Raw genomic sequence first — 56,086 nt, 5'->3', positions numbered from 1 at the left:
TTGTTGACCCCGCCCGGCTCGCTGCCCTGGAACCAGTTCGCCCCGCCGTCGGTGGAGAACGCGATGTGGCTGTCGTTGGGGCGGTCGGCGTCGGTGAAGTTGCCGGCCCGCACCATCGTCGCCGGGTTCGCCTCGGCGTAGTCGAGGCTGGTGGTGGTGGTGAAGACCGGCTGGGTGAACAGCATCGGCGGCACCGCGTCGAGGTCGGTGTGCCGGAACCCGCCGATGTCACCGAGCCCGCTGATCAGCGGTGCCCCGGTGGGCGGGCTGATCAGGTCCTGTACGGCGGTCTCCTCCAGGCCCTTGACCATCGGCTTGATGGTGAGCTGGCCACCGGTGTCCCACTTGGTGAGGTCGGTGCTGCCGTAGATGGTCGCGCCGGTGCCGTACATGAAGCGGTTCGAGTCGAACGGGTCGATCTCCACCGACTCGTTCATCCAGCCCAGCTTCGGGGACTCCTCCGGCGGGGCCGGGTTGGCCCCGAAGGTCAGCCACGGCACCGAACTGATGTCCATCTTGAACTTCTTGGTGCGGTCCGGGTAGCTGCCGAACTCCCAGATCCGGGTCCAGGTCGCGCCGCCGTCGGTGCTGCGCCAGAAGATCGCGTCCGGCCACCAGGAGATCTGGGTCGCGACCATCAGGGTGTTCGGCTTCTGCCGGTCGATGGTCAGCCCCGAGTAGCCGAAGTAGGCGTCGCTGCTGGACGACGGGATCGGGCTGATCTGCGTCCACGCCCCGGTGGCCCGGTTGAACTTCCACACGTCACCCTTGCCCCCGTCGTACGGGCCGCCGGTGTCGCTGGTGGCGATGTAGAGGAAGCCGCCGACGGGGTCCACCACACCCTTGTGGGCCAGGTAGCCGGTGGGCTGACCGGCGATCCGCTCCCAGCTGGTGCCACCGTTCGTCGAGCGGTACACCGGGTTCGCCTTGTCCGCCACGCCGACGTAGATGGTCTGCGTGGCGTTGCCCGCCGTACCGGTGCTCTTGTCGAAGGTGACCCAGGTCAGACCCTGGTTCTGGCTCTGGTAGCCGGTGGTGTCGTTGGGGTCGGCCCGGTAGTTGCCGACGTTGGGGAAGTTCGCCACCTTGGCCCAGGTGACCCCGAAGTCGGTGCTGCGCCACAGGCCGTTGCCGCCCTCGGCGCCGTAGTAGATGACGCTGTTCTTGTTGGGGTCGACGGCGAGCCGCTCCCCCATGCCCCGGCCGGGCATGTTGCCGCCGTTCTTGAACGGCAGCGCGGTGGCCTGCCAGGTGGCGCCCTTGTCCGACGAGCGCAGGATCGCGCCGTTGTTCGGGTCCCAGTCGTTGGTGTACATGCCGACGGCCGCGTACACCCGGTTGGTCTGCACCGGGTCGGTGGCCAGGCTGACCACGCCGTTGTAGCCCCACTTGTCCGCACCGACCCAGTCGAGCAGCGGCGTCCAGGACTGGCTGGCCTGCTCCCACCGGTACGCGCCGCCGATGTCGGTGCGCGCGTAGATCAGGTTCTTCTCGGTCTGGTTGAAGACGATGCCGGGGACGAAGCCGCCACCGTCGATCCGGACGTTCTTCCAGCTGTACGGTTCGGCCGCCGCCGCAGCGGCCTCGGTGGATGGTGCGACGGTGAACTGTACGGCCACGACGGCCGTGGCAGCGGCCAGCACGGTGGTGACCGCGCCGACGAGACTTCTCCGCATCTGCGGTTCCTCTCGGGATGCCAGGGTGAGGGTGCGACGGCCCCATGGGGACGTCGACGGGTGCGAAGAGCTGCCCTGGCTCCCCGCCGGCACGCTTGGCTCCCGCTGCCGAAGAAGAACCCAACAGTAACCGGTACGCCGCCGAATTAGGAAGCGCTCCCAACTAACTCGGCCATCAGAGCCGGTAGATGACGTCCTCGCCGGCCATCTCCCGACTGATGCCCAACCCGTCCACCGGTCGGGCGGCCACGTCCGCCCACGGGGTGCCGGGCGCCCAGCCGGGCAGCAGCACCACCGTGCGCACCCCCACCTGCCGCAGGTACGCCACCGAGGTCGCGTCCGGGAAGGTCATGCTCGCCGCCCGGATCCGCTCCTGGGACTGCGGGGTGAACGAGGCCAGGCCGTTGACCACCTTGGGGAACCCGTCGGTGGACCACAGCATCACGTGCAACTCCCGGATACCGTCGCTGGGCAGCACCAACGCCGGGCCGGTCAGCCCGCGCAGCACCGCCGGTTGCACCGGTGCCGGCACGTGCGGGGTGCGGTTGACCCCTTCCAGCAGGACCAGCACCAGCGGCACCAGCAACGCCAACCGGGCCAGCCGCCACTGCCCGCCGTCCCGCTTCGGGGCCGGCTTCCGGGGGGCCGGCTGCTCGGCCGCCGGTTCGGACCACGCCGCCGACCGCAGCATCGGTCGCGCCGCCGCCTGCGCCTGCCCCGGTACGACCACCTCCGCCGGCACCGCCGCCCGCACCGGCACGGCCCCCTCCGCCGAGGGTGCCGGCGCTCCCCGGTCCGCCGCCATCGCGACGGCCGGGTCCGCCGGTCGCAGCGTCGGCGACGCTCCCGGTTCCACCGCCCCCGGCACGGCCGGCTCCGCCCCGGACACGACCGACTCCGTCCCCGGCACGACCGACTCCGTCCCCGGCTCCGGTGGTTGCCCCCCGGTCGGCCCCGGTGCCGGTTCCCCGTCCCGCACTGCCCGGGAAGCCGGCTCGCGGACCGTCAACGCCCCGGCGGCGAGCAGGCCCAGCAGCAGGGTCGTCCACAGCACCAGCCGGCCCGGGGTGCGCACCCCGTCCCAGCCCGGGGCGTGCTCGACAAGCGTCACGTAACCGGGGTTACCGTCACCGCCGAACGTGGTGCCCGCCGCGAGCGCCACGCTGACCAACGCCGCGCCGGCCAGCATCAGCCGGTGCCGCAGCCGCCACGCGGAGAAGAACAGCCCGGCCATCGCCAGGGACAACAGCACCACCCCGGGCAGCAGGGTCATCTCACCCGGGAAACCGAGCGTGGCCCGGGCCGCCTCGTGCCGCTCCCCCCACAGCCAGGACTCCGGCGGCGCGGTGACGAACCCCCGCCATGGCGGGGAGAACATCTCGATCTGGGCCACCGTGCGCCGACCGGACGGGTTGCGGGCCACCACCTCGAAGTACGGTGCGGCCATCGCCAGGGTCACCACGGCGAAGCCGATCCCCCCGGCCAGGTCGGCCAGGAGCAGGCCACGCGGCACCGCCGGCCGGGACCGCCGCCGCCGCCACACCACGGCGTACGTCACCGCCACGCCGAGGCAGATCAGTCCCAGCGCGTACGCGAAGGGCAGGCCGATGCCGAAGCCGAGGGTGACCTGCCAGGCGGCGACCGCCCACCCGGCGACCGCCCACCCGGGGCGGACCCGGTCGGGCCGGTGGCCGTGCCGCAGCGACCAGCCGTGCCCCCGGGCCAGCATGGCCAACGCGAGGGCGATCCCGCCGATGCTGATCACGTGCAGGTGACCGGCCTGGGCGAGCTTCCACGGGGCGTACGCGAAGGACACCCCGGCCACCGCCGCACCCGCCCGGCCGGCCCCCACCTGCCGGGCCAGCGCGTACGCCCCGAACAGGGCGAGGGCGTGGGTCAGCATGTAGAGCAGGTTGTAGCGGATCACGGCGGCCACCGGACCGTCCCCGATCATCCCGAACGGGGCGTACCCGAGCAGGGTGTCGGAGTAGGCGTAGGTGTACGGCTCGGGATAGAACGTGTTGGAGTGCCAGACCTGGAACGGGTTGGTGAGCAGGGCGTGCCCACCCCAGGCCACCTGCCACGCCTGGAGCGTCGGGTCACCGGTGTCCTGCGGGATGGTGCTCGCCGGATCCCGCAGGGTCGGCCAGGTCAGCACCACGGCCAGCAGCAGCGCGGCGACCGCCGCCAGGGTCCACTCGTGCCGGGCCACCCGCCACGACACCCCCGCCAGCCGGCGGCCGAAGACCCGAATCTGATCGACGTCCATCTCTCCACCCCGTCCTTTGCCGTCCGTCAGACTGCCCGAGTCCGATCCGGTTGTCGACACCGCGACCCGCCCGATTTTCAGCCCGGGCTCCCCTTCGTCGTCCGAATCCGATCCGACGGCGACGGCGACGGCGACGGCGACGGCGACGGCGACGGCGACGGCGACGGCGACGGGATCGGACTACCGGATCGGATCCGGGGCGGGTCCGGGTGGACCAGGACCACCCGGGTCGGGTGAGTCGGCCTCACCCGGGCTGCCGGAGGGTGGGAGGCATGACTGGACCCGACGGACTGATCCGACCCGGGACACCGGCCCCCGAGTTCACCCTGCCGGCCACCCCGGACGGGCGACGGACCGGCCCCGGGCAGTTCCGTGGCCGGCCGGTGGTGCTCGCCTTCTATCCCGCTGACTGGTCCCCGGTCTGCAGCGACCAGATGGCGCTCTACCAGGCCGCGATGCCGGAGTTCGAGCGGTACGACGCGGTGGTGCTGGGCGTCTCGGTGGACAGCCTCTGGTCACACCGGGCCTTCGCCGAGGCCCGGGGCGTCCGGTTTCCGTTGCTGTCCGACTTCGAACCCAAGGGTGAGGTGGCCCGGGTCTACGGGGCGTACACGCCGCAGGGGCAGGCCGGTCGGGCCCTGGTGGTGCTCGACCCGGCCGGGACGGTGACCTGGAGCTACCTGTCCCCCGCCGAGGTGAACCCGGGTGCCGACGGCATCCTCGACGCGTTGGACCAGCTCGGCACCGAGCGGCAGGTGGTGGCCCGATGAGCACCCCGTTGCAGGTCACCGCCCGACTCCGGGTGCCGGTGACGGAAACCGACCACATCCGCGGGCCACTGGACGCACCGGTCACCATCGTGCAGTACGGCGACTTCCAGTGCCCGTACTGCGGGGCCGCCCACCCGAACCTGACCGAGGTGCTGCGGCAGCGCCAGGACACCGTACGGCTGGTCTACCGGCACTTCCCGATCACCAACCTCCACCCGTACGCCGAGCGGGCCGCCGAGGTGGCTGAGGCGGCCGGCCGCCGGGACCGGTTCTGGGAGATGCACGACTGGCTCTACGAGCACCAGGACCAACTCGACCCGGTGCACCTGTCGCTCGGCGTGGCGCAGGTGGGCCTACCGCCGGACGAGATCGACGCGGAGGTCGACCGGCACGCGTACGGCGACCGGGTCCGCCACGACTTCACCGGCGGCATCCGCAGCGGGGTGAACGGCACCCCCACCCTCTTCATCGGCGACCACCGTCACGAGGGCCCCTTGGACCTCCCCACCCTCCTGACCGCAGTAGACACCACCACCCCCTGACCCACCCACCACATTGATCAAGAAGTTCGCGTCAACCAACCCCCCCTCAGCCCCGTTGATCAAGAAGTTTGCGTCAACTTGAAGATCGAACTTGACGCAAACTTCTTGATCAACGGGGCAGGGCGGGCGGGGCGGGGGCGAGGCGGGGGCGGGGTGGGGGCGAGGGTGGGTGGGGTTAGAGGAGGCGGAGGGAGCGGGCTCGGCGGACGGCTTCGCGGCGGCGGGTGGCGTCGAGCTTGCGGTAGATGTTGCGGACGTGGGTCTTGACGGTGTTGACCGACAGGGAGAGTTCACCGGCGATCTCGACGTTGGACAGGATGCTCTGGAGATACCGCAGAATGGTCAGCTCCCGCTCGGTGAGCGGCTCGGTGAGCGCCCGTTCCGGACCGCCCGGCCCCCACTGCGGGTCACCCGATCCGTGCTCGGTCGGTTGTTCGGCGTCGCGTACCAGGTCGCTGACCGCCGGCCGGTGCGCCGTACCCGAGTCCAGGTGGGCGGCGAGCAGATCCCGGACCTCCGGTTCGGCCCGGGTGAACACCCGGCGGTAACCGTGTCGGCCGGACAGGTCCAGCACCCGTTCCAACAGCCGACCGGCCCGGCGCTCGTCACCGGACCGCCGGGCCAGCACCGCGTCGAGGACACCGGTGGCGAGCCGTACCGACAGCGGCCAGCCGGCGGCGTCCGGGGCGTCCCAGTCGGGTAGCGCGTGACCGGCGGCCCGGACGTCGCCGGCCCGCAGCTCCACCCGGGCCAGCGCCAGGCCCAGCACCGGGTCGGGGTCCGGCTCCCGGAACCGCTCGGCGAGCAACCGGCGGGCGGTGTCCAGGTCCCCCTGCTCACCCCGTAGGTCCGCCTCCAGCGCGAGCAGCCGATCAGCCAACCCTCCGCCCCCCACCAGCCCTCCACCCCACACCCCGTCTCCGGCCAGCCCTCCGGCCCCGGCCGGCCCCACATCCCTCACCCCGACCCCGGCCAGCCCCCCATCCCCGGCCGACTCTCCACCCCCGGTCAGCCCTCCACCCCACACCCCACCCCCGGTCAGCGCTGCGCCGGGGAGGGTCCAGGCTCCGGTCAGCTCGTCCCGGGCCCGGCGCACCACCTCGATCGCCGCCGCCGGCTCGCCGGCGTCACGCAGCAAGGTCGCCCGACACAGCGCCACCACCGCACCGACCGTGCCCCCGCCAGATGCCACCCCGACCATGATCGGAGCGGACGCCGCGCCGAACGCCACCCCGGCCCTACCCGGAGCGGATGCCGCACCGACCCCCACCCCCGCCCCACCCGGAGCAGCCGCCGCGCCGAACGCCACCCCCGCCCCACCCGGAGCAGCCGCCGCACCGGCCCCGACCCGAGCGGACGCCGCACCGAACCCGACCGGGGCAGGCAGCGAACCGAACGCCGCGTCGGCCGTGGGGGTGCCGGATGTCGTACCGCCCGCACCGGACGCCTCGACCGGCATGGCCGCGCCGGCCGCCGCCAGTTCGGCGGTCGCCTCCGTGGGCTGGTCCCGGTGCAGCGCCACCAGGGCCAGGGCCAGATGGGCGTAGCCACAGTCGACCCGGCTCGACCAGCCCTGGCAGGGGGGCATGACCAGCGCCGCGTGGGCGGTCTCCTCGGCTGGCGCAAGCTCACCGGCCAGGGCGAGCAGCAGTGCGGTGCGGGTCGCGTCGACCAGTTCGGTCCGGGGCCGCCCGGCCTGCCGTGCCGCCGCCAGCGCCCGGGTGAACCATGCCCCGGCCGACCGTAGTTCCCCCTCTGCCAGCTCGACCAGGCCGAGCGCGGTGCCGGCCACCGCCAGGACGTCCACGTCCTCGCCGGTCCGGGGGTCGTCGCCGGTCGGTGCCACCGCTTCGGGGTGGTCGCCAACGGCGGACGGCCGGTGGGTCGGTGTCACGTCGGACCGGCAGGGCGGCGGAGGCGGCGGCAGGGCGGGCCCGGTGACGGTGGCGAGCAGTCGGGCGGCGGCCCGGCGTACCCCCGGATGGTCGCCGGCCAACCGGGCGAGGGTGAGTTCCAACGCCAGGGCCAGCCGGTGGAACCGGTCACGGCGCGGAGCCGGCAGCGAGCGGGCCGCCGCCACCGCGTCGCGCAGCCGGGCGGTCGCCGCCTCCCGGTCGCCCGCGTACGCCCGCTCGGTGCCGGCGGCCAACGCCAGCTCCGGGTCCCGGTGCACCGCCTCGGCGGGCGGCGGCGCGGGCGGGGCCACGTCCGGTGTCCCCCGGTCGTACGGCAGCAGCTCCGGCCAGTGGGTCAGCAGCAACCCGGTGGCCCGGTCCCACTGCCCGGCGGTGAGCGCGTGGCGCAACGCCTCGGCCGGCCGGTCGTGGTCGGTGTGCCAGTCGGCGGCCCGCCCGTGCAGCTCGGCGCGTTCCCCGTCGGCGAGGTCGGCGAGTTCCTCGCGCAGCAGGTCGGCCAGCAGCGGGTGCGGTCGGTACCAGGGTGGGTCGCTGTCGTCGCGGTGCAGGAATCCCCCGTCGCGGGCCAGCCCGGCCAGCAGTTGCCCGGCGTCGGTACGACCGGTCAGCGCGTCGGCCAGGTCGGCGCGGACCGCCGGGCCGACGGCGCAGCGCCGCAGCACTTCCCGGGCCGGCGGCGGCAACTGCCCCAGCACCTCGGCCCGCAGGTACGCCGCCACGTCCGGGTGGTCACCCCCGAACCGGGCCGCCCACCGCTGCGGATCGGCCTGTCCCCGGGCGGCGAGCGCGGCGAACCGCAGACCCGCCGGCCAGCCACCCGTGCGGTCCCGCAGCCGGACGACCGCCGCCGCAGGCAGGGGCACCCCGTGCGCCACCAGCAGGTCGGCCACCTCGTCGGTGGTGAAGGCCAACTCGTCGGGGCCGATCTCGGTCAGGTCACCGGCCAGCCGTAGCCGGTGCAGGGCCGGTGGCAGGTCGGTGCGGGCGGCGGCGATCAGGCGCAGCCGGCCGTCGGCGTGCCGCAGCAGGAACTCCAGGCCGGTGAGCACCGCCGGGTCGGTGACCCGGTGCAGGTCGTCGACGACGAGCCGGACCGGGCGTTCCCGGGCGGCCAGGGTCGCGGCGAGCGCCTCCAACTGCTCCGACCGCACCGGCACGACCGACGGCTGGGCGGCCGACGGCTGGGCGGCCGACGGCTGGGCGGCCGACGCGCCCGGCCGCCCGGCAGGCGGTGCGCCAGGCAGGGCGTCGGGTGGTGCGTGCGGCGGTGGCTCGGCCGTGCCCCGCAGGGCTGCCGTGAGGTACGCCCAGAGCCGCTCCCCGCTGTCGCCCGCCTCGACCTGGACCCAGGCCGGGGGGTCCTCGTCCGCCGCTCGCGCCCAGGCGGTGAGGATCGTCGTCTTGCCCCATCCTGCGGCGGCCCGGACCAGGGTGAGGGTGCCGGCAGCCCCGGCGTCGAGGCGGGCCGACAGCCGGGGACGCCACAGCATCGGCTCCGGCGGGGCGGGCGGGGTGAGCCGGGACGCCAGCAGCGGCGGGCCGGCGGGCACCTCGGCGCTGTCGTGCTGCTGCGGCATCCGCCCTCCCCCGGTCAGCGCGTTCCGCCCCGGTCGGCGCTCTCCGGCCGGCCGGCGCGTTCCTCCCCCGGTCGACGCGCTCCGGACCGGTCGGCGGCGGTTACCCGGACCGGACCGGTTCACCCCTTCGGGACGAGTCCGGTTCACCCGGTCCCCACCGAGGATGGGCGGATCGGGCTGCCGGTGTGGCGTGACCGGCCGCTGCGCACCGGTCCCGGCGAAGAGGCGGGTGGTACGGATGGGACGACTGACCCGTGGCGGGTTCACCCTTCTCCGGGCGCACCGGACGGGGGTCGACGCCCGGTCGGGCCGCTGGCAGGTGGTCACGGTCGGGGTGTCGGCGGCCGAGCTGATGCCCGACGGGCGGTGGCCGGAGCCGCTGCGCCCATTGGCTGACGCGGTGGAGCTGCACCTGCGGCCGGCCCCCGGTGGGCGGGGCACCGAGCTTTCGGTCCGTCCCCTCGGCGGGGTGGCGACCCTGCCCGGGATGGCCGCCCACCTGGTCGGCGACGATCCCGACGGCTACCTGCGGCAGGTGTTGCGCACGGTCCGGCAGCTCGCCGAGACCGGTGAGGTGCTACGCGCCGACCGGCCCGCCGCCGAACGCCCCGCGACCGGGCCACCCGGGACCGACGGCCCGGTGGTGCCCGGATGAGGGCGCTGTGCTGGGAGGGCGTCGACCGGCTCGCGGTACGCCAGGTGCCCGACCCGGAACTGCGCAACGCCCACGACATGATCGTGCGGGTCCGGCGCAGCACCACCTGCGGGGCCGACCTGCCGATGCTCGCCGGCCGGGTGCCGGGTCTGGCCGCCGGGGACGTGCTCGGGCACGAGTTCCTCGGCGAGGTGGCCGAGGTCGGCCCGGCGGTACGCCGGCACCGCGTCGGTGACCGGGTGGTGGTCTGCGCGGCCGTGGCCTGCGGGAACTGTTGGTACTGCCGGCAGGGGCTCTACTCGTGCTGCGACAACGGCACGGCCACCGGGACGGTCGGCGAGGCGGCCTGGGGGCAGCCCACCGGCGGTTGTTACGGCCATCCCCGGACGGCGGGTGGATTCGCCGGCAGCCACGCCGAGTACGTCCGGGTGCCGTACGCCGACGTGGGGGCGTTCACCGTGCCCGACCCGGTCAGCGACGACCGGGCGGTCTTCGCCTCGGACGCCGCCCCGGCCGGTTGGATGGGTGCCGAGCTGGGTGCGGTCCGCCCCGGTGACGTGGTCGCGGTCTGGGGGGCGGGTGCGGTGGGGCAGCTCACCGCGCAGGCGGCGACGGTGCTCGGGGCGGAACGGGTGATCGTGATCGACCGGTACCCGGAACGGTTGCGGATGGCCGAACGGCACACCGGCGCCGAGACGTTGCACTACGAACACACTGATGTCCCCGCCGAACTGCGGGAACGCAGTGGTGGCCGGGGACCCGACGTCTGCGTGGAGGCGGTGGGGGTGGCCGACGGCGGGGGCCGGCCGGTCTCGCTCGCCGACCGGTTCACCGGCCGGGGCGGCCCGGTCGAGGACCCCCTGGCGGTACGGGAGGCGGTGCACGCCTGCCGCAAGGGTGGCACGGTCTTCGTCTCGGGCACCTTCACCGGTTTCGTGGACGCCTTCCCGCTGGGCGCGGTGATGCACAAGGGTCTCACCCTGCGCAGCGCCCGGCAGCACGGTCAGCGGTGGATTCCGATGCTGCTGGACCGGATGGCCCGCGACGAGCTGCGTACCGAGCACCTGGCGACGCACCGGTTCGACCTGGACCAGGCCCCGACCGGGTACGCGCTGTTCCGGGACCGCGCCGACGGTTGTGTGCGGGCGGTGTTCAGCCCGCACGGCTGAGTCGTCCGGGTGGGTGCCGGTCGCCGTGGTGCGGACCGGTCCACCCCCGGTGCCCAGGTGAGGGCCGGGTGCGGGTGGCACACTCGGCGGATGTCCCACGACCGCCCGTACGACATCGTCCTGTTCGGCGCGACCGGCTTCACCGGCGGGCTGACCGCCGAGTATCTGGCCCGGCACGCCCCGGTGGGGTTGCGTTGGGCGTTGGCCGGGCGCAACCCGGCGAAGCTGGCGGCGGTCCGGGACCGGCTCGCCGCCATCGACCCGGCCCTGGCCGGGCTGCCGCTGCTCACCGCCGACGTCACCGACGCCGGGTCGCTGCGTGTGGTGGCGGAGGCGACCCGGGTGCTCGCCACCACCGTCGGGCCGTACGTGCACCACGGGGAGCCGCTGGTCGCGGCGTGTGCCGCCGCCGGCACCGACTATCTCGACATCACCGGTGAGCCGGAGTTCGTGGACCTGATGTACGTGCGGCACCACGCCGAGGCGGTGCGTACCGGGGCCCGGTTGGTGCACGCCTGCGGTTTCGACTCGATCCCGCACGACCTGGGCGTCTGGTACACGGTCCGGCAGTTGCCGTCGGACGGGCCGATCACGGTGGACGGGTTCGTCCGGGCCGGGGGGAGGTTCTCCGCCGGCACGTACCACTCGGCGCTCACCGCGTTCTCGCGTACCGCGCAGACGAAGCAGGCGGCGCGGGCCCGGCGGGCGGTCGAACCCCGCCCGGACGGACGCCGGGCCCGCGCGGTGGCCGGGAAGTTGGGCCGGTCCGCGGCGACCGGCATGTGGGCGGTGCCGCTGCCCACCATCGACCCGCAGGTGGTACGCCGGTCCGCCGCGGCCCGCCCGGAGTACGGCCCGGACTTCCGCTACCGGCACTTCGCCGCCGTCAAGCGGCTGCCGACGGTGCTGCTGGCCGGGGTGGGGATGGCCGGGGTGGTCGGGCTGGTGAAGCTGCCACCGACCCGGCGCTGGCTGCTCGGCCGGCTCGCCTCCGGGCAGGGTCCGAGCGCCGCGCAGCGGGCCCGGTCGTGGTTCCGGGTGCGGTTCGTCGGCGAGGGCGGGGGCCGCACCGTCCGCACGGAGGTCTCCGGCGGTGATCCCGGCTACGACGAGACCGCCAAGATGCTCGCCGAGTCGGCCCTCTGCCTGGCGTACGACGAACTGCCCGCCACCTGCGGGCAGCTGACCCCGGTGACGGCGATGGGCGACGCGCTGCTGGACCGGTTGGTGCGGGCCGGCATGACGTTCCGGGTCCTCCCGGCGCGGAGCTGACCGGGCGACGACCCGACGGCTTGACCCTCGACCTGGTGGAGGCGACAGCATCATGGGCGTGGAGAGCGAACTGCTGAGTATCGGCGAGCTGGCCCGGGCCAGTGGCCTGACGGTCAGCGCGTTGCGGTTCTACGACCGGTGCGGGGTGCTGACGCCGACGCTGGTCGACCCGGTGAATGGTTACCGCTGGTACACCGACGCGCAGGTGACGCCGGCCCGGCTGGTGGCCGGGCTACGTCGGGTCGGTATGCCGCTGGTCGAGATCACCGCCGCGCTGCGGCTGCGGCACGAACCCGCGCGGGTGGGGCGGTTGTTCGACGCCCACCTGCGCCGGTTGGAGGACGGTCTCGCCGACGCCCGCCGTGAACTCTCCCGGGTCCGCACCCTGATCGATCCTGAGGAGTACCCGATGACCACCACGATCGTGCTTGCCCGCGCCGACCTGGCCGCTGCCGTCGACGCCGTCCGGTTCGCCGTCGGCACCGACCCCGACCTGCCGATGCTCACCGGTGTGCTGTTGGACGTGGAGTCCGACGGCGTACGACTCGTCGCCACCGACCGCTACCGGATGGCGTTGGCCCGGGCCGGCGGCCGGGTGGACGGCCCGCCGGTGCGGGCGCTGCTCCCGGCGGCGGCGGTCGACGAGTTCCGGGCCCTGCTGGATGCCGACACGCAGGAGCAGGCGCACCTGACGCTCGCCGAGGGCCGGGTCGCCGTCACCGTCGCCGGTGCCGGGGCCAGCTCGGCGGTGTTGCCGTACGAGTTCACCGACTACCGCCGGCTGCTGCGCCGACCGGCGGACGCACCGGCCCGGCAGGTACCGGTCGACGTGGCGAGGCTGCGCGCCGCGCTGCGGGCCGGCACCCCCACGGTCACCCGGGTGCACGAGGGGGTGCCGCTGCCGGTGACCGTGCTCGGGGTGGACGACCACGACGGGCTGCGCCTGGTCGACGCGACCGAACTGGCCGGGCCGGACCGGACCGACCTGCTGGTCGGCGTGAACGGGGACTTCCTGCTCGATGCCCTGGAGGCTGCCGGTGGCCCGCAACTGATGCTGGAACTCGACGGCCCGATCGCCCCGCTGGCCGTCCGCCGGCCCGGTGACGAGGACACCTTCTCGATCCTGATGCCGATCCGCCTCTGACGGTCACGGCCGGCCGGCAGCCCAGCCGGCGTTCCGCGTCGACCTCGGACCCAGCGGGTCCGGTCCCGCCCCGGCCGCACCCCCGTTTCCGCCTCGCCCCGGCCCCGCCCCGGCGCAGCACGATCAGGTGCCGGGCGGTCGCCGGGTGACCCACCTCGGCACCGGGCCTGCCGGAGAGTGACCCGCGTCGGGCACCGGGCCTGCCGGTACGCCATCGACGGACAACGATACCCCTCCAATTACGGAGGGTAGCTACAACCCTCCCCCCACCTACTCCCCCGTGCACGCTTTGCTCTGCTGCCACCGAAGCAACAGGCACGGCGGGTAACCGTCGCGCCGATGGCAGCAGAGCAAAGCGTCGGAGTGGGGGTGGTGAGGGATGACGAGTCGATAAGGCATTTGAGCAGTTCGGAGGGGACCTGCCGCTGGAAGCCCATCCGGACACGGTAAGAACAACGCCCCCAGGATCACCCAGAGTGACAAAAAGGGGTTCGACGCCGACTCGTCACCGTAGGTCACCGCTCGGGTCGACGGCAGCATCTGTCGGGATCGGACCGGACGACCGGGCCCCTGCGGCGCGGCCGGCCGGCGGTCCCACCGGCGCGGACACGACCGCTCCGGGGACGGCGGTCAGCGCGACACCGGCCGGACAGCACCCCGGCCACACCACGCACGGCAGCGCCGACCGGACCCGTGGGACCGGTGGGGCCAGAGCAGCGCCGATCGGACCGGTGGGACCGGTAGGGCCAGCAGCACCGGTCGGGCCGGTGGGGCAGCGCGGGTGAGGCCGGGCCTCCGGCCGGGGCCGGGTGGCGGCGGGCGCGACGGTAGCATCGGAGGGTCCCACCCCGACCGTCTGGACGGAGCGTACGGAGCAGCATGCTCGACATGGAGTTGATCCGGAAGGATCGCGAGGCGGTGGCGACCGCGCTGGCGAAGCGTCTGGATCCCGCCGAGGTCAATCGGGTCCTGGACGACATCCAGCGACTCGACCAGGAGCGTCGCGCCCTGATCACGGAGATCGACGCCGAGCGGCAGCGCCGCAAGGCCGACGCCCGGGCGTACGCGCAGGCGAAGCGGGCCGGCACCACGCCGGAGTCCGTCGCGCCGGAGGTCGAGCGCAAGCAGCTCGCCGACCTGGAGTCCCAGCTGGACGAGGTGCAGTCCCGGCTGCGCGGCACAATGAGCGAGCTGCCCAACCTGCCCGCCGACGACGTGGTGCCCGGCGGCAAGGAGGCCAACCGGGTGGTGAAGACCTTCGGCGAGCCCCCGGTCATCGAGAAGATCCGCGACCACGTGGAGCTGAGCCGCGCACTCGGCCTGGTCGACCACGAGCGCGGCGTCAAGCTCGGCGGTTCGGGCTTCTGGATGTACACCGGCCTGGGCGCCCGGCTGGAATGGGCGCTGATCAACTGGTTCATCGACGAGCACGTGCGGGCCGGCTACGAGTTCCTGCTCCCGCCGCACCTGCTGCTCGACACCGCCGGTTTCGCCGCTGGCCAGTTCCCGAAGTTCTACGACGACGTCTACCACCTGGACCGGGAGTCCGCCCCGCGCGGGCAGTTCCTGCTGCCCACCTCGGAGACGGCCATCCTCGGGGCCTACCAGGACGAGATCCTGGAGACGTCGAAGCTGCCGCTGAAGGCGTTCGCGTACACCCCCTGCTACCGCCGCGAGGCGGCCGGCTCGCACTCCGACGAGCGCGGCACCGTGCGCGGGCACCAGTTCAACAAGGTGGAGATCTTCCAGTTCACCCTGCCGGAGCAGGCCGACGCGGCGCTGGAGGAGATGCTCGCCCACGCGGAGAGCCTGGTCGAGAAGCTGGGCCTGCACTACCAGCGCAGCCTGCTGTCCGCCGGTGACGCCAGCGCGTCGATGAAGAAGACCCTCGACATCGAGGTGTGGATGCCGAGCACCGGCAAGTACAAGGAGGTGTCGTCGGTCTCCTGGGCCGGTGACTACCAGGCCCGCCGGGCCGCCATCCGCTACCGCGAGCCGGGGGGCAAGCAGACCCGCTTCGTGCACACCCTCAACGGGTCGGCGCTGGCCACCAGCCGGCTCTTCCCGGCCATCCTGGAGCAGTTCCAGCAGCCCGACGGCTCGGTAGTGGTGCCCGAGGTGCTCCGCGACCGGCTCGGCACCGACCGGCTCACCCCGCTGCGCTGAGGCTCGCGGGGCGGGGCGGGGCGGGGCCTCCGGGCCACCGGCCCGCCCCGCACCACCCGGCCCGCCCCGCACCACCCGGCCCGCACCGCGCCCACCCGGCCCGCACCGCGCCCACCCGGCCCGCCGCACACCCGACCGACATCGGCCAGCCGCGCACCAGCCCGGCGGGGTCACCGGCCGGTTTGTCTCACACCCGTTCGGTGCCACCGGTCCGGGTGCGGCTGCGGTGCAGCAGCGCCGCCACCGCGAGCAACCCGAGCAGCAGCCCGGTGAGCACCACCGGCCCGGCCGTGTCCAGGGCCGTCACCAGCATCCGTTGGACCCGGGCCGCACCTACCACCACCGGGTCGCCGAAGGCGTCGTGCCGACCCTGGGCGAGCCGGACCTCGTACCAGCCGTACCAGGCGACGTAGCCGCCCGCGACGAGCAGCACCAGGCCACTGAGCCGGGGCACCCAGGCACCCGCCCCGCGCAACCCACTCACCACCCGCCCGCGCAGCAGCGCCACGCCGAGCGCCGCCACCGCCACCACCAGACCCATCCCGATCGCGTACGCGACGAACAGCGCCAGCCCGCGCAGGGTCGAGCCGGCCTGGAGGCTGGTCACCACGATCGCCAGGAACGGCGCGATCGAGCAGCTCAGCGACGCCAGCGCGTACGCCATGCCGAAGAGCGCCATGGACGGCAGCGAACGGGTCAGCCGGGGCGCGCGGGCCGACGGACGCGGGGTGGGCAGGCGGCGTCCGGCGAACAGCCACAACCCGAGCGCCAGCAGGCCCAGCCCGAGGGTCACGGTCAGCCACGGCAGCCGGGGGCGCAGCCAGTCGGCCAAGGGTGCCACGGCCAACCCGAAAGCCCCGAACACCACGACGTACCCACAGGTCAGGCCGGCCGCCGCGGTGAGTGCCCGGCCGATCGCGCCGCGGCCGTCCGCGGGCCCGGCGACCAGCAGCGACAGGTACGCCGGCAGCATCGCGAAGCCGCACGGGTTGACCGCGCCGAGCATCCCGGCGGTCAGCGCGAGCAGCAGCGGGCCGGTCATCAGCCGGCCAGGGCGGCGACCCGGCGGGTCAGGTCCTCACCGTCGAGGAAGCCCTGGTGGACGACCTTCCCCTCCCGATCGATGATCAGGAAGGTGCTCTGTTCGACGATCTCGAAGCGCCGCCACAACGCGCCGGCCCGGTCGTCGATCTGCGTGGTGCCGCCGAGTTCGAACTCGGTGACGAAGCTGCGCATCGCCTTCTGCTCGCCGAGGCCGGCCACCCCGACGATCGGCACGGTGTCCCGGTATTTCGGGGCGATCTCGGCGACCGTCCACGCCTGGCTGGCGCAGGTGGCGCACCACGGCGCCCAGAACCAGAGCACCACCGGCCGGCCGGCCAGGGCGGCGGCGGAGAACGCCGTACCGTCGAGGGTCTTGGCGGTGAAGCGCAACGCGTCGGGCACCGGGGCGGGTGCCCCGGTCGGGGTCGGCTCGGCGGGCAGCGGCGACGAGGTGGCGATCGGCACGGCGACCTCGGCGGCCGGTTGCGCCGTCGTCGGCCCGACGGCGCACGCCGAGGCGGCCAGCAGGGTGCCGGCCAGGGTGGCGGCGACGGCGAGCCGGACGGCCGGTCGGCCACCCGGCCGGGTCCTGGGGTACGACGACCGCATCCGAATCTCCTCTCGGTGGTGCTACGTGACCTGGACGGTGCCGGGTGACCTCGACGGTGCTACTTGACCTCGACCAACCGCAGCGCGAGCTCGGGGCAGACCTTGACGGCCTTCATCGCCCCCTCCTTCAGCCAGGTCGGCACGGGGGTGGGCGGGAAGGCGGGGTAGCCGTTGCCGTCGAGCCGGATGAAGTCCGGTACGACGTGGGCGCAGAGTCCGTGCCCGTCACAGCGGGACCAGTCCAGGGTGAGCATCTTCGGGTTGGCGTCGGGGGCACCGGGCAGCCCCATCACGCCCTTGACCCGTTTGCCGCACCCCTCACCGGTGGTGTGCTGCCGCAGGTCGTCGGCGAACACCTCCATCGCGGAGAGCGCGAAACGGGAGGTGCCGTCGGGGTGGCTGCACGCGCCCCGGCCCTTCACGTCACCGGCGGCGGCCCGCACGACCTCCACCGGGGCGCTGCCGGAGACCGCCAGGTCGACGGCGCGGGCCAGGTCGGGCAGGCCCCGCTTGCACGGCCCGCACTGGCCGGCGGACTCCCCGGCCAGGTAGCGGACCACCTGGGCGGCCTCGCCGAGCGGGCAGGTGTCGCGGCCGAGCGGGATGATGATGCCGGCGCCGAGGGTGCCGCCGACGCTGGTGAGGCTCTTGCGGGTGATCTCCGCCCGCTGCGCCGCCTCCCAGGTGATCCACCGGCCGTGGTAGCCGCCCATCAGGATGCCCGGCCCCTCCGGCACCTCACACAGTTCGAGGATGTCCCGTAGCGGGGTGCCGGCGGCGCACTCCACCACGGCGGCGCGTTTGGCCTGGCCGGTCACGGTGAGCAGCACGGTGCCCGGCTCGTCGTCGGTGCCGAGCGCCGCGTACTCGTACGGGCCGAGCCGGGCGGCGATGGCCACCTGGGCGTACGTCTCGGCGTTGGACAGCAGGGTGGGCAGGTTGCGTACGCCCGAGTCGCTGGACCGCTTCTTGGTGCCCGGCGGGATGTGCGGCAGGCCGTTGATCCCGTTGACCAGTGCGCCGCCCTCGCCGGAGATGAACCGGTGCGGCACGGTGACGATGGTGGTGGGCACCGGCATCCGACGTTCGGCGAGTGCCTCGGTGAGCGAGTCCCGGCCGATCAGGTCGTCGGCGACGCAGAGCACGATCTCCTCGGCGTCCAGCGCGTACGCGGACAGGGCGGCACCGTCGAGGATCAGGTGCGGGGCCCGGGTGAGCAGCACCTTGTCCTTCCAGCTCGCCGGTTCCCCCTCGGTGGCGTTGACCACCACCACGGCGGGCAGGTCCTGCCGTTCACAGGACTCCAGCACCGCCTTGAACTTCCGGTAGAACGGGAAACCGGCGCCGCCCTTGCCCTTGAGCTGGATGGCCTCGGCCAGTCGGAGCAGGTTGGCCGGTTCCATCGGGCCGATCGGCCCGTGCACCGTCTCGTGTGCCATCAGGTCGAGCCGACCGAACTCGGCGAAACCGGCGGTGAGCCGGGGCTCGCCGATGCAGGCGACCGGGGGCACCTTGGTGCGCATCACTTGGCTTCACCGCGCAGCCCGGCCCAGTACGCCCCGTCGACGGCGTCCGCGTTGGCTTTGCCCTTGCGCCGGCTGCGACCGTCGCCGGTGGCCTTGCGGGCCCGCCGGGAGGCCAGGTCGACCAGGGTCGGGGTGTCGTCGACCGGGATGTCGTCGGCGACGTAGCGGGCCGGCGGACGCCAGTAGTCCGGCTCCTCGGGCACGTCCGGCTCGACGCTGTGCCGGCCGGAGCCGCTGCGCGGGGCGGCGGAGATGGGTTCGGCCGAGACGGGCCGGCTGGACTCCCACCGGTTCGGGCTGTCCCACGGCTCCTCGGGCTCCTCGGTGCGCCGCCGGGGCGGGGCCGAGTAGCGGGCGGCCAGGTCGTCGTCGTCTCGGCGGGCCCGCCGACCGGTGGAGACCGGGGCGATGTCCTCGTCCTCGTACCGGGACCGGCGGGTGCCCGACACGGGGGCCACGTCCTCCTCGTACCGGGACCGGCGACCACCGGACACCGGGGCGACGTCCTCCTCGTAGCGGGACCGGCGGGTGCCCGACACGGGGGCCACGTCCTCCTCGTACCGGGACCGGCGACTGCCGGAGACCGGGGCGACGTCCTCGTCGCGGCGGCGACTGCCGGAGACCGGGGCGACGTCCTCCTCGTAGCGGGCGCGGCGGCTGCCGGACACCGGGGCCACGTCCTCCTCGTACCGGGACCGGCGACCACCGGACACCGGGGCGACGTCCTCGTCGCGGCGGCGGGGCCGTTCGTCGCGCTCGTCGCGCTCGGCGGTGCGGCGGCGGGCGGCCGGTTCCAGGTCACGCTCGCGGCGGGGGGCCGACGTCTCCCGGGCGGGTCGGCCGCCCCGGACGGGTTCCCGCAGGGTGCCGGGCTCGGGCACCACCGGAACGGTGAACCGCTCGGGGTCACGACGCCGGGCAGTGCCGGTCGGCGCGTTCCAGGACGGGGTCAGGGTGGTCTCGGCCCAACTGGTCCGGCTGTCCTTGGTCTCCTCCTCCTTTTTGCGGCCGAGGCCGCTGAGCAGCGTCCGCCCCTTGCCCTCGTCGGTCGCCTTGGCGGTCATCGCCTTGTTCAGCGCGGCGGCCTGCTGCTGCTCACGGGTGCGCTTGCCGAGGTAGACCGACAGCCGCACCATCAGCGCCACCACCACCAGCAGCACGCAGGCCAGGTAGCTGAGCACCACCCAGGACTTGGCGGCGCGGCCGGCGTTGAGGCCGTGGAACAGGGCGAACGGCCAGGACAGGTACGCCAGGGAGTGCAGGCTGCGCCAGAACCACTTGGGGCCGACACCGGCGAAGCGGACCCGGACGATGCCGGTCCAGAACACGCTCACCATGAGGAACGCGGCCACCGTGCCGAGACCGACGTAGAGCCCGCTGCCGCCGATGAACGGGACCACGGCGTCGGTGGGGCCGGCCCGACCGATCGCGATCTTGGTGATGACGTGGAACACCAGGCCGGCGACACCGAGGACACCGGTGGCCCGGTGCGCCGACTGGAGCAGCACCCGGTGCCGGATCATCAGGACCAGCCGGTCGGTGGCGAGCAGGCCCATCATCACGGTGAGGCTGAGCGCCACCAGGGCGACCACCCCGGCGAAGAACTCGGTGAAGAAGAACCCGTACGCGTACATCACCGTGCCGTTGCCGGTCATCTCGACGCCGGCCCAGAGCAGGCCCAGCGCGGAGGCCACCATCATGGCCAGCACGGATTTCGACACGGTCCGGACACCACGGCTACTGGTGGAGGTCCGGACGGTCGCGGCCTTCTCGTTCTGCTTTGCCCGGGCCATCTGCTCCTCGATCGTCTAACGGCGGCGCCACCACCGGCCGACCTTGCTCCCACCTCCAGTACGGACCTCCGGGGCGTACGGATCAGTGCGGCTGGTGAAAATTCTCGGCGGAGTGTCGAACCACCCCGGCCCGGCGCGCGTGTAGCCCCCGGCGCACCGCGTCGACGGCGTACCGGCGCAGCGACGACCGTCCATCCGCTGACCGGTGCCGCCCCGTCGGGCGAACCTGTCCGGACGATTCACGCCGACCGGAAGCTATACACCCGTTAGTCTTTGTTTGTGCTGTTTGACCGAATGATCGACCGGTGGGGGCGGGGTCCACTCGCCACCGTCGTCGGCGTACCGGCGCTGCTGGTGCTGGCCGTGCTGGTCGGCGCGGCACTGCGCTACGACGCCCCCGCGCCGACCCGCCGGGCCGACCCGCCACCGGCCGCGACCGCCGCCCCGGCCGACGACGAGACCGTGCCGCCCGCCGCACCGGCCCCCGCCGGGTTACCGGTGATCGACTACGAGCCGGCACCCGCCGGTTTCCCGGCCGACCCGCGCCCGCTCGACGTCACGCCGTTGACCGAGGGGCTCACCCCGACCCGGAACATCGCCGCGTACGACGCCCCGGGCGGACGACCCCGCGCCCTGCTCGCCCCCACCATCAACGGGGTCGAGCTGACCATGCCGGTGGTGGAGCGCCGCACCGGCTGGACGGCGGTCCTGCTGCCCTCGGCGAGCCGCCGACTGGCGTGGCTGCCGGCGGGCGGCTGGACCCCGGTGGCCCTGCGTGACCAGCTCGTGGTGCAGCGGCGGACCCACCAGCTCACCTGGTACCGGCACGGCAGCCCGCAGCACACCTGGCCGGTCAGCCTCGGCCAGGCCGGCCAGGAGACCCCGCTCGGCCGTACCTTCATCCTCGGCACCACCCCCCCGCCCGAGCCCGTCTACGGCGGGGTGGACGTCTTCGCCCTCGGCGCGATCCCCGACGACCTGGACGCGGTGCCCACCGGCCTCAAGGGCGCGCACATCGGCCTGCACACCTGGCAGGACGACGACACCCTCGGCGAGAACGTCACCAACGGCTGCATCCGACTCACCCGTACCGCCCAGCAGACCCTCCTCGACGAGGTACGCCCCGGCACCGAGCTGGTCGTCGTCGACGCCCTGCCCACCTCCTGAGCCGGCGCACCGCCACGGCACCGGCCGCGCCACCACGGGCCCGGTCCCGGCCCGGCGGTCAGTCGCCGAGCAGCCAGCCGTTCTGTTCGGCGAGCCGGACGGCGGTGGCCCGGTTGCGGGCGCCGGTCTTGCCGATCGCCGCCGAGAGGTGGTTGCGGACCGTCCCCTCGGACAGGTGCAGCGCCGCCGCCAGGTCGGCCACCGTGCCGCCGCCCCGGGCCGCCCGCAGCACCTCGGTCTCCCGCTCGGTCAACGGGCTGGCCCCGGCGGCGAGGGTCTCGGCCGCGAGCGTCGGGTCGACCACCCGCAGTCCGGCGTGTACCCGACGGACGGCGTCGGCGAGCTGCCGGGCCGGGGTGTCCTTGACCACGAAGCCGCCCGCCCCGGCCTCCATCGCCCGACGCAGGTAACCGGGGCGGCCGAAGGTGGTCACCACCAGCACCCGGCAGCCGGGCAGCGCGGCCCGCAACGCGGCGGTCGCGGCGATCCCGTCCAGCCCCGGCATCTCCACGTCGAGCAGCGCCACGTCCGGGCCGGTGCGGCGGGCCGCGTCCACCACCTCGTCACCCCGGCCCACCTCGGCCACCACGTCGAGATCCGGCTCCAACGACAGCAGCGCGGCGAGCGCCCCCCGGACCAACGCCTGGTCGTCGGCGAGCAGCAGCCGGATCGGGTCGCTCACCGCTGCCCCACCGGCACGGTGACCCGGAGCAGGAACCCGGTGCCGTCCGGCCGCCGGCCGACCGTCACGGTGCCGTCGAGCCGCCGGCTGCGTTCCCGCAACCCCAGCAGCCCGTGCCCGCCGTCGCCGGCCGCCCCGCCCGGTTCGGGCCCGGCCCCGTCGTCGCCGCCGGCCGGCCCACGCCCGTCGTCGGCGATCTCCACCCGGTCCGGGTGGACCCGGATCACGCACCGCCGCGCGCCGCTGTGCCGTACCACGTTGGTCACTCCCTCCCGGACCGCCCAGCCGAACAGTTCCTCCCGCGCCGCCGGCAGCGCCGGCGGGTCGTCCGGCAGGTCACCGACGATGCCCGCGGCGGCCAGCGCCGACCGGGCCCCGGCCAGTTCGCCGCGCAGGCTGATCTCCCGGTACGCCCCGACGGTGCGCCGCACGTCGGCCAACGCCTCCCGGGCCAGCCGCTCGACGTCGGCGATCTCGGCGGCGGCGCGGGCCGGGTCCAGCTCCAGCAGCCGCCCGGCCAGCTCCGCCTTGACCGCCACCACGGTCAGCGAGTGCCCGAGGATGTCGTGCAGGTCGCGGGCGGTGCGGGCGCGTTCCCCGGCGACGGCCAGCCGACCGATCTCGGCCTGGGCGGCCCGCAGCTCACCGTTGCGTTGCGCCAACCGGCTCACCCCGAACATCGCGAACGAGGCGAGCAGCACCGCGAACACGACAGTGCTCTCCGCCTCCCAGCCGGGCACCAGCGCGGCGGCGACCGGCGGGGTCGACGCGGAGAGCACCACCACCACCAGGGCGTCCACCGGGGGCAGCAGGAACACCGCCGCCGCCGCCACGAAGACCAGTGTGGTCAGCCAGTCCCCCTCGGTGCCGGGGATGCCGGCCAGGCCGAGCGCGAGCAGCAGCCCCACGTACGCCCGGGCCCGGCCGACCGGGATCGGCCGGTGCGTCTGCCGCAGCCCCCGCGCCCACTGGAAGATCAGCAGGTAGAGCACGCCGAAGACGACCAGGGTGCCCACGCCCACCACCTGCCGCCAGGGCTGTGCCTGGTGCACGGCGGTGAACAGCGGGATGTTGAGGAAGAACAGCCACACCCCGGCGAGCAGCCACCCGGTGACCCGCCAGCGGCGGGTCACCGGGGAGGGCCGGTCGAACGGGAGATCCATCGGGTACACGCTAGTCTCCGTCGATCGGTGCGCCGGCCCGGTCGGCCGGACCGCCGCTCAGTCCGTTGGGCGTCCCGGCGGTACAGCCGGACCGCCGCTCAGACCCGTTGGGTGTCCCGGCGGAACAGCCGGGCCGCGCCGAGGGCGAAGGCCGCCGTCCAGCCGAGGACGTTGGCGAGCACCCCGAGGGTCACCGGGTCACCGGTCAGCGGCGCGCGGGCAAGCTGACCCACCCCCCACACCGGGGTGAACTGGGCGAGCCGCTGCAACGCGTCGGGCAGCATCTCCACCGGCAGGAACAGGCCGCCGAACATGGCGAGCAGGGCGAGCACCGGCCCCATGAACTGCATGACGTTCTCCGCCGGGCCGAGGTAACCGATGAGCAGTCCCAACGCGGCGAAGACCAGCGAGCCGAGCCAGGCCGCCAGGCCGGTCAGCAGCCAGACGTGCGCGGGCAGCCGTACCCCGGCGGTGGCCCCGACGGCGAACTCGATCACCACCGCGACCAGCCCGAGGACCATCGCGGTGGCGACCTTCGTCGCGACGTAGGCGGCCGGGCGCAGCGGGGTCAGCCGGAGCTGACGGCTCCAGCCCAGGGCACGTTCGGTGGCGACCGCCGCGCCCGCGCTGGTGGTGGCGACCATCGCGCCGTAGACGGCGAGGCTGACCATGATCCAGGCGAGCACCTGTCGGCCGTTGGGCAGCGTCTCGCCGCGCTGCGGGAGGCCGAACAGCAGGAAGAAGACCGCCGGCATGACCATGGTGAACAGCAGGGTCCGCCGGTTGCGCAGCACCCGGCGCATCTCGATCAGCAGCACCGCCGGGGAGAACCCGCCGAGGGCCGGCGGCCGGCGGTCCGTCACGGCGCTGCCGGTGGGGGTGGTCAGGGAGGAGGTGGTCATCTCAGGCTCCAGCGGTCGGGGTGACGCGGGCCGGCCCGGTGGTCGGGGTGGCGGCGGTCGAGGCGGTGTCCGAGGCGTCGGCGGTCAGGGCCAGGAAGGCGTCCTCAAGGTTGCGGGAGGTGATCTCCAGGTCCCGGGCGGCGGTGCGGGTGAGCAGGTGCCGGGCGACGGCGTCCGAGTCGCCGGTGCGGATCAGCACGGCGTCGCCGCGTACCTCGACGGTGTCGACGCCCGGCAGCGCGGCCAGGCCGGCCTGGTCGGCCCCGGGCAGGGTGGCCCGGACGATCCGGCCGGCGGCCAGGTTCTTGATCTCGGCGGTGGTGCCGTCGGCGACCACCCGACCCTGCCGGACCAGCACGATCCGGTCGGCGTACGCGTCGGCCTCGTCGAGGTAGTGGGTGGCGAAGACGACCGTCCGGCCGGAGCGGGCGTCGGCCCGGATCGCCTGCCAGAAGTCGCGTCGCCCCTCGACGTCCATGCCGGTGGTCGGCTCGTCGAGGACCATCACGTCCGGGTCGGGCAGCAGGGCCAACGCGAACCGCAGCCGTTGCTGCTGGCCGCCGGAGCACTTGCCGACGAGCCGGTCGGCCAGGTCGGCGATCCCGGCCCGGGTGAGCACCTCGGCGACCGGCCGGGTCCGGCCGAAGAAGGACGCCGTCAGCCGGGCCGTCTCGGCGACGGTCAGATCCTTGAGCAGGCCACCGCTCTGCATGACGGCGGCGACCCGGCCGTAGCGGACGGCCTCGGCGGGGGTGCCGCCGAGCAGCCGGACCTCCCCGGCGTCCGGACGGGCCAGGCCGAGCAGCATGTCGATCGTGGTGGTCTTGCCGGCGCCGTTGGGGCCGAGAAAGGCCACCACCTCGCCCGGGTGGATGGTCAGATCGAGCCCGTCGACGGCCGTCACCGGCCCGAAGCTCTTCCGCAGGCCGCTCAACTCGACGGCCGGACAAGCACTGGTCATACCGGAGATCCTGCGCCCGTCGCCCGGCCCGTTCCCGGCCCTCCCGTCACCCCTCACCCGTGACAAATGTCAGCCGCGCCCCTGCGGTGTGCCGCCCGCCCGGCGGTCCCGTCCCGCCGGGCGGGCGGCACGCTAGCGGCTCATCAGGTACGCCACCACGAGCGCCGCCACCAGCACCACTGCGGCCAGCACCGCCGCCGTGATCTTCGCGGCGCTGTCCGGACGCTCACCGATGACCTCGCCGGTCCGCCCGTTGACCACCACCTGGTACGACCGACCGGCGTGCAGGTACGCGGCGGCAGATCGTGTCCCGGCTGTCGTCCAGCCACTCGACGATGTCGACCAGCTCGCCCCGGAGCTTGTCCATCAATCCCCTCTTCGTCCTCCCCCGCACTGCCGTTGCCGGCGGCCGGCGACGATAACAACCCCCGCCAGCTGCGGAAATCCGACTACCGGCCGACTTGATCATGGAATTGCGGCAGACGAAAGATCTCAAATGCTCATAAAATTTCCCTCGGAGGCCCGTCAGCCCAGGTCAGATGGGCTGGCATCGGGGAGCGAGGGGTGGGTATGCGGCGGGATCGGGGTGGGTGAGGTGGGGAGGACGGCATGGCGGACACGGCCGAGGGGCGGGTCGACACGGTGGTGCTCGTGCACGGGCTGTGGATGACGTCGCGTAGTTGGGAAGGCTGGGTCGAGCGGTACGAGGCACGCGGGTTCCGGGTGCTCGCCCCCGCCTGGCCGGGTTTCGACCGGGAGGTGACCGCGCTGCGCGCCGATCCGGGGACGATCGCCGGCACCACCCTGCGGCAGGTGATCGACCACTACGCGGCGGTGATCCGCGAGCTGCCGAGCCCACCGATCGTGATCGGCCACTCGTTCGGCGGGCTGGTCGCCCAGGTGCTGGCCGACCGGGGTCTCGGCGCGGCCACCGTGGCGGTCGCGTCCGCCCCGGTCAAGGGGGTGCTCCGGCTGCCGATCAGCACGCTGCGGGCGTCCTACCCGGTGCTGCACAGCCCGGTCAACCGGCACCGGGGGGTGCAGATCAGCCCGGACGAGTTCCGCTACGCCTTCGGCAACACCCTCCAGCCGGACGACTCCGACCGGGCCTGGCGGCGTTACGCCGTCCCGGCCGCCGGTCACGTGCTCTTCGAGGGTGCGTTCGCCAACCTCGACCCGCACTCCGCCGCGACCGTCGACACCGGCCGCGACGACCGGCCACCGTTGCTGCTGATCGCCGGTGGCGAGGACCATGTCGCCCCGCCGTCGCTGGTGAAGGCGAACGCCGGGCTCTACCAGAAATCGCGGGCGGTGACCGCGTACCACGAGTTCCCGGGCCGCTCCCACTTCACGGTGGGTGAGCCGGGCTGGGAGGCGGTCGCCGACTACGCGCTGGACTGGGCGGTACGGATGGCGCGGCCCCCGGTGCCGGCGGGCGACGCGCCCCGCCGCTGAGCCGGACGACCCCCGGGCGTCACGGTGGTCCGTCGGGTGACCCGTCGTCCAGCCGGACCCTCAACCACCCTCGCCGGGAGCGCGGCACCGGATGCCCGCTCACCGCCACCCGCGCCGCCGGGAGCACTCGCCGTCGTGGTCGGGGCGGAGCAGGCAGCGCCGGCCACCGGAGAGCAGCCGGTCACAGAACACCCAGTGGCGCACGTTCTGGTCGTCCTCGACGGAGACGGTGGTGCCGCCCGGGTCGGTCTGCGGCAGGACGTGCGTCCAGTGCGCCACCACCCGGGCCAGCCGCTGCGCGGAGAGCAGATCGTCGGTGACCACCGGCAGGTGGATAACGAAGCGCCCGGTCACCGGTCCCACTCCCGCTCGTTACGGCCGTGCGCCCGCTCGGCTTGCAGTTGGCACAGCGCGATCCTGACCCGGCCGGCCTCCCGCCGACTCTGTCGCAGCGCGTCGTAGGCGGCGGCCAGCTCACCGGCGACCTGGTCGAGGAATTCCCGCACCTCCTGCGGGTCGAGCCCGCGCCGCCCGAACCGCGCCGGCCGGAACCGCCGCTGCCGCACCTGCCACGGCAACAACCGATCGGGTACGCCCGGCCGAGGCCCCACCGACGCCGGCAACGGTCGTCGGCCCTCCGGAATCCGGCGGAAGAAGTCACGCATGACGGAACCTGCCTCTCCTGACGATCGACCCGGACGGGGGTGGATCCACCGGCCCGCCGCGCACCGGCGGACCCACCCCGTGCGCCCGCCGTCGGCGGCGTCACCAGCCACCCGACAGCGGGGCTCAGATGGCCGCTGAGCAGCGGGAACTTCCCAGCGACCGCCGAAGCAGTCAAACACCGGAAGCCACTGATTGCAACGTCTCAATTGCACTGCGCGACCGCACCGCTAGCTACAGCTAAGCACCCTGTGTAATGTGTCCATTACTGCGGAGACGCGGGGCCGTCGAAAATGGACGGGAGGGCGTTCAGGCCAGCCGAGCCGGGAGGACGATGGTGTCACATCCGTGACCGGGACGACGATGCTCCGCCGCCAGATCGGGCGGAAGTTCGAGTCGTTGCGCAGGGCGGCCGGGCTGACGATGGAGCAGGCCGCCGAACGGCTGGACCGGGCCCGGGCGACCCTGCACCGGATCGAGAACGGCGCCGAACACGTCCGCTACCGACAGGCCGACGTGCAGCAGATGCTCGACCTCTACGGTGCCTCCACCGAGGACAGCGAGTTGCTCCTGGCCATGACGGCGGCCACCCGGGAGAACAAGAACTGGTGGCACGACTACGTCGGTTCCGGCCTGCCCCGCTGGTTCCAGCTCTACATCGGACTGGAAGCCGCCGCATCACACATCCGCCAGTACGAGACCGAGTTGGTCCCCGGCCTCCTCCAGACCCGCGCCTACGCGGAACATGTCTCCCGACTCCCCAGCGGCGGGATCGACACCAGCGACGACGAGACGCATCAGCGGGCTGTTCAACTTCGGGTGGAGCGACAGGCGTTGCTCATCCGGTTCTCCCCGCCGCAACTCAGCGTGATAGTCAATGAGGCCGTGCTACGTCGGCCGGTGGGCAGCAAGGAGATCATGGCTGAACAGCTTCATCAGATCATCAAGGCCGCAGAACTACCCAACGTCACCGTAAGAGTGATGGAATTTTCTGCCGGACTACACGCCGGAATGACGGCTGGAAGCTTCTCGATGCTGGAGTTTCCGCAGGACGCCACCGGCAGGGAGGTGGAGCCGCCCGTGACCTACATCGAGTCCGCGACGGGGGCGATCTACCTGGACAAGCCGCACGAGACGGCCGTGTATGGCGCTATCTGGGCCGACATGACAAGCCGTGTCCTCAATGAGTCCCGGTCAATGAGCCTGATCCACCGAATAGCAGAGGAGCACTCCCGTGCCTGACCTGACCGGTGCCGTCTGGCGCAAGTCCACCCGCAGCAACGCTGGCGGCAATTGCGTCGAGGTCGCCGACAACATGCCCGGCATCGTCGGGCTCCGCGACAGCAAGGACCCCACCGGCCCAGTCCTCACCTTCGCACCCCGGGCGTGGACGCGATTCCTGACGAGCATCAAGCAGCAGCCGCCCCGGTACTGAAAGGACACCGCACAGACCGGGCTACCCTGCCCCGATCTGGTGCCGGTGCGCGACGCGGATGACGTCAGCTTTGCGACACCCATCTCGACACGCCAGACCGAACGGCACACAATCGGCCGCCCCGACCTGCACAGGTGAGGGCCACATCGAATTCGCCGCCCGGAAGGTGCACCGTGTCACGCTATTTCGGCTGGGTCAAGGATCATCAGAAGTTGGCTCTCGCCGGAGTCATCATCGGCGCGGCGAGCCTCTTGGTGGCGACACTCGGCTTTGGGCGTGATCTGTTCGGCATCGAATTCTCGCAGGCCAGCCATCCCGCACCGACCTCAGCGGCCGGGCCGAGTCCTTCCGCGTACCTGCCGCCGCCGGCTTCCGAGGACCCGACCTCCGACATCTCGGAGAGCCCGAGCGATGAGGCGCGTCCCACGCCCACCGAGACGGTCGACCCCACACCCACGCCGGAGGACAGCCCTGAGGAAGTCTCGGTCCGCTACCTCGACGAACTCGACGCGGAGGACCGCAACGGAGGTTATGTCAAAGGGCTGGTGACCATGGGCAACAAGCCCTACGACCGGAGCATCGAACTCAGCTGCAACGGCACCAAAACCTACTTCGTCTTTCCCGTCGCCGGGATGCGGACCCTCGACTTCTGGCTGGGCATCGACGACAACACCCCCGGTGCCTCCGGGCTGGTCGCCGACGTGGCCTTCTACCGGGACAGCGGAGGACAGCTCGACAGCAACAAGGTGGCCAAGCTGGGGCCCGCCGCCCATGTCAAGGTCGATATCACCGGTACCACCCAGTTGAAGATCCGCTGCACCGGCCGGAATGCCAACTCGGGCCGTCAGGCCAACGTGGCCCACGTCGCCTTCGGCAAGGCGGTGCTCACCGCTTCCCCCCGCTGACCGGTACCGTCTGGCGCAAGTCCACCCCGCAGCAACAACGGGACCGACTGCGACGAGGTCGCCGACAGGTCTCGCTGATGTCGAGGATCCCCATTCCCGGAGGCTGCGCCGGCGTCAGGGCCTTCGGATTCCGGGTGACCAGATAGCGGCGGTAGAACACGACGGTGGTGCCGGCATGCGCGGCATCCAACGACACCTGTATACGCGCCACCCGCCGGCTCGTGGCGGTGTGTCGTAGACGGCCACCTGAATGTCACGGTCCCCGGTGAACGGACGTTCACGCCGCAGCGCTTCAGTCCTCGTCGAACTGGCGAAGCCATTCGAGATTCCGGGCATGCTGCTCGTCACTGATCGGTGACAGAGCTGCCAGTCGACTCCTCGTCGACTCAACGTCGTCCTCGGTGACGACGTAACCGAGCTGCGCCCGGCGCACCCGGAGGCCGTCCACCCGCATTTTCCGACGGATGACTCCCGCAACAAAACCGGACGTGTCGCCCTGGGTTCGTTCGACGTAGGCGGCCACGTCGTCAGGCAAGCTGATCGTGATACGGCGAGTCATACGCTCAGCATGAGTGCCGCACGCTGACGATCGACCCCATCACGTCATGACGCGCCGTCACTGCCGGGGGTGCTGCTGCGCGGGCAGCCCCACGTGCACCCCGCCGGAGATGTCGCGCGCCTGCACCACCGGCCCGGTGACCTGGCCCGACACCGTGTTGGTCACCGCGTCGGCCCGTACGGTCGTCTGGTGGAAGGTCTCCCACCGGCGGCGTAGCTCCTGGTCGAAGTCCGGATCACGGTCGGCGGCGTCGACGAGTGCCCGACGCAACCCGACGGCCCGGTCGTCGCTCCCGCCAGACGTGGGCTCGGCGGTGAGCGCGGCCCGCAGCGCGCGATGCTCTGCCGCCTTCCGGCGGACGAGGCGCATCACCGATGCGAGGGCTTCCCGTGCCGCGTCGGTGAGGCCCTCGACGGCTCGGGTCGACAGTGCCACGGCGACCGCCGTGAGAATCGGGTCATCCATCCTGGTCCCCCTGGTCCGTACCGGCGGCGTCGTCGTGGTCGATGGCCGCCAGGCGTCGTCGTACGTCAGCCGCGAGGGGGTCGTCGAGTTCCAGCAGCGTCAGCAGCGCGTCGGCCAGGGCTTCGCGGGCGGCGTGCGGCTGACGGAGCTGAAGGTGGGCGTCGCCCTCGTACGCGCGGGCCAGGGCGGCGTGCCGGCGGTCACCGAGTTCGCGGAACAACGCGGCGGCCGAGGTCACCGCCGCCAGCGCCGGCGCGGGCTCACCGGTGTGCAGCAGCGTCTGCCCCCGGTGGAGCGCGACGAGCCCCTGACTCCACCGGTTGCCCAGTCGCTCGAACACCCGCATCGCGTCGTCGTACGAGACGATGGCCTCGGCGAAGCGACCGGCGCCACGTTGCGCGTTGCCGAGGCTCATCAGGGCCAGGCCGGTGCCGCGTTCCTCGCCCAACTGGCGGAAGGTCCGCAGCGCCTCCTGCGCGTAGCGGGTCGCCTCGGGGAAATCTCCCCGGTCCTCGTCCACCAGGCCGCATCCGCGCAGGGCGTACCCGGTGGTCCACGCGTCCCCGACCTCCCGTGCCGCGTGCAGCGAACCGGCGTAGCAGCGCCCGGCCTCGTCGAGGTCGCCCCGGTCCCACCAGGCGTCGCCGAGGCTGAGCAGCAGCCAGCCTTCGGCACGACGGTCGCCGAGGTGACGGGCGCAGTCCAGACCCGCCAGGTGGCTGTCGATCCACGCCTTCCAGTAGGACCTACGCTCGAAGAAGGCCATGCTGGCGAGCGCGATCTGCCAGCCGAGCCGGTGATGACCCCACCCGGGCGCGGCACGGATGACGTCGAGCAGGTTGAGCCGTTCGTGTTCGCACCACCGCAGCGCGTCGTCGAGCGTGGCGTCGGGCGGGACGTCGACGTCGGGCAGGGGCCGGCCCTGCGGAAGGATCGCCCGGTAGGCCGCATAGGTGTGGTGCAGGTACCACCTCAGCAGCCGCTCCCGGGCGGCGTGGACGGCCTGCGGGCTCTCGTCGAGGGTCGCTCGCTCCATCGCATACAGCCTCAGCAGATCGTGCAGGCGGAACCGGTGCGGTCCGCTGCGGGTGAGCAGGTGCAGTCCGACAAGCGAATCGAGGTGGCGGCGCGTGACCGAGGGGGCGAGCCCGGTGAGGCGGACCGCCGCATCGAGCGCGATGTCGGCTCCGGGGTGCAGGCCGACCAGCCGGAACATCCGCGCCGTCTCGACACCCAGCGCCTGGTACGACCAGGAGAAGACCGTCCGGACGGCCGACAGGTCGTCCTCCTCGACGGCCAGCGCGTCGAGGCGGCTCTCCTCGGCGGTCAACTCCTCCACCAACTCCGCGAGCGGCCGTTCCTCGTCGAGCCGGGCACGGTCGGCGACGATGCGCAGGGCGAGTGGCAGACGGGAGCAGAGTTCGATCAGCCGGTCCACCATCTCGGGTTGCCGGTCCACCCGATCGGCACCGACAGTCACCCGGAGCAGCCGGGTCGCGTCGTGGCGCGACAACACGTCCAACACGGCCCGGATGGCGCCGTCGCGGACGGTCAGCCCCGACAGCCGGCTGCGGCTCGTGATGATCACCATGCAGCTCGGTGCGGCGGGGAGCAGTGGCCGCACCTGCTCGGCGGTGGCGGCGTTGTCGAGCAGGATCAGCATCCGCCGGCCGGTGGTCAACGACCGGTAGAGCGCGGTGCGGTCGTGCAGGTCGCGCGGCACCTTCTCGGCGGGCACGTCCATCGCCCGGAGGAATCCGTCGAGGGCCTCGTGCGGGGTCAGCGGCGGAACGGCGTCATAGCCGCGCAGGTTGATGTAGAGGTCACCGTCGGGAAAACGCTCCCGTACCCGGTGCGCCCAGTGCACGGCCAGCGCCGTCTTGCCCACCCCGGCGCTGCCCGAGATCGTGGAGATCGTGACGACGGGCAACCGCGACTTGTCGGTGATCAACTCAACCTCGTCGAGGAGCGAGTCGAGTTGCTGAATGTGCACCTCGCGGTCGATGAAACCCTTGGTCGCGGGCGGCAACTGCCGGGGCGACGGCAATGGCGTCTCCGTGACCGTACGTAGGTTCACGTTGCCCTGGATGAGCCCGGCCTGGATCACCGCCCCGCTGTGGCCGGAAAAATCGTTGTCCACCCGGCCCCGGTCGTCACTCATGGCACCGTCTAATGGGGAATCGACGGGTCGGGAGGATGCCGACCGAATTGACGTCCGACAGTCCGTGTCGACCCCGCAACATGGTGGTGCCGATCAGGCCGCTGCCGCGACGGTGGGCGGCAACGCCGAGAAGGGGACGGCCCTCGTCCAGGCCCGGTCGCGGCACTGGCAGTGCTTCAACACCTCGGCCGGATCTTCGGTGGTGCTGAAACCCACGAACCGGTCGTCGTCGGTGAAGTGCAGGAACGCGACCAGTTGCGAGTCGAACAACCAGAAGTCGTACCGCGGCAGCGCCAGCTCGGTGGCCCGGCGGCGGTCGAGGTAGCGGATGTCCTCGCCCGCCGCGATGTTGTGGGGCGTCACCGACATCTCGAAACGCAGGTAGTCGCTCGGTGGCTCGTCGACGACCCGCACCCGCTCCACCCGCTTGCCCTTCGCCGTCTCGGCCCGCATCAGGTCGAGCCACGACCGCAGCCATTCGACGCCCGGGTCTCCCCCGGCGAGAAAGACCTGGAACGGCTCGTCCTCGGACGGCACGCCGTACGACCGGCGGACCTCCAGCTTGAAAGCGGCGTGGTGGAAGTCCTCGAAGAGGCGCAGGAACGTGGCGGGGTCGGTGACGAGCGACCCCATGTCAGTCTTTCTGCTCGAACCAGGACATCAGCGCCCGGGGCACCACGACGAAGGTCTCGTCGGGCAGCACGTCCCGCAGCTGGGCGAGCGCCTCCGGATCGGTCAACCGGTAACCCTGCACCACGATGTCACCGTCGTCGGTCTCGTACAGGCTCGGGCACGAGCCCGAATTGCTGGAAGTAGCGAGGAATTTAATCTTCACGGTCCCCCCCCCGAAGTCGGCAACTACAGATAGTAGTCAACCGAGTACCGCAATTCAATAGGAGCCCGCCCATCGAGTCGCCTCGCCGACAAACGTGAATAATGTCGAGGAAACTAATTCATCTCAATCGCGGAAGTCCCGTGCCCGCCGATGTCGATGGTCTCTATTCCCGCAAAGTGAGGGATCGTCCCGTCAGCACAGCCGTCACCGGCCACCCAGCCGTTGCCACAGAAAGCGCCAGGTCAACGCCGACAGGAATGCCCGCTGCTCGTTGTTGCTCGCCGCGCCGTGCCCGCCCTCGACGTTCTCGTAGTACGCCACGTCGTGACCGTGCTCGCGCAGCAGGGCCGCCATCTTCCGGGCGTGCCCCGGGTGCACCCGGTCGTCGCGGGTCGAGGTGACGAACAGGACCGGCGGGTACCTCACCCCGGGCCGCACGTTGTGGTACGGCGAATAGTCCCGCAGGTAGGCCCAGTCGGCCGGGTCGTCCGGATCGCCGTACTCGGCCATCCAGGAGGCCCCGGCGAGCAGCAGGTGGTAGCGGCGCATGTCCAGCAGCGGCACGTTCGCCACCACCGCACCGACCAGCGTCGGGTAGCGGGTCAGCATGGCCCCCATCAACAGGCCGCCGTTGCTGCCGCCCTCGATGCCGAGCTGCTCCGGGGTGGTGATCCCCCGGGCCACCAGGTCGGCGGCGACGGCGGCGAAGTCCTCGTACGCCCGGGGGCGGTTCCCGCGCAGCGCCGCCCGGTGCCACTGCGGGCCGTACTCCCCGCCGCCGCGGATGTTGGCCACCACGTAGCTGCCACCCCGGGCCAGCCAGGCCCGGCCGACGACCCCGTCGTAGTGGGGCGTCAGCGAGATCTCGAACCCGCCGTACCCGGTGAGCAGGGTGGGCCCGGCGGACGCCGTCGGGTCGCCGACCACGGAGTAGGGCACCCGGGTCCCGTCGGCGGAGGTGGCGAAGAACTGGCGCACGGCCAGGCCGGTGGCGTCGAAGAACGCCGGCTCCTGCTTGAGGGTCTCGACCGGGCCGCCGATCCGCCCCAGCCGCAGCGTCGCCGGTCGCAGGTGGCCGGTCGAGGCGATCAGGTAGTCGTCGCCACGGTCCGGGTCGGTGTCCACGATCCAGGTGTCGTCGTCGGCCGACACCCCGGCCAGCGGCTCCCGCCGCCACCGGACCCCACCGGCCGCCGCCCCCTGACCGTCGCCGGACCCCGGACCGCCGCACGACCCCGGCCCGCCGGGACCCTGCCGGCCGTCGGGCCCTTGAGGGACATCGGGAGCCTGCGGGCCGCCGGGAGCCGGCGGGACATCGCGGGCCGGCGGGTCGTCGGGGGTCAGCACCTCCAACCGCCGGCGTACGTCGACCAGGGTGGCCAGGATCAGGTGGTGCCGGGTCCACACGTGGTAGCTCAGCGCCGTCCGCTCGTCGGGTTCGAACAGCACGGTGAGGTCGCGGTCCCCGGCGAGGAAGTCGTCGAACCGGGCCACCAGCAGCGCCCCGGCGGGGTGGGTGACCCCGGCGACCTCCCACGGCGAGCGCGGCCGGACCAGCAGCCACTGCCGGTGCACGTCCCACCGGGCGTCGTCGGGCACCGGGACTGGGACCTGCCCGCCGTCGGGGGTCAGCAGGAAGCTCCGGGTCCGGTAGAAGTCCAGGCTGCGGCCGACGAAGTCACGCTCGAATCCGGGCGTCGGGTCGTGCGAGGCGTACGCGGAGACGTCATCGGCCTGCCCCTCGTACACGATCTCGGCCTCGGCCAGCGGGGTGCCCCGCCGCCACCGGCGGATCACCCTCGGGTAGCCGGAGGTGGTCAACGAGCCGGGGCCGAGGTCGGTCCCGACGTAGATCCGGTCGGCATCGATCCAGGTGACGTCGCTCTTGGCCTCGTCGAGGGTGAACCCGTCGGCGACGAAAGCGCGGGTGTCCAGGTCGTACTCGCGGACCACCACCGCGTCCTTGCCGCCCCGGGACAGGCTGACCAGGCAACGCCGGTGGCCGGGTTTGAGCACCGTCACCCCACCCCAGACCCAGTTCTCGTCCTCGGCGGCGGCCAGCGCGTCGAGGTCGAGCAGGACGTCCCAGGCCGGCTCGGGCAGCCGGTACTGCGCCAGCGTGGTGCGCCGCCACAGCCCCCGGGGGTGCGCCGCGTCCCGCCAGAAGCCGTAGTAGAACCCGTCGCCACGCCAGCCGGGGTACGGGATGCGGTCGTCGGCGTCGAGGACCTGCCGGATCTCCGCCTGCACTTCGGCGAACGTGTCGTCATCGGTCAGCGCCGCGACGGTCGCCGCGTTGCGCTCGCGGACCCAGCCGGCGGCGTCCGCCCCGTCCAGCTCCTCCAGCCAGCGGTACGGGTCGTCACCCTCATCGATCAGCGTCACCCCTGCCACTATTCCCGACCGGTCAACCCGCACCGACGGCACCGGCCGGCCCACCACCTGGGTCGCCCCGGCCGTACGACGGACTGACCGGTCCGGACGCCGGCACCCCGACGCGACGGCACCCGACGTGACGGCACTTCGACGTAACGGCAGGTGCCGTCCTGGCATGGGCCCGGCGTCGCCGGGTATGAGCGGGACATGAGGGCGAGCTTCCGGCTTGGCCGGATCGCGGGGGTACCCGTCGGGGTCAACTGGAGCGTCCTGGTCATCTTCGTGCTGATCGCGTGGCTGCTGTCGGCCAACCAGTTCCCCCGCGCGTACCCCGACCGGCCCGGCTGGGCGTACCTGCTGGCCGGGCTCGCGGCGGCGGTGGTCTTCTTCGTCGGCCTCCTGGCCCACGAGGTGTCGCACGCGGTGGTGGCGAAACGCAACGGCCTCCAGGTGGAGGGGATCACGCTGTGGCTGTTCGGCGGCGTCGCCGAGCTGCGCGGCGAGCCCTCCGACCCGGGCGCGGAGCTGCGCATCTCCGGGGTCGGCCCGCTGGTCAGCCTGCTTCTGGGGGTCTTCTTCGGGGCGATCGCGGTGCTGCTGGCGTTGGCCGGGCAGGAGGGGCTGCTGCTCGGCTCGGTGTCCTGGCTGGCCGGGATCAACGTGCTGCTGGCGGTGTTCAACATCCTGCCGGCCGCCCCGCTCGACGGGGGCCGGCTGCTGCGCGCCGCCGTGTGGAAGGCCACCGGTGACCGGGCCCGGGCGTCGGTGGTGGCCGCCCGCGCCGGCTGGGTGCTCGGCGTGCTGCTGATCGGCCTGGGCATCTGGCAGTTCCTGGCCGGCTACGGGGTGGGCGGGCTCTGGTTGGCGCTGATCGGCTGGTTCCTGATCGGCGCGGCCGGGATGGAGGAACGCCAGGCCCGGCTGGGCAGCGCGCTGACCGGTGTCCGGGTCGGTGAGGTGATGACCCCGCAGCCGCAGACCGCCTCGGCGGAGATGACCGTCGCCGACTTCGTCGACCACTATCTGTTCGCCTACCGGCACACGGCGCTGCCGCTGACCGAGGACGGCCGGCCCGTCGGCCTGGTCACCCTGGACCGGGTACGCGGCATCCCGGCCGACCGGCGGGCCGCCACCACCCTGGCCGAGGTCGCCTGCCGGGCCGACGACCTGGTGCTGGCCCGGCCGGAGGAGCAGCTCAACGACCTGCTCCCCCGGCTCAACGAGTGCTCCGACGGCCGTGCCCTGGTGGTGACCGGCGACCAGCTCGTCGGCATCGTCTCCCCCAGCGACATCAGCCGCGCCGTCCAGCGCAGCAGCCTGCGCCCCCACCGTTAGCCGGCGGTGCGCTCCACCGGGATCCACAGCTCGGCGTCGGCGTGGGTGCCGCCGGCCGAGATGCGGACGCTGGAGATCTCCGGCCCCGGCCGGCTCCGGTACGGATTCGACGGGAACCACTGGGTGAACACGTCCCGCCACAGGTACTGCACGGCGGCCGGGAACTCCCCGGAGCTCTCGAAGACCGCCCACGTCCCCGCCGGTACGTCGAGCGCGTCCAGGTCGTCCGGCACGTCCGCGCCGGTCACCGCGCCGTACCAGTAGTCCAGCTCGACGCCCTCGGACCGGTCCTCGCCGAGCAGGTCGCTGACGTTGACGATGCCCGCCGGCTCCTGGTCGGACAGGGCCTCGATGCGGGCCGTCGTCTCCGCCGGGATGCCCTTGACGAACGCCACGATCGCCGGGTTCATCCCCTCGTGCACCAGGGGCACCCGGGCCCGCTGCCCCACCAGCCGGAACGCCGGCTTCTCCACCACCCGATACCGCATGTTGCCACTCCCTTCGACGACGAGCCGGAAGGACAACCGCTGCTGGGAGTGCAACGCGGCCCCCGTGCGCCGCGCCTCACCCGGCCCGATGCCGTGCATCGCGCGGAACGCCCGGGTGAACGCCTCGGTCGAGCCGTACCCGTGGCGGATGGCGACGTCGAGCAACGTCCGCTCCCCCGCCAGCACCTCGGCCGCCGCGACGGTGAGCCGCCGCCGGCGGACGTACTCCGACAGGGGCATCCCGGCCAGCGCCGAGAACATCCGCCGGAAGTGGTACTCCGAGGTGAGCGTGATCCGCGCCAGGTCCGCCACCTCGATCGGTGCGTCGAGGTGCCGCTCCACGTGTGCCAGGGCCTCGTTCAGCCGGTCCAGCATGGGATTCTCCTTCCGCTTACGTGATCCACGCTAGGCAGCCGGGGGGACGTGGGCCCGACTTCTGTTGCCCGCTGCGGTCGGGTGCCGGGCGAGCCGTCCGGCCGGCGAACTGGTCCGTCAACTCGACTGGACGGATTCCCGTCAATGCGTCCAATACGTTTGACGCACGGCGGGACAGTTGGAATGATCTGCCGTGTGTTCGAGGAACATCCTGATGAGTTGTTCGCTGCGCGACTCAACCACCTGTTCGAGGTCACGCGCCGGCCGGGTGGCCTGCGCTGGGAAAACTCCGAGGTGGGGGCCCGCTGTGGGCTGTCCCGCGCCCAGCTGCACAATCTGCGCAATCCCAAGCAGGGCGGCAACCGCAGTCGCGGGCCGACCTGGGAGACCATAAATGCGCTCGCGTCGTTCTTCGAGGTCGAACCGAACTACTTCTTCCTGCCCGCCGCCAGCACACCGCAGAGCGACCTGGGTCGCCGGATGGCCGATCTCGGGGTGCAGCACGTGGCGATGAACACTGTCGGCGAGGACCTCGCCCAGGTAAAGGCCACCGTCATTGCTGTGCTGGCCCACATTCAACGGATCGAGGATCAGCTCGGCGGTCACGTGGTGACCGGGGAAGCCGACGGCGTCGACGGGGAACGATGGACCACCGAGCAGCGCGACTGATCGCCGGGCTGACCCTGCCCACCCCCTGGGACCTCACCGCCCTCGTCGGGCAGATCGCCAGGCAGCGGGACCGCCCCGTCCATCTCCTGGCCGTCGAGATGCACGGCGGCGTCCTGCACGGCCTGTGGGTCGCCACGCCACGGGCCGACTACATCGCCTATCCGGCCCGCAGCGGCCCGTTCAAGCAGACCGCGATCGTGTTGCACGAGGTCGCACACATGTGGCTCGGGCACCCCTCGCGGGACCTCGCCGAGCTCGACGGACGGGTCAGCCACCGCCCCTACGACCAACGGCACGAGTTCGAGGCCGACGAGTTCGCCGAGACGATCCTCCGGCGCGCGGCATCACCCCCGGCACCGCCACCCATGGAACCGGACGACGTACTCCGCGTCATCGACACCTTCGGAACGGGCACCCCCACCGATGATCTTCACCATCCTCGTGGCCTCCGTGGCGCTGTGCGCCGCCGGGTACACCGCCTTCACCCTGCTCGGTGGTCGTGAGCACGGCCCCGCACGCGCCTGGATGGGCGGCAGTCTCTTCTGCCTCGCCCTCGCCCTCGCCACCGTCGCCCCCGGCATAAACGACGCTGTCGACGGCCTGGTCGGGGTTCCCCACGTCAGCCGGCTCATCGCCCACGTCCTCACGGTGTGGGCGGCCATCGCGGTGTCGTGCATGCTCGTGTACTGGACGCGTAGCCCCGAATCCACCCGACGGGCCGTCCGGCGGCGGCTGCTCCTCGCCGGCTCGGCGACGGTCGCCCTCGCGGCGTTGTTCCTGATCGCCCGGACACCCGCCGCGCCGGGCGACTGGTTCGCGACCTACCACCGACGGCCGCCGGTCATGATCTACATGACGCTGTTCGGCGGGATCCTCACCTACGCCCTGATCGACCTGGCCCGCCTGTCGCTGCGCTACGCCACCCGCGTCACCACCCGACCGGTCACCCGCGTCGGTCTGCGCATGTTCGCCGCCGGTGGGCTGATCAGCCTCGGCTACTCGGTCACGATCGTGGCGGTGGCCATCGCCGGGCAGTTCGGCATCGACGTCGGCACCGCCTGGACGTACGTCACCATGACCAGTCAACTGACCGGCATCGGGCTCATCGCTGCCGGCTCCGCTGTGCCCGGCACCACCGCAGCGGCCTCGGCCGCCCTGCGTCGGGCCCACGACGCACACCAGTGCGAGCGGATGGAGTTGCTCTGGCGGGCGATCGTCCAGGCCCACCCGGCCATCCCCCGACGGCAGCCCCACCCCACGCACTGGTGGGGACGCGGGCTCGCCTGGACGACCAGTTGGCTGGGTGACGGGCGCAGCCTGTCCCGCCGGGTCCTGGAGATCCGCGACGGCTACCTCCAGCTCACCCCGTGGTTCGACGGCGCGGTGCGGGACCGCGCGCTGCAACTCGGCCAACGGGCCGGTATGACCGGAAGTGACCTGATGGCGACCGTGGAGGCCACGGTCGTCGTGGTCGCCCTCGACGCCAAGGCCGCCGGGGACGATCCGGTCGACACCGGCCGGGTCGAGGCCGGGGGGACAGATCTCACCGGCGAGGTGGTCTGGCTGGGCCGGGTGTCGCAGGCCCTGGCACGATCCCCGGTCGTGGTGAGCGTCCGCGCCGAGCAGGCCCACGCCCGCGCCGCCCCCGCCAACGGATCTCCCGCACCGTCCACCACGTCAGAATGAGATAGGGCAGCACGTGACCGAACACGCCACCACCGGCGGCACCCGCACCTCGACGCGGATCGCCCAGGCCATCACCGAGGTACTCCAGCCCGCCGTGTGGGCGGCTGCCATGCCCGTCGTCGTGGCGGTGCTCGCCGCCCGGACCGTCCCCGCCGGCCTCGGTTGGGGAGCGCTCGCGGCGCTGTTCACCGCCGTCGTGCCGTTCGGGGCGATCCTCTACGCCAAGCGCACCGGCCGGGTCACCGACCATCACATCAGCCGCCGGGAGCAGCGCAGAGGAGTGCTGCTCGTGGGTATCGCATCGGTCGCCGTGGGTCTGGCCCTGTTCGTGGCCCTGGGCGCTCCCCGGCCGCTGATCGCCGTGATCGCCGTGATGCTGGCCGTGCTGGCCGGCACCACCGCTGTCAACCAGGTGTGGAAGATGAGCGCCCACACGGCCGTCTCCGCCGGTGCGTGCACCGTCCTGGTCCTGCTGGTCGGGCCGGCGCTGGCCGTCGGGGTGCTCGTCGTGGCGCTGATCGGTTGGTCCCGGGTGCATCTCGGTGCGCACACCGTCGCCCAGGTGGTCGCCGGCGCGGTCTCAGGGACGGTGCTCGCGGCGGGGTTCTACCTGGCTGTCGTCTGAGCGACACGTCGACAGGTGGCGCGCTGTCCGGGGTGTAGGAGTGTCCCGTGCCGCGACGGGGGTGGGTGCGGGACACTCCCACACCCCGGACAGACCCGCCACCCGCAGCACCGGGGCGTCGGCCCCGACAGCCGACCCCGTCAGTCGCGCGGGAAGTAGCGGTCCAGCAGCGGGGTGCGGAACACCCCGGCCGGGTCCAGCTCGGTGAGCAGGGCGGCGAAGTCGGCGTACCGGGGGAAGGTGGCGGCGACCACGGCCGGGTCGAGGGTGAAGACCTTGCCCCAGTGCGGCCGGGGGTCGAACGGGGCCAGCCGGGCCTCGATCTCGGCCAGCACCGGCTGCACCGCCGCCGCGTCGTCGACCCAGGTGAAGTGCACGGCCAGCGTGTCGCGCCCCTGGTTGGGGCTGAGCCACAGCTCGTCGGCGGCGACGGTGCGCAGCTCACAGATCTGCAACACGGGGGCGATCCGGTCCCGCATCTCGTGCAGGGCGGCAAGCGCCTCCGCCCCCGCCGACCGGGGCAGGTGGTATTCGGACTGGATCTCGTCGCCGCTGCTCGGCATGAAACCGAGCCGGAAGTGCGGCAGCCGCTCGTGCCACGGGCCGGGCTCGCCGAACTGCGGGGTGCAGCTGACCGGATCCATGCCGGGCACCGGGTGCGCCGGCCGGTCGGCCGGGGTGGTGCCGAGCCAGTCCGGCTCCGGCGGCGGGGCGTCGGCGAGCTGCTTGCGCCAGACCTGGTCGATGTCCGTCGACCGCCAGGTGGTGAACCCGCTGACGCTGTACGCCGAGGCGAGCGCCGCGTCCAGGGCACCGACGGGCAGGCCCTCGCGGACGTACTGGCGGACGGTGAAGGTGGGCAGCACGTCCAGGGTGACCCGGGTGACCACACCCAGCGCGCCGAGCGACACCACCATGCCGGCGAACCGGTCGCCGGCGGACCGGTCGACGGTGAGCACCTCCCCGTCGGCGGTGACCAGTTCGAGGCCGGCCACGGCGGCGGCCAGGTTGCGGTTGCCGTCGCCGGAACCGTGGGTGCCGGTGGCGACCGCACCGGCCACCGAGATGTGCGGCAGCGAGGCGAGGTTGGCCAGGGCCAGCCCCTGCTCGTGCAGCCGGGTCGCCACGTCCCCGTAACGCAGCCCGGCGGCCACGGTCACGGTGCCGCGCTCCCGGTCGACCTCGACGGTGGGCGGCAACCCGGCCAGCGAGACCAGGTCGCCGGTGGTGTCGCCGATCCGGTTGAACGAGTGGCCGCTGCCGACCGCCCGCACCCGGTCACTGCCGGCGACCAGCCGGCGCAGCTCGTCGAGGGTGGTCGGCCGGTGGAAGGCGCGGGCGGCGTAGTGCACGTTGCCGGCCCAGTTGTGCCGGGGCACCCCGCTCACGCGTCGCCGCCCTCGGTCAGCGCCGCGTGCAGATCGTCCAACGCCTCGTCGACCTGCCTGACGTCGTAGCCGCGCAGGGCGACCGGCAGGCCCTGCGCCCTGGCGGCGGCCACCTCGTCGCGGACCGCCCGGCACCGCGCCGGGTCGTCCGAGTCCAGTGCCGCCCGGGCGTGTCCCACCAGTGTGTCGACCACGTCGGAACTGTACCCGCGCAGTCCGACGCTGAACTCGGCACCGGAACGGACCGCGACGTCGCGGTCGTCGCGGAACCGGTCGCCGGCGTACCGGGCCAGGGCCGCCGCGATCTCGTCGGGGTTCTCCCGCACCTGCCCCAGGTCGAGCAGTTCGGTCGCCGGCCGACCGTCGACCCGGGCGTCGGGCGGCAACCCCACACCCTCGACGGGTACGCCGAGCAGCCGCACCCCGCCGGTGCCGGGTGCCGGGCGGTCCAGCACGACCAGGGCCAGCTCGGCCCAGCGGAGCTGCCGGCGCAGGCCCCGTCGGCGTACGGTCAGGCCGTCGGCGTCGATGACGAACCGGAACGGTCGCAGGCTGTTGGCCAGCCCCACCCCGCCCAGCGCGACGCCCCCGAGGGCGGTGGTCGTCCGCAGCGGCCCGCCGCCGGTGGCCAGCAGCACCGTCCCGGCCAGTACGCACACCGCCGCCAGCACCTGCCGGCCCCGTTCCCGGTGCAGCTCCACGTCGTCTCCCCGTCGATGAGCGCGGTCCCGGTGCATCATCCGGCACGGTTGTCGACGGCGTCCACGGGGAACCATGGCGCGATGAGCAGCTACCGCGACCCGATCCTGCACGGCGACGTCTACCCGTCCGAGGAGGAGATCGACCCGACCGGGGTCGGCCTGGAGCCGGCGAGCGCCCCGCCGTCGGCGTACCCGCAGCGCGGTGTGCCGACGCCCGCGCCGCAGCCCCCGTCGACGCCCCCGGTGGCGGGGACCGGGGCGCACTCGATCGTCACCCACCACCTGGACGGGTCGACGCAGGTGGTGACGGACCTGGACGGGGACGGGATCGCCGACGTGGTCCAGTTCGACCTGGACGGGGACGGCATCGCGGACATCACCTACCTGGACAGCGACCGGGACGGCCGGTTGGACACCGTGGTACGCGAGCCGGGTGGCCGCCGCCACCGCTGACCACCCGCCGGTCCCCGCCTCCGGCCGGCCCCGGACTCCCGCCTGCCTGCGGTGGGCCGGGTCAGAGCTGGGGCATCACCTCGGCGGCGACCAGTTCCAACTGGTCCAGGTCGGCCAGGTCGAGCACCTGGAGGTAGATCCGCTCGCTGCCGGCCTCGGCGTAGCGGCCGATCGTGTCGACCACCTCGGCGGGGGTGCCGGCGACCCCGTTCTGCCGCAGCTCGGCCGGTTCCCGACCGATGACGGCGGCCCGACGGGCCACCTCGGCGTCGTCCCGGCCGCAGCAGAGCACCAGTGCGTTGGACCAGCGCAGGGTGCCCGGGTCGCGGCCGGCCTCGGCGCAGGCCGCGCGGACCCGGCCGAACTGGGCCACCGTCTCGTCGACCGAGACGAAGGGCAGGTTGAACTCGTCGGCGTACCGGGCGGCCAGGCGCGGGGTGCGCTTGGGGCCCTTGCCGCCGAGCAGGATCGGCGGGCGGGGCTGCTGCACCGGCTTGGGCAGCGCCGGGGAGTTGGCGACCGGGTAGTGCTTCCCGGCGTGGTCGAACCGCTCACCGGCCGGGGTCGCCCACAGCCCGGTGATGACGGCGAGCTGCTCCTCCAGCCGGTCGAAGCGCTCCCCCACCGACGGGAACGGGATGCCGTAGGCGGTGTGCTCCTCGGCGAACCAGCCGGCGCCGATGCCCAGCTCGACCCGGCCGCCGCTCATCTGGTCGACCTGGGCGACGGTGATCGCCAGCGGGCCGGGCAGCCGGAAGGTGGCCGCCGTGACCAGCGTGCCGAGCCGGATCCGGGAGGTGTCCCGGGCCAGCCCGGCCAGGGTGGTCCAGGCGTCGGTGGGGCCGGGCTCGCCGGTGGACGACCCCATCGCCACGTAGTGGTCGGAGCGGAAGAACGCGCCGTAGCCGGCGTCCTCGGCGGCGCGGGCCACCGTGAGCAGTTGGTCGTAGGTGGCGCCCTGCTGGGGCTCGGTGAAGATCCGCAGTTCCATGCCCCGAGCATAGGGAGCCGGGCGGGCACCCGCCCGGGCTCCACCGGCAGCTCATATACCGTGACAGGCATATGCCGCGCGTTCCGCCCCGACCCGCCGGCTCGGCGACGGCTGACCCGCGCCCCGCGCCTCAGCCGAACGGCCTGGTCGCGTACGCGGCGCGCAGGGCGGCCAGGCCCGGCTGCTTCGGCGTCAGGGTCCCCCAGCCGGAGTTGAAGTAGTTCGCCCGCACGATCCGGGGCCCCCGCTCCGCGTTGAGCCGGGCCAGGGCCGGTGGCACGGTGGCGATCCAGGCCGCCTGGTCGGGAAGGGCGGACGCCTGCACCCCCCACTCGGCGATGATCACCGGTCGGGAGAGCGCCACCGGCCCGAGGTCCGCCACCGCCCAGTCCCACGTCCGGCGGAACCGGCCCAGCGCGGTGTGGGTCGGGTCGGTCGCGTAGACGTTCCACTGGAGGAAATCCACCCGGGACATCAACGCCTCCGGATGGGTACGCCGGAAGGCGGCCCGATCGAAGCCGCCCGAGCCGACCGAGAAGGTGGTGCCGGCGGGCAGGCCCCGGGCCCGCAGCCAGTTCACCACGTAGGTCAGCGCCTGCACCGCGCGGGCGTCCGACTCGGCCCAGGTGAACGACACCCCCGACTCGGTGGTGCCGAACTCGTGGTCGGTGTCCAACTCCGAGGCGAGTTGCAGGTTCACCGGGAACCCCAGCGTCCGGTACTGCGACAGGGCGCGGGCGAGCAGCCCGTCGCACTGACCGGCGAGCACCTGCCCGTACCCGTACGCCCGGGGCCAGGTGGTGCCCGGACGCTGCTGGATGGTCATCGCCGGCGCGGGAACGGTCCAGTTCACCCCGTCGACGGTGAACGTCTGCGCGCCGGGGCTACCCGCGCCGTAGTGCTTCAACTCCAGCACCATGTTCGGCGCGACCCCGGCCCGACCGAGATCACGCAGCCAGGACATGCCGTAGCCGGGGAAGACGTAGGCGTCGGCGAGGCTGCGGTACTGGGTCAGCGAACGGAAGTTCCCGCCCACCATGTCCCCCGTCGGGTCGGCGTTGCCGGCCAGGTAGTAGCCACCCCACACCGGGGGCGCCAGGGCGTAGTCGACCGCCGCGCTGGCGGTACGTCCACCCTGGTCACGTACCGTCACGGTGACCCGGGGCATCAGGCCACCGCCCGGTACACGGCGGTCGTCCCGGTGTCCGAGACCTTCGTCCAGGCCCGGCCGGAGTCGTCGGCTACCTCGACGCCGAGCGGGTCGATCACCGCGGTGACCCGCACCGGGGCGCTGCTGTTGCCGTCCGCGTCGGTCAGCACGATGGTGACGGTCACGGGGCGGGTGTCCGGGTCGGCGTAGCCGACGGTGAGCGTCATCGGCTCACCCGGGGAGTAGGTCGAGGCGTCGAGGCTGGCGGTCACGGTGGGAGCGGCCATCCCGGCCCCTCCTTCCTTGCTGGCCCGGTCGACGGACGCGACGCCCGCCGGCCGGAGATGGTGACGTCGTTGTCCGGACCGGGCGGTGGCGGCCGGGCGCGGTCACCACCGGCCGGCCGGGCGGGTGCGCCGCGCCTCCCCGGCCACACCCCCATCCACCTGCGTCAACAGTGCCCCCTACCGGCCCCGGGCGTCCTGTCGGCAATCCGCCAGCAGGGCCGGCGGTGAAGTCACCGGGTGCGGCGGCGGAGCAGATGGGTGCCGAGACTGACCAGGGTGCTGCCGACGCCGGTGCCGAGCAGCACCAGCACCGCCCCCACCACCCACAGCCCCGAGTCGTCGGTGGCCGCCGCGTGCCCCGACCAGCAGGCCGTGAACGCCACCGTCATCACCGGCGCGACCAGCACCGGGCTGAGCAGCCACCCGGCGACGGCGGCGACCACGACCAGGGTGAGCACCGCGCCGACGACCTGCCAGACCGCGTACGGGCCGCTGGTCGCGCCGGTCCGCGGGTCCGTCGAGTAGCCGCTCTCCCACCCCAGCCAGGCCACCCAGGTGCCGATCGTCGCGGCCGCGAGGAGCACACCGCCGAGCAGGGTACGGGTACGCGTCATCTGCACGCCCCGATCATCGTCCGCCGGCTGGGTCACCGGATGAGCACCCGTACTCACGATCACCGTCACACCACCCATCGCAGCGACAACTGCCCTGGTCGGGGCCCGTGTGGCGCGGGTTGACCCGATCAGCGAGACTCGGTCGGACCACCCCCGGGGGCCGTCCCCCGGACCCCGGCGAACGGTTGGAGCCCATGGCACACCCCTACCTGTTCTGGCTGGCCGGCGCGGTGCTGCTGGTGGCCGCGGGCGTGGTGACCACCCTGCTGCCCCACCGTCGGGCCCGCTCCGAGCAGCGGCGGACCGCCTGGTCGGCCGCGCGGGCGGCGATCGACAGCGCGGCCGTCAGCCGGGACGCCGCGCCGGACCGGGTGCCCGAGGCGGAACGGTTGCTGACCCGCGCCGAGTCGCTCGCGGGTGCCCGCGGCGGGGTGGACGCGGCGCGGGCGGCGGCCGAACACGCCCGGCAGGCCGACCGGTTGTGGCGGGGACAGCGATGAGCGCCCGCGGATACCGCCGCCTGGCCGAGCCGTTGCGCTGGGCGCTGCTCGGGGTCGCCGTGCTCGTGCTGGTGGTCTTCCTGCTCGCCCAGCGGCAGCAGGGCATCGACGTCAGCTACGGCCGGTCACCGGCGTCGACGGCCGGGGTCGCCACGGACAGCGCCGGCACCGCCGACCGGGCCACCGTGCCGTCGGTGGACGAGATGACCGCGCTGGTCGCCGCCGCGCCGGTGGTACGCCTACCGGGGGCGGTGGCGTACTGGAACGAGCAGCGGGTCCGGGAGGTGGCCGGCGACACCCGGATCCTGGTCGCCCCACCCGGCCTCGACAAAGATGAACGCGAGCGGGTCCGGGACGTGGAGAACGCCACGATCCGGGTGATCGGTACCGAGGTCAGCGGCGGTTTCTACCAGGCCAGCTCCGACACGCTGCCCGCCTGGCGGGCGCAGTTCGCCACCGGGGACGTGACCGACCTGCTGATCGCCCTGATCACCGCGCTGCGCAAGGAGTCCACCCAGGCCGACCGGGACGAGTTGCGCTGGCGCGAGCCGAGCGGGCCGGAGCTGACCGCCGTCCTGACCGACCTGCGGGCGACCGGTAGGCACGTCGCGCCCGGCGCGACCCTCACCGACGTGCCCGAGACCGCCGCCCGCAACGCCTTTCCCGACGGCGCCTGGTACGTCGCGCTGCCCGTGCAGCGCTACGGCGAACCCCTGCCCCGGTACGGCCCCGCCCTGAGCGCCCAGTTCCCCGACCAGCCGATCGTGGTGATGTACGGGCTCTGGATCGAATACCACGGGCCCGGCGCGGCGGACTTCGCGGAGCTGGCCGGGGCGAGCTTCTACGGCCAGTTCGCCAGCGTGCTCAGCCGCTCCGACTATCCGCAGCGCAACGTGCTGGGCGTCTACCTCAACCGGGTCACCGACCTGCGCTACGCGGGCCTGTTCGAGCGGCCGTTACCCTACCGGCCGGCCGATCCGCTGCGGGTGGCGCTGCCGGCGCTGCCGTGGCTCTTCGCGGGCTGCGTGGCGGCGTTCCTGATCCTGTCGGCCCGGTCGCTGCGCCGCCCCGACCGGGGGCTGGGCCGCCGACGGGACACCGCCCCGGTCCGGCTGGCCGGGTTGACCGCGCTGGCCGTCGAGGTGTCCCTGCTGACCGACGCCCGCAGCAACCCGGCGCTGACCCGGGGCATCGTCGCGCTCCAGGCCGCCCGGTCGGCATGGGAGGAGAAGCTGCCCGCCCGGCACGTCCGTACGCTGCTCGACGAGGCGACGGCCGAGTTGGACGACACCGCCCGCCAGGTCGGCATCGCCAGTTACCGCCCGGACAACTACCTGCGAGGCCGGCTGTCATGACCCGTTCCGACTCCCGGCGGACCGGTGCCGGCCCCTCCCGGCCGCAGCGCGCCGATCCGTCCCGGCGGACCGGTGCCGGTGCCTCCCGGCGGCAGCGTGTCGTCGGCCTGCTCGGTACCCCGTTCGGCCTGGCCGTGCTGGCCTGCCTGGCGCTGGCCGGCTGGGCGGTGTGGAGCGGCGGGGCGCTGGACGGGCCGGTCGCCCGGCAGGTGCGCACCACGTCGTTCTATGCCGACCCGGGGCTCGACGTGGACCGGGCCGCGGCGGAACGGATCATCGGCAACCGTCGGCTGGTGGTGATCCTGCGCTCCCCCGGGGCCGACCTGCGCGACACCTGCAAGCAGGTGCACCGGGCCGCCGACGGGACGGTCGTGCTGGTGCTCAGCCGCGACGGCGACGGCGACGACTACGACTACGACACCTACGGCTGCGCCCTGGTGCCCGGATACGACAAGAAGAACCTGGGCAAGGCCGCCGCCGCAGAAATGATCATCGGCCGGGGCATCGACACCTTCGCCGACCGCCCGCTGGAGGCGGTGAAGGTCATTGCCGTCAACTACGACCGGCTGGTCAAGGCCGGCACCGTACCCGACGGGGCCCGCACGATCAGCCCGTCGCTGCCCCGGTTCCTGCTCGCCGCCGCGGCGGTGACCGGGGTCGTCGCCGGAGCGTCGCTGCTCTACCTCGGCGGCCGGCGGGCCGGGCGGCTGGCGGCGACCCGGCGGGTCCGCCGCGACGGGCTCACCGACAGCCGCAGCGCGCTCAGCGCCGCCACCGCCGGGCTCGCCCAGCAGATCATCGACCTCGACCCGCAGTACGCCCTGCTGTACGGGCGTCAGGGCGACGACAGCGGCTTCGCCCGACGCTACCGGCAGTTGACCTCCGACCATGCCGCCCTGCTCGACCGGTTGGCGACCCTGGACGACACCGACGAGGCAGCCGTCGGGAAGCTGACCGCCCACGTCGAGTCGCTGAGCCGCCGGGCGCAGGCGCTCGCCGACAAACAACCGGAGCGACACGACGCGCAGCCGGAGAAGAGCTAGCTCCTGCCGGTTCCGTCGCGCGGTCGGGTGTCCGAAGCACGACTGACCGGGGACAGCTATGGCGCTGGCGGCGAACCGCTTCGTAGTGTGTTCGGGTTCGTCCGATGGCCGCCCGGGGAGGATGAGGACCGCTGAGTTCCACCCGATCCGCTCCCCCTCCGGAGAGGGTCATCGCGGTCCGCGCCGGTGACCGGCCATGAGTCTCGTCCGTCAACTCGCCGCATTGCCCACGGATCGCGTCGTGCAGATTCCGGGGGTGCCCACCGGCACCGTCGCGGCAACCGTCACCGGGGAACCGGTCGGCCCGGCCGCCGTCGTGCTGCAACCCGGCCCGACCCGTACCGCCGGTTCCTTCGTCCACGCCGTCCTCGACGAGCTGGAACGGGTGGCGGTGGGGCTGCTGCCGGGGTGGCTCCCCGAGGCCGCCGACCTCCCCCGCGCCGACCCGTACGGCCTGACCGCCGTCCGGGCCGCCGCGATCGCCCGGGCGCGGGGCTCCGCGCACTCCGCCGCGTTCCTGGCGTACCTGGCCACCGTGGCGTTGTCCGGCCGACGACCACCGGTCGACCCGTTCCCCCCGGAGATCCGGTGTCCGGGGCTGACCCGGGTGGTGGCGCAGGGGTTCGGACGCCCCCAGGCGAATCTGCTGATCGAGGTGCCCGCCGGCCTCGACCCGGCCGGCGAGCAGGCCGTCGTGGCGGGCGCGGAGTGGCTGTGTCACCACGGCCGGGTCGGCGTGTGGTTGGCCGGCGCACCCTTACGGCACGAGGACCGGGTGGTCACCGTCCCGCTCACCCCGGCGGCGGACGAACACCCCGCGGCGGTGCCGACGACACCCCCGCAGGTCGTCGGACGCCCCCACCCCGGCAGCCCGACCGAGGCGCTGCTGGAGGCCGCCCTGGCCGGCCAGAGCTGGTCGGCGGGCCGGGTCTGGAACCGGTACCACCAGCCGCACCCCCTCTCACCCGCGGTCTGCCTGGACCTGCTCTGGCCCGATGAGCGGTGTGTCGTCGAGATCGACGGCCCGGAGCACTGCCGGCCGGACCGGTTCGAGGCGGACCGGCAACGCGACGTGCGGTTGCAGCTGGACGGTTACGCCGTCCTGCGCTTCACCAATGCCCGAATCAACCACGACGTCGGGGCGGTGGTGCACCAGATCGGCACCCTGATCCGGGCCCGGCGACGTGACCTGGCGGAAGGAAGATCCCATGGCCGGCGACGACCTCACCCCCTCTGAGGCCGCGATCCTGTTCGTGTTGATGGCGGAGGCCCGGGAGGTGCCCAACACCGAGTTGCGCAACCGGTACGGCGTCGACGTGCGCAAGTCCTACCGGGACAAGCTCAACCGCCTCGGATTCGTCGACAGCCGCCGGGAGGGCAACACCTTCCTGCACCAGCTCGCCGACAAGGGTTGGGTCCGGGTGCAGGAGGATCTGCCCTTCCAGTCGGCGCAGGGCCGCATCCTCGGCGGGGCGCTGACGGCGTTGCAGGTCAACCTGCGGGACCGGGTCATGGTCCGCAGCGACTACCGCTCGTTCGGTGAGCTGTTCGCGCTGACCGACGTACGGGCCGGTACGGCGGCGCCGGACCTGCGGCGGACCCTGGGTCTGCGCGTCCGGCACGCGTACGCGGCGCTGGCCGCCGAGCCGGGGGCCTGGGTCAGCCTGACCCGGCTGCGGCCGTTCTTCGGCGACGTCGACCCCGCCGACCTCGACGAGGCGCTGCGGGACCTGGAGCGCGAGCCGGACGTGGACATCGTCCCGGAATCCAACCAGAAGGCGCTCACCTCGGCGGACGTGGCGGCGGCCCTGCGGCTGGGCGGCCAGGACAAGCACCTGCTGGCGATCGGGGTGGGATGACCGTGGCGGAGCACGCGGCCCTGGCGGCGCTCAGGCTCGACTGGGCGCCGGTGCCCGACGACGTCTGGCGGCCCTCGCCGTTCCATGTGGAGGGTCTGCACACCGCCGTGGCCCGCGACGTCCTCGCCGGGGTGGCCGACGCCCGGGACAGCGCCGACAGCAGCCCGATCGGGTTGGTGCTGCAGGGTCAGCGTGGCTCGGGCAAGACCCACCTGCTGGGCTGGATCCGCCAGCAGGTGCAGCAGCAGGGCGGCTACTTCTTCCTGGTCGGGCTGCTCGACGCGCACGGCTTCTGGGACAGTGTGCTCGCCTGCATGCTCGACGGGCTGTCCCGCCCGGTGCCCGACGCCGAGAGCCAGCTCCGGCTGCTGCTGCGCCGGCTCTCCTCGATGGTCGGGGCGCCCCGCTCGGCCCGCCGGGCGGTGATGGGTGACACCGAACTGACCCGGCCGGCCCTGGACGCGTTCGTCGACGGGCTCGTCGGGTACGCCCCGCACGTGGCGCGCGCCTGCCGGGAGACGGCCCGGGCGCTCGCGCTGAGCGCCTCGGAGGACGGCACCCACCGCGACATCGCGGAGAACTACTTCACCTCCGGTGAGGAGGGGGAGCCGGGCGAACGTGGCGCCTGGGGCATGCGACGGGCACCCCGCAACGCGCAGCAGATCGTCCAGGAGATCTCCTGGCTGCTGGCCCTCACCGGCCCGTCCGTGATCGCCGTCGACCAGATCGACACCCTGATCGCGCAGTCCGTGGCCGCCGGTGACGTCCTGCGCCACCGGTCGGGCGGGCAGGACGACCCGGAGCAGGCCGCCGTGCACGCCCGGATCGCCGACGGCCTGATGTCACTGCGCCAGCTCACCCGCCGCACGCTCACCCTGGTGGCCTGCCTGCCGACCTCGTGGACGATCATCACGAGCCGGACGGTGGACACGGTGAGCGACCGGTTCCGGGTGGCACCCCGGCTCACCACCATCCACGACGCCACCCTGGCCCGGCAGATCGTCGAGCGGCGGTTCGCCGCCCGGTTCGCCGAGCGCGGCTTCGTACCCCCGTATCCGTCGTGGCCGGTGCGGCCCGAAGCCTTCGCGCAGGCCGCGCAGATGACACCCCGGCAGTTGCTGATCGACATCGACCGGCACGTCCGGGCCTGCGTCGCCGCCGGTGAGGTGCGGGAGCTGACCCGGCTCGGTGCCACGGCGGAACCGCGACCCCACCGCCCGCGCCTGTCCCCCGTGGGGGACCTGGAGCGCTTCGACACCAGGTTCGCCCAGCTCAAGAGCGAGGTCGACGTGTCCGGCCCGCTGGCCCGCGACAGCGAGGACAGCACGGTCCCCGCCCTGCTCGCGGCGGGCCTGACCGCCTGGGTGGTGGAGCGCGGCGAGGGTGGTGGATCGTTCAGCGTGGATCCGCCGCCGAGCGCCCAGCCGCCGCTGCACGCCCGGCTCCGGCTCACCCTCGACGAGGCCACCGAGGACCAGGTCCACTGGTGTTTCCGGGCGATCAGCGAGGAGCACCATGCGATCGCCGCGCTCACCCGGCTCCGCAAGGCGTGCACGGTGGCGGGGCTCGACGCCCGGGTGACCCGCCGCAAGCTCTTCCTGCTCCGCAACGGCGCCTGGTCGGGCGGGGCCAAGACCCGGCAGGCGATCGCGGCCTTCACCCGGGCCGGCGGGACGATCCTCCCGCTGGACCCCGAGGATCTCCGCATCCTGGGGGCCCTGCGGGTCATGCTCGCCGAGTCACCCGTCGACCTGCGGGGTTGGCTGACCGCCCGTCGACCGACCCGGAACGTCACCGTGTTGCGACAGGCCCTGGGTTCCGTGGCCGACTGGCTCCCCGACCCTCCCGGTGGCGACGCAACCGATGCGGCGGTACGACCGCACCGCACCGAACCGGACCGCACCGCACCGGTCGCCGCCGGACCGGTCGCCGCCGGACCGGCCGAGACGACGACGGCCGACCTGGCACCGGCCGAGACGGCACCGGCGGGGGCGGGTGACGTGGGGGCGGGTGACGGGCGCTCCGGGGCGGGGCGGGGTGATCCGCCGCCGGCCGACGGTGGGCAGGCCGGTCCGCACCTCATCGTGGGGTACGACCACCGCACCGGTGCACCCGTGCCGCTCTCCCTCGAAGCCCTCCGCAAGCACACCACCCTCTTCGCCGGCTCCGGGTCCGGCAAGACGGTGCTGATCCGGCGGATCCTGGAGGAGTGTGCCCTCGCCGGGGTCTCCGCCATCGTCCTCGACCCCAACAACGACCTGGCCCGGCTCGGTGACGGGTGGCCGGAGCCACCGCCGCAGTGGCGTGCCGGGGACGCGGAGAAGGCCGATGCGTACCTCGCCGGGACCGACGTACTGGTGTGGACGCCGCGCCGGTCGTCGGGTCGCCCGCTGAGCTTCCAGCCGCTGCCGGACTTCCGCGGTGTGCGCGACGACCCCGACGAGTTCCACGAGGCCGTCGAGGCGGCTGTCGCCGCGCTGGCGCCCCGTGCCCAGCTGACCGGTCGTACCAACAAGGTCCACCTGGGGCTCGCCGTGCTGCGTAAGGCCGTCGAGCACTACGGCCGGCGCGGCGGCAGCCGGGTGCAGGGCCTGATCGACACTCTCGCCGACCTGCCGGACGGGCTGCTGGACATCGACGGGGCGGACAAGATCGGGGTGGGGATCGCGCAGTCGCTGGCGGCGGCGATGGTCAACGATCCGCTGTTCGGCGGCGAGGGCAGCCCGATGGACCCGGGGCTGCTGTTGACCCCCGAGCCGGGCCGGCGGGCGCGGATCTCCGTCATCAGCCTCGTCGGCCTGCAATCCGACGAGGCCCGGCAGGGCTTCGTCAACCAGTTGCAGATGGCGCTGTTCGCCTGGATCAAGCAGCATCCGGCGAACGACCGGCCGCTGCTCGGGCTGCTGGTGATGGACGAGGCGCAGACGTTCGCCCCGTCCGGCGCGATGACCGCGTGCACCCAGAGCACGCTGGCGCTGGCGGCCCAGGCCCGCAAGTACGGCCTGGGCCTGATCTTCGCCACCCAGTCGCCCAAGGGGCTGCACAACCGCATCCCGGGCAACGCGGCGACCCAGCTCTACGGCCGGCTGAACAGCCCGATCCAGCTGGAGGCGGCCCGGGAGATGGCGAAGGCGAAGGGCGGCGACGTCGCCGACATCTCCCGCCTCGGCACCGGTGAGTTCTACCTCGCCGCCGAGGGTGCCGCGCCGGTGAAGATCCGTACCCCGCTGTCGCTCAGCCACCATCCGCGCAGCCCGCTCACCGCCGAGGAGGTGCTGGAACGGGCCCGCCGCCGGTGAGCCGACGGCCGCCGACCTGCGGATCTTGCCATCGGGATCTAGCGTGGAAGGAGCCTGTCCACCGGCAGTAAAGGATCATCGATGTTGCGCAAGCATCTGGTCGGGTTGATCGTCGGCGTCGTCTTCATCGCGGTGCTGGGGGCCGCCGCCGTGGTCTGGCTCACGCTCAACAAGCCGGAGTCGACCGGGCCGGGGTCGGACGCGGCGGCACCGGCCGGGGCGACCGCCGCCGGGCCCGCGCAGCCGACGTCCGGCAACCCCGCCGCGTCGACCGACGGGCCTGACGCGGACGCGGGCACGGCCGCTTCGGCGTCGCCGGAGTCCGGCCCACGGCGGATGAGTCGCCTCCTCTACGACGACGGGCAGAACACGGCGACCGTCACGGGTCTGGAGATGACGGCGGGTACGGTGCGGGTGCAGCTGCGTTATACGACCCGGTCCCCCGGCGGCTGGGTGCTCAGCTGCCCGGCCCGGGCGGCGGATCTCCAGTCGTCGCATCTGACGCTGGCCGACGGCCGGGAGGTCTTCCCGGTCGACACGTACTGCACGTCGCAGCGGCCCGGCACGGATTTCACCCTGCGGCCCGGTGCGGTCCTGGAGAGCTGGGGCGTGTTCCCGGTCGTGCCGTCCGGCGACAGCCCCTTCTCCCTCACCTGGTACGACCTGGGCACCGTGGAGGGGCTGAAACTCTGAGCGGGCCGAGGGGCCGGCAGTGGCCGGGTCAGTGCGACGGGGACGACTCCGCCAGGTCGGTGTCGGCTGTGGGTGGGGCGGAGCTGCGGGCTTCGGTGGCGCACACCCCGGCGAGGAGGTCGGCGGTGCTGTGCGCCCGCACGTCGGCGTACGTGCCGTCGGCGAACCGGGCGACGACGGCCCGGACGTGCCGCTCGGCGGTGTCGGCGAGCCCGTCGTAGACGGCGGCGAAGGTCTCCCGGGCGGGGCCGCGCAGCCAGCCGGCGGGCAGCAGCCGCAGCGGTAGCTGCGGGTCGAGGGTGGGGAAACGCCGGAAGGTGTCCATCACCTCGGTCCGGGCCCGTACCGCCTCGGCGCCGTCGACCTGACCGGCGGCGATCCGCGGCAGGAGGGGCCGCCAGCGCCGCAGGAAGCTCTCGTACTGGGCGGCGACGGCCGCGACGTCCCAGGCGTCGAGCGGGTCGCGCCCGGCGACCGCGTCGAGGTCGACCCGCCGGCCCCGGAAGACGGTCACCGCGCCGAGGTGCAGCTGGGTGAGCTGGGCCCGGGCCTTCGGGGTCAACTCGTGCGGGGAGATCCACAGCCCGTCGTACAGCGGCGCGTAGCCCAGCCAGCGCAGCCGGCCACGCAGGGCCCGCCGTTGCGCGCTGCGCTCCTGCGGCAGGGAGAAGGCGACGAGCGTCCAGCACTCGTCCCACGGTTGGGTCGTGGTGGTGGC

53 protein-coding genes (2 of these 53 only partly in view) are annotated in these 56,086 nt (G+C 73.2%); 25 read left to right on the top strand and 28 right to left on the bottom strand.

Annotation, left to right across the window (positions count from 1 at the left end):
- Both AB0B63_RS25815 and AB0B63_RS25810 read right to left on the bottom strand, forming a co-directional pair.
- On the bottom strand, positions 1-1,676 hold the 5' portion of the coding sequence (locus AB0B63_RS25815) for a cellulose binding domain-containing protein (protein ID WP_357023141.1). Its footprint begins 1,078 nt before the window's first position; 1,676 of the gene's 2,754 nt are visible here — the first part of the coding sequence; it begins with the start codon at positions 1,674-1,676; its stop codon lies off the left edge, out of view.
- 175 nt (positions 1,677-1,851) lie between these two features.
- Positions 1,852-3,945 carry a hypothetical protein gene (locus AB0B63_RS25810; protein ID WP_357023138.1) on the bottom strand — a complete coding sequence of 698 codons (2,094 nt, stop codon included), beginning with the start codon at positions 3,943-3,945 and terminating at the stop codon, positions 1,852-1,854.
- 272 nt (positions 3,946-4,217) lie between these two features.
- Between AB0B63_RS25810 and AB0B63_RS25805 the strand changes: the two genes are divergently transcribed.
- Both AB0B63_RS25805 and AB0B63_RS25800 read left to right on the top strand, forming a co-directional pair.
- Positions 4,218-4,715: a redoxin domain-containing protein gene (locus tag AB0B63_RS25805; protein WP_357023135.1), complete on the top strand. Its 498-nt coding sequence runs from the start codon at positions 4,218-4,220 to the stop codon at positions 4,713-4,715.
- A complete protein-coding gene (locus AB0B63_RS25800; protein ID WP_208568900.1) occupies positions 4,712-5,257 on the top strand; it encodes a thioredoxin domain-containing protein in 546 nt (181 codons plus the stop codon). The genes AB0B63_RS25805 and AB0B63_RS25800 overlap by 4 nt, the downstream gene beginning before the upstream one ends.
- Before the next feature lie 175 nt (positions 5,258-5,432).
- Here the strand turns inward: AB0B63_RS25800 and AB0B63_RS25795 are convergent, their stop codons facing one another.
- Positions 5,433-8,750 carry a LuxR C-terminal-related transcriptional regulator gene (locus AB0B63_RS25795; protein WP_357023132.1) on the bottom strand — a complete coding sequence of 1,106 codons (3,318 nt, stop codon included), beginning with the start codon at positions 8,748-8,750 and terminating at the stop codon, positions 5,433-5,435.
- 238 nt (positions 8,751-8,988) lie between these two features.
- Between AB0B63_RS25795 and AB0B63_RS25790 the strand changes: the two genes are divergently transcribed.
- The 5 genes from AB0B63_RS25790 (at position 8,989) to serS (ending at position 15,156) form a co-directional block, all read left to right on the top strand.
- Positions 8,989-9,405, top strand: a complete 417-nt coding sequence (locus AB0B63_RS25790) for a hypothetical protein (protein WP_208568899.1) — start codon at positions 8,989-8,991, stop codon at positions 9,403-9,405.
- Positions 9,402-10,574, top strand: coding sequence for a zinc-dependent alcohol dehydrogenase (locus tag AB0B63_RS25785; RefSeq protein ID WP_208568898.1), 1,173 nt, complete (start codon positions 9,402-9,404; stop codon positions 10,572-10,574). Before AB0B63_RS25790 ends, AB0B63_RS25785 begins: the two co-directional genes overlap by 4 nt.
- 90 nt (positions 10,575-10,664) lie before the next feature.
- On the top strand, positions 10,665-11,846 hold the full coding sequence (locus AB0B63_RS25780) for a saccharopine dehydrogenase NADP-binding domain-containing protein (RefSeq protein WP_357023127.1): 1,182 nt from the start codon (positions 10,665-10,667) through the stop codon (positions 11,844-11,846).
- Positions 11,847-11,916: 70 nt separating this feature from the next.
- Positions 11,917-12,990, top strand: coding sequence for a MerR family transcriptional regulator (locus tag AB0B63_RS25775; protein WP_357023152.1), 1,074 nt, complete (start codon positions 11,917-11,919; stop codon positions 12,988-12,990).
- An 879-nt stretch (positions 12,991-13,869) separates the two neighbouring features.
- A complete protein-coding gene (gene serS / locus AB0B63_RS25770) occupies positions 13,870-15,156 on the top strand; it encodes a serine--tRNA ligase (RefSeq protein WP_357023124.1) in 1,287 nt (428 codons plus the stop codon).
- Positions 15,157-15,343: 187 nt separating this feature from the next.
- Here serS and AB0B63_RS25765 read toward each other — a convergent pair whose 3' ends face one another.
- The 4 genes from AB0B63_RS25765 to AB0B63_RS25750 are packed head-to-tail and all read right to left on the bottom strand — an operon-like array spanning position 15,344 to position 20,056.
- On the bottom strand, positions 15,344-16,198 hold the full coding sequence (locus AB0B63_RS25765) for a cytochrome c biogenesis protein CcdA (RefSeq protein WP_357023121.1): 855 nt from the start codon (positions 16,196-16,198) through the stop codon (positions 15,344-15,346).
- Positions 16,198-16,809 (bottom strand): redoxin domain-containing protein, encoded by a 612-nt coding sequence (locus tag AB0B63_RS25760; protein WP_208568894.1) that lies wholly within the window; start codon positions 16,807-16,809, stop codon positions 16,198-16,200. The genes AB0B63_RS25765 and AB0B63_RS25760 overlap by 1 nt, the downstream gene beginning before the upstream one ends.
- 59 nt (positions 16,810-16,868) lie before the next feature.
- The gene (locus AB0B63_RS25755; protein WP_208568893.1) at positions 16,869-18,335 is read right to left on the bottom strand and encodes an NADH-quinone oxidoreductase subunit NuoF family protein; all 1,467 of its coding nucleotides are present in this window, start codon (positions 18,333-18,335) and stop codon (positions 16,869-16,871) included.
- A complete protein-coding gene (locus tag AB0B63_RS25750) occupies positions 18,332-20,056 on the bottom strand; it encodes a hypothetical protein (protein ID WP_357023117.1) in 1,725 nt (574 codons plus the stop codon). Before AB0B63_RS25750 ends, AB0B63_RS25755 begins: the two co-directional genes overlap by 4 nt.
- 351 nt (positions 20,057-20,407) lie before the next feature.
- On the opposite strand from AB0B63_RS25750, the gene AB0B63_RS25745 reads away from it, so the two are divergent.
- The gene (locus AB0B63_RS25745) at positions 20,408-21,295 is read left to right on the top strand and encodes a L,D-transpeptidase (RefSeq protein WP_357023115.1); all 888 of its coding nucleotides are present in this window, start codon (positions 20,408-20,410) and stop codon (positions 21,293-21,295) included.
- A 58-nt stretch (positions 21,296-21,353) separates the two neighbouring features.
- Here AB0B63_RS25745 and AB0B63_RS25740 read toward each other — a convergent pair whose 3' ends face one another.
- The 5 genes from AB0B63_RS25740 to AB0B63_RS25720 form a co-directional block, all read right to left on the bottom strand.
- A complete protein-coding gene (locus AB0B63_RS25740) occupies positions 21,354-21,977 on the bottom strand; it encodes a response regulator transcription factor (protein ID WP_357023112.1) in 624 nt (207 codons plus the stop codon).
- The gene (locus AB0B63_RS25735; RefSeq protein WP_357023110.1) at positions 21,974-23,140 is read right to left on the bottom strand and encodes a histidine kinase; all 1,167 of its coding nucleotides are present in this window, start codon (positions 23,138-23,140) and stop codon (positions 21,974-21,976) included. Before AB0B63_RS25735 ends, AB0B63_RS25740 begins: the two co-directional genes overlap by 4 nt.
- A 98-nt stretch (positions 23,141-23,238) precedes the next feature.
- Positions 23,239-24,042, bottom strand: coding sequence for an ABC transporter permease (locus AB0B63_RS25730; RefSeq protein WP_357023107.1), 804 nt, complete (start codon positions 24,040-24,042; stop codon positions 23,239-23,241).
- A 1-nt stretch (position 24,043) separates the two neighbouring features.
- The gene (locus AB0B63_RS25725; RefSeq protein ID WP_357023104.1) at positions 24,044-25,003 is read right to left on the bottom strand and encodes an ABC transporter ATP-binding protein; all 960 of its coding nucleotides are present in this window, start codon (positions 25,001-25,003) and stop codon (positions 24,044-24,046) included.
- 132 nt (positions 25,004-25,135) lie between these two features.
- The gene (locus tag AB0B63_RS25720) at positions 25,136-25,267 is read right to left on the bottom strand and encodes a hypothetical protein (protein ID WP_357023101.1); all 132 of its coding nucleotides are present in this window, start codon (positions 25,265-25,267) and stop codon (positions 25,136-25,138) included.
- A gap of 345 nt (positions 25,268-25,612) precedes the next feature.
- Here AB0B63_RS25720 and AB0B63_RS25715 point away from each other — a divergent pair, with 345 nt between their 5' ends.
- The gene (locus tag AB0B63_RS25715; RefSeq protein ID WP_357023098.1) at positions 25,613-26,458 is read left to right on the top strand and encodes an alpha/beta fold hydrolase; all 846 of its coding nucleotides are present in this window, start codon (positions 25,613-25,615) and stop codon (positions 26,456-26,458) included.
- Positions 26,459-26,557: 99 nt separating this feature from the next.
- Here the strand turns inward: AB0B63_RS25715 and AB0B63_RS25710 are convergent, their stop codons facing one another.
- Positions 26,558-26,812 (bottom strand): hypothetical protein, encoded by a 255-nt coding sequence (locus AB0B63_RS25710; RefSeq protein WP_208568889.1) that lies wholly within the window; start codon positions 26,810-26,812, stop codon positions 26,558-26,560.
- A complete protein-coding gene (locus tag AB0B63_RS25705) occupies positions 26,809-27,123 on the bottom strand; it encodes a DivIVA domain-containing protein (RefSeq protein ID WP_357023095.1) in 315 nt (104 codons plus the stop codon). The genes AB0B63_RS25710 and AB0B63_RS25705 overlap by 4 nt, the downstream gene beginning before the upstream one ends.
- A gap of 361 nt (positions 27,124-27,484) precedes the next feature.
- Between AB0B63_RS25705 and AB0B63_RS25700 the strand changes: the two genes are divergently transcribed.
- The 3 genes from AB0B63_RS25700 (at position 27,485) to AB0B63_RS25690 (ending at position 29,461) form a co-directional block, all read left to right on the top strand.
- The gene (locus AB0B63_RS25700; RefSeq protein WP_357023150.1) at positions 27,485-28,363 is read left to right on the top strand and encodes a helix-turn-helix transcriptional regulator; all 879 of its coding nucleotides are present in this window, start codon (positions 27,485-27,487) and stop codon (positions 28,361-28,363) included.
- Complete coding sequence (locus tag AB0B63_RS25695) at positions 28,356-28,556, top strand: DUF397 domain-containing protein (RefSeq protein ID WP_357023092.1); 201 nt, start codon at positions 28,356-28,358, stop codon at positions 28,554-28,556. Before AB0B63_RS25700 ends, AB0B63_RS25695 begins: the two co-directional genes overlap by 8 nt.
- Before the next feature lie 173 nt (positions 28,557-28,729).
- Positions 28,730-29,461: an NPCBM/NEW2 domain-containing protein gene (locus tag AB0B63_RS25690; RefSeq protein ID WP_357023089.1), complete on the top strand. Its 732-nt coding sequence runs from the start codon at positions 28,730-28,732 to the stop codon at positions 29,459-29,461.
- Positions 29,462-29,753: 292 nt separating this feature from the next.
- On the opposite strand, the gene AB0B63_RS25685 is transcribed toward AB0B63_RS25690, so the two are convergent.
- The 6 genes from AB0B63_RS25685 to AB0B63_RS25660 all read right to left on the bottom strand — a co-directional run bounded on the left by AB0B63_RS25685 (position 29,754) and on the right by AB0B63_RS25660 (position 35,875).
- Positions 29,754-30,020, bottom strand: a complete 267-nt coding sequence (locus tag AB0B63_RS25685; RefSeq protein ID WP_357023086.1) for a hypothetical protein — start codon at positions 30,018-30,020, stop codon at positions 29,754-29,756.
- A gap of 57 nt (positions 30,021-30,077) precedes the next feature.
- A complete protein-coding gene (locus tag AB0B63_RS25680; RefSeq protein WP_357023084.1) occupies positions 30,078-30,485 on the bottom strand; it encodes a hypothetical protein in 408 nt (135 codons plus the stop codon).
- The gene (locus AB0B63_RS25675) at positions 30,478-32,646 is read right to left on the bottom strand and encodes a tetratricopeptide repeat protein (protein WP_357023081.1); all 2,169 of its coding nucleotides are present in this window, start codon (positions 32,644-32,646) and stop codon (positions 30,478-30,480) included. Before AB0B63_RS25675 ends, AB0B63_RS25680 begins: the two co-directional genes overlap by 8 nt.
- A 93-nt stretch (positions 32,647-32,739) precedes the next feature.
- On the bottom strand, positions 32,740-33,279 hold the full coding sequence (locus AB0B63_RS25670) for a DUF6879 family protein (protein WP_357023078.1): 540 nt from the start codon (positions 33,277-33,279) through the stop codon (positions 32,740-32,742).
- Between the two features lies 1 nt (position 33,280).
- Positions 33,281-33,481, bottom strand: a complete 201-nt coding sequence (locus AB0B63_RS25665; RefSeq protein ID WP_208568880.1) for a hypothetical protein — start codon at positions 33,479-33,481, stop codon at positions 33,281-33,283.
- 204 nt (positions 33,482-33,685) lie between these two features.
- Positions 33,686-35,875: a prolyl oligopeptidase family serine peptidase gene (locus AB0B63_RS25660; protein ID WP_357023075.1), complete on the bottom strand. Its 2,190-nt coding sequence runs from the start codon at positions 35,873-35,875 to the stop codon at positions 33,686-33,688.
- A 189-nt stretch (positions 35,876-36,064) separates the two neighbouring features.
- On the opposite strand from AB0B63_RS25660, the gene AB0B63_RS25655 reads away from it, so the two are divergent.
- A complete protein-coding gene (locus AB0B63_RS25655; RefSeq protein ID WP_357023073.1) occupies positions 36,065-37,192 on the top strand; it encodes a site-2 protease family protein in 1,128 nt (375 codons plus the stop codon).
- Here AB0B63_RS25655 and AB0B63_RS25650 read toward each other — a convergent pair.
- A complete protein-coding gene (locus tag AB0B63_RS25650) occupies positions 37,189-38,055 on the bottom strand; it encodes an AraC family transcriptional regulator (protein ID WP_208568877.1) in 867 nt (288 codons plus the stop codon). The two genes, AB0B63_RS25655 and AB0B63_RS25650, sit on opposite strands and share 4 nt — an antisense overlap.
- 195 nt (positions 38,056-38,250) lie before the next feature.
- Here AB0B63_RS25650 and AB0B63_RS25645 point away from each other — a divergent pair, with 195 nt between their 5' ends.
- Genes AB0B63_RS25645 through AB0B63_RS25630 form a run of 4 tightly spaced genes read left to right on the top strand, consistent with a single transcriptional unit; the run spans position 38,251 to position 41,035 of the window.
- Complete coding sequence (locus AB0B63_RS25645) at positions 38,251-38,724, top strand: helix-turn-helix transcriptional regulator (protein WP_208568876.1); 474 nt, start codon at positions 38,251-38,253, stop codon at positions 38,722-38,724.
- Positions 38,700-39,227 carry an ImmA/IrrE family metallo-endopeptidase gene (locus AB0B63_RS25640; RefSeq protein ID WP_208568875.1) on the top strand — a complete coding sequence of 176 codons (528 nt, stop codon included), beginning with the start codon at positions 38,700-38,702 and terminating at the stop codon, positions 39,225-39,227. The genes AB0B63_RS25645 and AB0B63_RS25640 overlap by 25 nt, the downstream gene beginning before the upstream one ends.
- Positions 39,148-40,410, top strand: a complete 1,263-nt coding sequence (locus AB0B63_RS25635) for an MAB_1171c family putative transporter (protein WP_357023069.1) — start codon at positions 39,148-39,150, stop codon at positions 40,408-40,410. Before AB0B63_RS25640 ends, AB0B63_RS25635 begins: the two co-directional genes overlap by 80 nt.
- A 13-nt stretch (positions 40,411-40,423) precedes the next feature.
- Complete coding sequence (locus tag AB0B63_RS25630) at positions 40,424-41,035, top strand: hypothetical protein (protein WP_357023066.1); 612 nt, start codon at positions 40,424-40,426, stop codon at positions 41,033-41,035.
- A 140-nt stretch (positions 41,036-41,175) separates the two neighbouring features.
- Here AB0B63_RS25630 and AB0B63_RS25625 read toward each other — a convergent pair whose 3' ends face one another.
- Positions 41,176-42,414, bottom strand: a complete 1,239-nt coding sequence (locus AB0B63_RS25625) for an FAD-binding protein (protein WP_357023147.1) — start codon at positions 42,412-42,414, stop codon at positions 41,176-41,178.
- A 5-nt stretch (positions 42,415-42,419) separates the two neighbouring features.
- Positions 42,420-43,124, bottom strand: coding sequence for a hypothetical protein (locus AB0B63_RS25620; protein WP_357023063.1), 705 nt, complete (start codon positions 43,122-43,124; stop codon positions 42,420-42,422).
- Positions 43,125-43,205: 81 nt separating this feature from the next.
- On the opposite strand from AB0B63_RS25620, the gene AB0B63_RS25615 reads away from it, so the two are divergent.
- Entirely contained in the window at positions 43,206-43,577 is a 372-nt protein-coding gene (locus AB0B63_RS25615) for a hypothetical protein (protein WP_357023060.1), read from the top strand.
- A 61-nt stretch (positions 43,578-43,638) separates the two neighbouring features.
- Here AB0B63_RS25615 and AB0B63_RS25610 read toward each other — a convergent pair whose 3' ends face one another.
- The 4 genes from AB0B63_RS25610 to AB0B63_RS25595 all read right to left on the bottom strand — a co-directional run bounded on the left by AB0B63_RS25610 (position 43,639) and on the right by AB0B63_RS25595 (position 46,619).
- Positions 43,639-44,568, bottom strand: a complete 930-nt coding sequence (locus AB0B63_RS25610) for an LLM class F420-dependent oxidoreductase (RefSeq protein ID WP_219464177.1) — start codon at positions 44,566-44,568, stop codon at positions 43,639-43,641.
- Positions 44,569-44,698: 130 nt separating this feature from the next.
- Positions 44,699-45,736, bottom strand: a complete 1,038-nt coding sequence (locus tag AB0B63_RS25605; protein ID WP_357023057.1) for a hypothetical protein — start codon at positions 45,734-45,736, stop codon at positions 44,699-44,701.
- Complete coding sequence (locus tag AB0B63_RS25600; RefSeq protein WP_357023054.1) at positions 45,736-46,005, bottom strand: hypothetical protein; 270 nt, start codon at positions 46,003-46,005, stop codon at positions 45,736-45,738. Before AB0B63_RS25600 ends, AB0B63_RS25605 begins: the two co-directional genes overlap by 1 nt.
- A gap of 230 nt (positions 46,006-46,235) precedes the next feature.
- The gene (locus AB0B63_RS25595) at positions 46,236-46,619 is read right to left on the bottom strand and encodes a hypothetical protein (protein WP_357023144.1); all 384 of its coding nucleotides are present in this window, start codon (positions 46,617-46,619) and stop codon (positions 46,236-46,238) included.
- A 194-nt stretch (positions 46,620-46,813) separates the two neighbouring features.
- On the opposite strand from AB0B63_RS25595, the gene AB0B63_RS25590 reads away from it, so the two are divergent.
- From AB0B63_RS25590 to AB0B63_RS25560, 7 genes are all read left to right on the top strand, one after another.
- Positions 46,814-47,119: a DUF6403 family protein gene (locus AB0B63_RS25590; RefSeq protein WP_219464181.1), complete on the top strand. Its 306-nt coding sequence runs from the start codon at positions 46,814-46,816 to the stop codon at positions 47,117-47,119.
- Positions 47,116-48,474, top strand: a complete 1,359-nt coding sequence (locus tag AB0B63_RS25585; protein WP_357023050.1) for a hypothetical protein — start codon at positions 47,116-47,118, stop codon at positions 48,472-48,474. Before AB0B63_RS25590 ends, AB0B63_RS25585 begins: the two co-directional genes overlap by 4 nt.
- Positions 48,471-49,517, top strand: a complete 1,047-nt coding sequence (locus tag AB0B63_RS25580; RefSeq protein ID WP_357023047.1) for a hypothetical protein — start codon at positions 48,471-48,473, stop codon at positions 49,515-49,517. The genes AB0B63_RS25585 and AB0B63_RS25580 overlap by 4 nt, the downstream gene beginning before the upstream one ends.
- Positions 49,518-49,713: 196 nt before the next feature.
- Positions 49,714-50,754 carry a DUF559 domain-containing protein gene (locus tag AB0B63_RS25575; protein ID WP_357023044.1) on the top strand — a complete coding sequence of 347 codons (1,041 nt, stop codon included), beginning with the start codon at positions 49,714-49,716 and terminating at the stop codon, positions 50,752-50,754.
- Positions 50,726-51,376: a hypothetical protein gene (locus AB0B63_RS25570; RefSeq protein WP_357023041.1), complete on the top strand. Its 651-nt coding sequence runs from the start codon at positions 50,726-50,728 to the stop codon at positions 51,374-51,376. Before AB0B63_RS25575 ends, AB0B63_RS25570 begins: the two co-directional genes overlap by 29 nt.
- 2 nt (positions 51,377-51,378) lie before the next feature.
- Positions 51,379-54,675, top strand: a complete 3,297-nt coding sequence (locus tag AB0B63_RS25565) for an ATP-binding protein (RefSeq protein WP_357023038.1) — start codon at positions 51,379-51,381, stop codon at positions 54,673-54,675.
- A gap of 81 nt (positions 54,676-54,756) precedes the next feature.
- Complete coding sequence (locus tag AB0B63_RS25560) at positions 54,757-55,368, top strand: hypothetical protein (protein WP_357023035.1); 612 nt, start codon at positions 54,757-54,759, stop codon at positions 55,366-55,368.
- 28 nt (positions 55,369-55,396) lie between these two features.
- Here the strand turns inward: AB0B63_RS25560 and AB0B63_RS25555 are convergent, their stop codons facing one another.
- Positions 55,397-56,086, bottom strand: partial view of a PaaX family transcriptional regulator C-terminal domain-containing protein gene (locus tag AB0B63_RS25555; RefSeq protein ID WP_208568862.1) — the 3' portion only. The gene runs 333 nt beyond the window's last position; 690 of the gene's 1,023 nt are visible here — the last part of the coding sequence; its start codon lies off the right edge, out of view — the gene reads right to left on this strand; the stop codon is at positions 55,397-55,399.

Origin of the sequence: Micromonospora sp. NPDC049081, assembly GCF_040648835.1 — a bacterium.
In the GTDB taxonomy this organism is placed as follows: domain Bacteria; phylum Actinomycetota; class Actinomycetes; order Mycobacteriales; family Micromonosporaceae; genus Micromonospora; species Micromonospora antibiotica.
Note: the sequence above shows the minus strand (reverse complement) of the source record. Positions and strands in the feature narration are given on the sequence as shown.

Bases quoted from the DNA above. Each gene is read 5' to 3' on its own strand.
- AB0B63_RS25810 (WP_357023138.1), bottom strand. From the start codon at position 3,945: ATGGACGTCGATCAGATTCGGGTCTTCGGCCGCCGGCTGGCGGGGGTG.
- AB0B63_RS25805 (WP_357023135.1), top strand. From the start codon at position 4,218: ATGACTGGACCCGACGGACTGATCCGACCCGGGACACCGGCCCCCGAG.
- AB0B63_RS25800 (WP_208568900.1), top strand. From the start codon at position 4,712: ATGAGCACCCCGTTGCAGGTCACCGCCCGACTCCGGGTGCCGGTGACG.
- AB0B63_RS25795 (WP_357023132.1), bottom strand. From the start codon at position 8,750: ATGCCGCAGCAGCACGACAGCGCCGAGGTGCCCGCCGGCCCGCCGCTG.
- AB0B63_RS25790 (WP_208568899.1), top strand. From the start codon at position 8,989: ATGGGACGACTGACCCGTGGCGGGTTCACCCTTCTCCGGGCGCACCGG.
- AB0B63_RS25785 (WP_208568898.1), top strand. From the start codon at position 9,402: ATGAGGGCGCTGTGCTGGGAGGGCGTCGACCGGCTCGCGGTACGCCAG.
- AB0B63_RS25780 (WP_357023127.1), top strand. From the start codon at position 10,665: ATGTCCCACGACCGCCCGTACGACATCGTCCTGTTCGGCGCGACCGGC.
- serS (WP_357023124.1), top strand. From the start codon at position 13,870: ATGCTCGACATGGAGTTGATCCGGAAGGATCGCGAGGCGGTGGCGACC.
- AB0B63_RS25765 (WP_357023121.1), bottom strand. From the start codon at position 16,198: ATGACCGGCCCGCTGCTGCTCGCGCTGACCGCCGGGATGCTCGGCGCG.
- AB0B63_RS25760 (WP_208568894.1), bottom strand. From the start codon at position 16,809: ATGCGGTCGTCGTACCCCAGGACCCGGCCGGGTGGCCGACCGGCCGTC.
- AB0B63_RS25735 (WP_357023110.1), bottom strand. From the start codon at position 23,140: ATGGATCTCCCGTTCGACCGGCCCTCCCCGGTGACCCGCCGCTGGCGG.
- AB0B63_RS25730 (WP_357023107.1), bottom strand. From the start codon at position 24,042: ATGACCACCTCCTCCCTGACCACCCCCACCGGCAGCGCCGTGACGGAC.
- AB0B63_RS25725 (WP_357023104.1), bottom strand. From the start codon at position 25,003: ATGACCAGTGCTTGTCCGGCCGTCGAGTTGAGCGGCCTGCGGAAGAGC.
- AB0B63_RS25715 (WP_357023098.1), top strand. From the start codon at position 25,613: ATGGCGGACACGGCCGAGGGGCGGGTCGACACGGTGGTGCTCGTGCAC.
- AB0B63_RS25705 (WP_357023095.1), bottom strand. From the start codon at position 27,123: ATGCGTGACTTCTTCCGCCGGATTCCGGAGGGCCGACGACCGTTGCCG.
- AB0B63_RS25700 (WP_357023150.1), top strand. From the start codon at position 27,485: ATGCTCCGCCGCCAGATCGGGCGGAAGTTCGAGTCGTTGCGCAGGGCG.
- AB0B63_RS25685 (WP_357023086.1), bottom strand. From the start codon at position 30,020: ATGACTCGCCGTATCACGATCAGCTTGCCTGACGACGTGGCCGCCTAC.
- AB0B63_RS25680 (WP_357023084.1), bottom strand. From the start codon at position 30,485: ATGGATGACCCGATTCTCACGGCGGTCGCCGTGGCACTGTCGACCCGA.
- AB0B63_RS25675 (WP_357023081.1), bottom strand. From the start codon at position 32,646: ATGAGTGACGACCGGGGCCGGGTGGACAACGATTTTTCCGGCCACAGC.
- AB0B63_RS25670 (WP_357023078.1), bottom strand. From the start codon at position 33,279: ATGGGGTCGCTCGTCACCGACCCCGCCACGTTCCTGCGCCTCTTCGAG.
- AB0B63_RS25655 (WP_357023073.1), top strand. From the start codon at position 36,065: ATGAGGGCGAGCTTCCGGCTTGGCCGGATCGCGGGGGTACCCGTCGGG.
- AB0B63_RS25650 (WP_208568877.1), bottom strand. From the start codon at position 38,055: ATGCTGGACCGGCTGAACGAGGCCCTGGCACACGTGGAGCGGCACCTC.
- AB0B63_RS25640 (WP_208568875.1), top strand. From the start codon at position 38,700: ATGGACCACCGAGCAGCGCGACTGATCGCCGGGCTGACCCTGCCCACC.
- AB0B63_RS25635 (WP_357023069.1), top strand. From the start codon at position 39,148: ATGATCTTCACCATCCTCGTGGCCTCCGTGGCGCTGTGCGCCGCCGGG.
- AB0B63_RS25615 (WP_357023060.1), top strand. From the start codon at position 43,206: ATGAGCAGCTACCGCGACCCGATCCTGCACGGCGACGTCTACCCGTCC.
- AB0B63_RS25610 (WP_219464177.1), bottom strand. From the start codon at position 44,568: ATGGAACTGCGGATCTTCACCGAGCCCCAGCAGGGCGCCACCTACGAC.
- AB0B63_RS25605 (WP_357023057.1), bottom strand. From the start codon at position 45,736: ATGCCCCGGGTCACCGTGACGGTACGTGACCAGGGTGGACGTACCGCC.
- AB0B63_RS25600 (WP_357023054.1), bottom strand. From the start codon at position 46,005: ATGGCCGCTCCCACCGTGACCGCCAGCCTCGACGCCTCGACCTACTCC.
- AB0B63_RS25595 (WP_357023144.1), bottom strand. From the start codon at position 46,619: ATGACGCGTACCCGTACCCTGCTCGGCGGTGTGCTCCTCGCGGCCGCG.
- AB0B63_RS25590 (WP_219464181.1), top strand. From the start codon at position 46,814: ATGGCACACCCCTACCTGTTCTGGCTGGCCGGCGCGGTGCTGCTGGTG.
- AB0B63_RS25585 (WP_357023050.1), top strand. From the start codon at position 47,116: ATGAGCGCCCGCGGATACCGCCGCCTGGCCGAGCCGTTGCGCTGGGCG.
- AB0B63_RS25580 (WP_357023047.1), top strand. From the start codon at position 48,471: ATGACCCGTTCCGACTCCCGGCGGACCGGTGCCGGCCCCTCCCGGCCG.
- AB0B63_RS25575 (WP_357023044.1), top strand. From the start codon at position 49,714: ATGAGTCTCGTCCGTCAACTCGCCGCATTGCCCACGGATCGCGTCGTG.
- AB0B63_RS25570 (WP_357023041.1), top strand. From the start codon at position 50,726: ATGGCCGGCGACGACCTCACCCCCTCTGAGGCCGCGATCCTGTTCGTG.
- AB0B63_RS25560 (WP_357023035.1), top strand. From the start codon at position 54,757: ATGTTGCGCAAGCATCTGGTCGGGTTGATCGTCGGCGTCGTCTTCATC.